This window comes from Chitinophaga eiseniae (assembly GCF_900167135.1).
Taxonomy (GTDB): Bacteria; Bacteroidota; Bacteroidia; order Chitinophagales; family Chitinophagaceae; genus Chitinophaga; species Chitinophaga eiseniae.
Window position 1 is genome coordinate 173,015 of the sequence record NZ_FUWZ01000004.1, and the last position, 57,671, is coordinate 230,685.

43 protein-coding genes and 1 tRNA gene (2 of these 44 running past the window's edge) are annotated in these 57,671 nt (G+C 50.6%); 25 read left to right on the forward strand and 19 right to left on the reverse strand.

Annotated features, from left to right (window positions below; translation table 11 throughout):
- The 5 genes from B5D63_RS24505 to B5D63_RS24525 all read right to left on the reverse strand — a co-directional run.
- Window positions 1–633: the beginning of a RagB/SusD family nutrient uptake outer membrane protein gene (locus B5D63_RS24505; protein ID WP_078671511.1), read on the reverse strand. The gene continues 1,008 nt to the left of window position 1, outside the view; the window shows 633 of its 1,641 coding nt (coding positions 1–633); it begins with the start codon at window positions 631–633; its stop codon lies off the left edge, out of view.
- A gap of 18 nt (window positions 634–651) precedes the next feature.
- Window positions 652–3,903 carry a TonB-dependent receptor gene (locus tag B5D63_RS24510; RefSeq protein ID WP_159456142.1) on the reverse strand — a complete coding sequence of 1,084 codons (3,252 nt, stop codon included), beginning with the start codon at window positions 3,901–3,903 and terminating at the stop codon, window positions 652–654.
- Between the two features lie 293 nt (window positions 3,904–4,196).
- Complete coding sequence (locus B5D63_RS24515; protein ID WP_078671513.1) at window positions 4,197–5,417, reverse strand: FecR family protein; 1,221 nt, start codon at window positions 5,415–5,417, stop codon at window positions 4,197–4,199.
- A gap of 96 nt (window positions 5,418–5,513) precedes the next feature.
- Complete coding sequence (locus B5D63_RS24520) at window positions 5,514–6,245, reverse strand: RNA polymerase sigma factor (RefSeq protein ID WP_078671514.1); 732 nt, start codon at window positions 6,243–6,245, stop codon at window positions 5,514–5,516.
- Window positions 6,246–6,402: 157 nt separating this feature from the next.
- A complete protein-coding gene (locus tag B5D63_RS24525; RefSeq protein ID WP_078671515.1) occupies window positions 6,403–6,915 on the reverse strand; it encodes a hypothetical protein in 513 nt (170 codons plus the stop codon).
- A 74-nt stretch (window positions 6,916–6,989) separates the two neighbouring features.
- Here B5D63_RS24525 and B5D63_RS24530 point away from each other — a divergent pair, with 74 nt between their 5' ends.
- The gene (locus tag B5D63_RS24530) at window positions 6,990–7,916 is read left to right on the forward strand and encodes an alpha/beta hydrolase (protein WP_159456143.1); all 927 of its coding nucleotides are present in this window, start codon (window positions 6,990–6,992) and stop codon (window positions 7,914–7,916) included.
- A gap of 164 nt (window positions 7,917–8,080) precedes the next feature.
- On the opposite strand, the gene B5D63_RS24535 is transcribed toward B5D63_RS24530, so the two are convergent.
- Window positions 8,081–8,323: a hypothetical protein gene (locus B5D63_RS24535; RefSeq protein ID WP_078671517.1), complete on the reverse strand. Its 243-nt coding sequence runs from the start codon at window positions 8,321–8,323 to the stop codon at window positions 8,081–8,083.
- Between the two features lie 335 nt (window positions 8,324–8,658).
- Between B5D63_RS24535 and B5D63_RS24540 the strand changes: the two genes are divergently transcribed.
- Genes B5D63_RS24540 through B5D63_RS24555 form a run of 4 tightly spaced genes read left to right on the forward strand, consistent with a single transcriptional unit; the run spans window position 8,659 to window position 14,513 of the window.
- A complete protein-coding gene (locus B5D63_RS24540) occupies window positions 8,659–11,916 on the forward strand; it encodes a SusC/RagA family TonB-linked outer membrane protein (protein WP_078671518.1) in 3,258 nt (1,085 codons plus the stop codon).
- Between the two features lie 12 nt (window positions 11,917–11,928).
- Window positions 11,929–13,401 carry a RagB/SusD family nutrient uptake outer membrane protein gene (locus B5D63_RS24545; RefSeq protein WP_078671519.1) on the forward strand — a complete coding sequence of 491 codons (1,473 nt, stop codon included), beginning with the start codon at window positions 11,929–11,931 and terminating at the stop codon, window positions 13,399–13,401.
- A gap of 33 nt (window positions 13,402–13,434) precedes the next feature.
- Window positions 13,435–13,680 carry a hypothetical protein gene (locus B5D63_RS24550; protein ID WP_078671520.1) on the forward strand — a complete coding sequence of 82 codons (246 nt, stop codon included), beginning with the start codon at window positions 13,435–13,437 and terminating at the stop codon, window positions 13,678–13,680.
- 26 nt (window positions 13,681–13,706) lie between these two features.
- Window positions 13,707–14,513: a hypothetical protein gene (locus tag B5D63_RS24555; protein WP_143313071.1), complete on the forward strand. Its 807-nt coding sequence runs from the start codon at window positions 13,707–13,709 to the stop codon at window positions 14,511–14,513.
- A 100-nt stretch (window positions 14,514–14,613) separates the two neighbouring features.
- Here the strand turns inward: B5D63_RS24555 and B5D63_RS24560 are convergent, their stop codons facing one another.
- Window positions 14,614–15,528, reverse strand: a complete 915-nt coding sequence (locus B5D63_RS24560; RefSeq protein ID WP_078671522.1) for a patatin-like phospholipase family protein — start codon at window positions 15,526–15,528, stop codon at window positions 14,614–14,616.
- On the reverse strand, window positions 15,525–16,364 hold the full coding sequence (locus B5D63_RS24565) for a hypothetical protein (RefSeq protein ID WP_078671523.1): 840 nt from the start codon (window positions 16,362–16,364) through the stop codon (window positions 15,525–15,527). The genes B5D63_RS24560 and B5D63_RS24565 overlap by 4 nt, the downstream gene beginning before the upstream one ends.
- 162 nt (window positions 16,365–16,526) lie before the next feature.
- On the opposite strand from B5D63_RS24565, the gene B5D63_RS24570 reads away from it, so the two are divergent.
- The 8 genes from B5D63_RS24570 (at window position 16,527) to B5D63_RS24605 (ending at window position 29,752) form a co-directional block, all read left to right on the forward strand.
- Window positions 16,527–17,081, forward strand: a complete 555-nt coding sequence (locus tag B5D63_RS24570) for an RNA polymerase sigma-70 factor (RefSeq protein ID WP_078671524.1) — start codon at window positions 16,527–16,529, stop codon at window positions 17,079–17,081.
- 105 nt (window positions 17,082–17,186) lie between these two features.
- Entirely contained in the window at window positions 17,187–18,242 is a 1,056-nt protein-coding gene (locus B5D63_RS24575; protein ID WP_078671525.1) for a FecR family protein, read from the forward strand.
- 230 nt (window positions 18,243–18,472) lie between these two features.
- On the forward strand, window positions 18,473–21,646 hold the full coding sequence (locus tag B5D63_RS24580) for a TonB-dependent receptor (RefSeq protein ID WP_159456144.1): 3,174 nt from the start codon (window positions 18,473–18,475) through the stop codon (window positions 21,644–21,646).
- 7 nt (window positions 21,647–21,653) lie between these two features.
- Window positions 21,654–23,147 carry a RagB/SusD family nutrient uptake outer membrane protein gene (locus B5D63_RS24585; protein WP_078671527.1) on the forward strand — a complete coding sequence of 498 codons (1,494 nt, stop codon included), beginning with the start codon at window positions 21,654–21,656 and terminating at the stop codon, window positions 23,145–23,147.
- A gap of 168 nt (window positions 23,148–23,315) precedes the next feature.
- Entirely contained in the window at window positions 23,316–27,743 is a 4,428-nt protein-coding gene (locus B5D63_RS35130) for a DUF6443 domain-containing protein (protein ID WP_159456145.1), read from the forward strand.
- A 5-nt stretch (window positions 27,744–27,748) separates the two neighbouring features.
- On the forward strand, window positions 27,749–28,267 hold the full coding sequence (locus B5D63_RS24595) for a hypothetical protein (protein ID WP_078671528.1): 519 nt from the start codon (window positions 27,749–27,751) through the stop codon (window positions 28,265–28,267).
- 17 nt (window positions 28,268–28,284) lie between these two features.
- Window positions 28,285–29,223, forward strand: a complete 939-nt coding sequence (locus tag B5D63_RS24600) for a M91 family zinc metallopeptidase (protein ID WP_262488169.1) — start codon at window positions 28,285–28,287, stop codon at window positions 29,221–29,223.
- Window position 29,224: 1 nt separating this feature from the next.
- Window positions 29,225–29,752 (forward strand): hypothetical protein, encoded by a 528-nt coding sequence (locus B5D63_RS24605; protein WP_078671530.1) that lies wholly within the window; start codon window positions 29,225–29,227, stop codon window positions 29,750–29,752.
- A gap of 86 nt (window positions 29,753–29,838) precedes the next feature.
- Here the strand turns inward: B5D63_RS24605 and B5D63_RS24610 are convergent, their stop codons facing one another.
- The 4 genes from B5D63_RS24610 to B5D63_RS24625 form a co-directional block, all read right to left on the reverse strand.
- Window positions 29,839–31,209: a RagB/SusD family nutrient uptake outer membrane protein gene (locus B5D63_RS24610; protein WP_078671531.1), complete on the reverse strand. Its 1,371-nt coding sequence runs from the start codon at window positions 31,207–31,209 to the stop codon at window positions 29,839–29,841.
- 9 nt (window positions 31,210–31,218) lie between these two features.
- Window positions 31,219–34,458, reverse strand: a complete 3,240-nt coding sequence (locus B5D63_RS24615) for a SusC/RagA family TonB-linked outer membrane protein (RefSeq protein ID WP_078671532.1) — start codon at window positions 34,456–34,458, stop codon at window positions 31,219–31,221.
- Window positions 34,459–34,548: 90 nt separating this feature from the next.
- A complete protein-coding gene (locus B5D63_RS24620) occupies window positions 34,549–35,562 on the reverse strand; it encodes a FecR family protein (RefSeq protein WP_078671533.1) in 1,014 nt (337 codons plus the stop codon).
- A gap of 77 nt (window positions 35,563–35,639) precedes the next feature.
- The gene (locus tag B5D63_RS24625; protein WP_159456146.1) at window positions 35,640–36,209 is read right to left on the reverse strand and encodes an RNA polymerase sigma factor; all 570 of its coding nucleotides are present in this window, start codon (window positions 36,207–36,209) and stop codon (window positions 35,640–35,642) included.
- Window positions 36,210–36,366: 157 nt separating this feature from the next.
- On the opposite strand from B5D63_RS24625, the gene B5D63_RS24630 reads away from it, so the two are divergent.
- The 8 genes from B5D63_RS24630 to B5D63_RS24665 all read left to right on the forward strand — a co-directional run bounded on the left by B5D63_RS24630 (window position 36,367) and on the right by B5D63_RS24665 (window position 48,201).
- Window positions 36,367–36,990: a hypothetical protein gene (locus B5D63_RS24630; protein WP_078671535.1), complete on the forward strand. Its 624-nt coding sequence runs from the start codon at window positions 36,367–36,369 to the stop codon at window positions 36,988–36,990.
- Window positions 36,991–37,015: 25 nt separating this feature from the next.
- A complete protein-coding gene (locus B5D63_RS24635; protein ID WP_078671536.1) occupies window positions 37,016–37,732 on the forward strand; it encodes a hypothetical protein in 717 nt (238 codons plus the stop codon).
- Window positions 37,733–37,821: 89 nt separating this feature from the next.
- Window positions 37,822–39,522: an aspartate-alanine antiporter gene (gene aspT, locus B5D63_RS24640; protein ID WP_078671537.1), complete on the forward strand. Its 1,701-nt coding sequence runs from the start codon at window positions 37,822–37,824 to the stop codon at window positions 39,520–39,522.
- 46 nt (window positions 39,523–39,568) lie between these two features.
- Window positions 39,569–41,215 carry an aspartate 4-decarboxylase gene (aspD, locus tag B5D63_RS24645; protein WP_078671538.1) on the forward strand — a complete coding sequence of 549 codons (1,647 nt, stop codon included), beginning with the start codon at window positions 39,569–39,571 and terminating at the stop codon, window positions 41,213–41,215.
- Window positions 41,216–41,245: 30 nt separating this feature from the next.
- Window positions 41,246–42,295 carry a type II asparaginase gene (locus B5D63_RS24650; RefSeq protein WP_078671539.1) on the forward strand — a complete coding sequence of 350 codons (1,050 nt, stop codon included), beginning with the start codon at window positions 41,246–41,248 and terminating at the stop codon, window positions 42,293–42,295.
- Window positions 42,296–42,567: 272 nt separating this feature from the next.
- On the forward strand, window positions 42,568–44,946 hold the full coding sequence (locus B5D63_RS24655; RefSeq protein WP_078671540.1) for an ABC transporter permease: 2,379 nt from the start codon (window positions 42,568–42,570) through the stop codon (window positions 44,944–44,946).
- A 44-nt stretch (window positions 44,947–44,990) separates the two neighbouring features.
- Window positions 44,991–46,139, forward strand: coding sequence for a putative sensor domain DACNV-containing protein (locus B5D63_RS24660; RefSeq protein ID WP_078671541.1), 1,149 nt, complete (start codon window positions 44,991–44,993; stop codon window positions 46,137–46,139).
- Between the two features lie 16 nt (window positions 46,140–46,155).
- Window positions 46,156–48,201 (forward strand): TonB-dependent receptor, encoded by a 2,046-nt coding sequence (locus B5D63_RS24665; protein WP_078671542.1) that lies wholly within the window; start codon window positions 46,156–46,158, stop codon window positions 48,199–48,201.
- Between the two features lie 18 nt (window positions 48,202–48,219).
- Here B5D63_RS24665 and B5D63_RS24670 read toward each other — a convergent pair whose 3' ends face one another.
- Window positions 48,220–49,227 (reverse strand): RNA ligase (ATP), encoded by a 1,008-nt coding sequence (locus tag B5D63_RS24670; protein WP_078671543.1) that lies wholly within the window; start codon window positions 49,225–49,227, stop codon window positions 48,220–48,222.
- A gap of 87 nt (window positions 49,228–49,314) precedes the next feature.
- Between B5D63_RS24670 and B5D63_RS35135 the strand changes: the two genes are divergently transcribed.
- The 3 genes from B5D63_RS35135 to B5D63_RS24680 all read left to right on the forward strand — a co-directional run bounded on the left by B5D63_RS35135 (window position 49,315) and on the right by B5D63_RS24680 (window position 50,734).
- The gene (locus B5D63_RS35135) at window positions 49,315–49,455 is read left to right on the forward strand and encodes a hypothetical protein (protein ID WP_159456147.1); all 141 of its coding nucleotides are present in this window, start codon (window positions 49,315–49,317) and stop codon (window positions 49,453–49,455) included.
- Between the two features lie 27 nt (window positions 49,456–49,482).
- Window positions 49,483–50,175, forward strand: a complete 693-nt coding sequence (locus B5D63_RS24675; protein ID WP_143313072.1) for a DUF6630 family protein — start codon at window positions 49,483–49,485, stop codon at window positions 50,173–50,175.
- 67 nt (window positions 50,176–50,242) lie between these two features.
- Window positions 50,243–50,734: a DinB family protein gene (locus B5D63_RS24680; protein WP_078671813.1), complete on the forward strand. Its 492-nt coding sequence runs from the start codon at window positions 50,243–50,245 to the stop codon at window positions 50,732–50,734.
- Between the two features lie 46 nt (window positions 50,735–50,780).
- Here the strand turns inward: B5D63_RS24680 and B5D63_RS24685 are convergent, their stop codons facing one another.
- A complete protein-coding gene (locus B5D63_RS24685) occupies window positions 50,781–51,248 on the reverse strand; it encodes an SRPBCC family protein (protein ID WP_078671545.1) in 468 nt (155 codons plus the stop codon).
- Window positions 51,249–51,615: 367 nt separating this feature from the next.
- Here B5D63_RS24685 and B5D63_RS24690 point away from each other — a divergent pair.
- Window positions 51,616–51,688 (forward strand) — tRNA-Lys (locus B5D63_RS24690).
- 220 nt (window positions 51,689–51,908) lie between these two features.
- Here the strand turns inward: B5D63_RS24690 and B5D63_RS24695 are convergent.
- The 5 genes from B5D63_RS24695 to B5D63_RS24715 form a co-directional block, all read right to left on the reverse strand.
- Entirely contained in the window at window positions 51,909–52,889 is a 981-nt protein-coding gene (locus B5D63_RS24695; protein ID WP_078671546.1) for a hypothetical protein, read from the reverse strand.
- A gap of 218 nt (window positions 52,890–53,107) precedes the next feature.
- On the reverse strand, window positions 53,108–53,968 hold the full coding sequence (locus B5D63_RS24700; protein WP_078671547.1) for an alpha/beta hydrolase: 861 nt from the start codon (window positions 53,966–53,968) through the stop codon (window positions 53,108–53,110).
- 192 nt (window positions 53,969–54,160) lie between these two features.
- Complete coding sequence (locus tag B5D63_RS24705; RefSeq protein ID WP_078671548.1) at window positions 54,161–56,308, reverse strand: Ig-like domain-containing protein; 2,148 nt, start codon at window positions 56,306–56,308, stop codon at window positions 54,161–54,163.
- Between the two features lie 259 nt (window positions 56,309–56,567).
- Entirely contained in the window at window positions 56,568–57,089 is a 522-nt protein-coding gene (locus B5D63_RS24710) for a hypothetical protein (RefSeq protein WP_143313073.1), read from the reverse strand.
- 118 nt (window positions 57,090–57,207) lie between these two features.
- Window positions 57,208–57,671 carry the 3' portion of a glycoside hydrolase family 11 protein gene (locus B5D63_RS24715; RefSeq protein WP_078671550.1) on the reverse strand. 295 nt of this gene lie beyond the right edge of the window, so only the last 464 of its 759 coding nucleotides appear in the window; its start codon lies off the right edge, out of view; it ends in the stop codon at window positions 57,208–57,210.

Sequence of the window (57,671 nt, forward strand, 5' to 3'; positions counted from 1 at the left end):
GCCTTGCTCTTTGGGATCGCGTGTTACCGGCAGTTTATCTTTGGCGGCAGAGAGGTCGTTGACCACCTGTTGCCATACCTCTTCCTTGCCGGCGCAGGGGGCGGCATAGGCGTTGGTCGTTTCCACAGGTTCGGTGCGCAGTGGCACGCCGCCCCAGTTGGCGGCCAGGATAAAGTAGGAGATGCCGCGGAGGAATTTGGCTTCTGCGATGTAGATGTCCTTCTTTGCGGCGTCGACCGGCACTTTATCGATACGCGCCAGTATCAGGTTAGCGCGGTGGATGCACTGGTAAGTTTTCTCGAAGATATCGGCGGCATCGCTGTTGTTTTCATCGTTGGTATACGAGCCGATGGCCCAGGTACCGGGTTCTTCGCCGGGGAGGGTAAACACGTCGTCGCCCATGGCATTGATGTCCTGCAGCCCGGTAAAAGCGCCCCAGTAGCCATAGAGCGGAAGGCGCAACGGGCTGTAAGCGGCTGCCAGCGCCATGCTCAGGCTGCTTTCATCTTTCCAGAAATTGGTTTCGGTGATCCTGTTGGGATCAGCCTGTGTGAGAAAGTCGCGTTCGTTGCAACTGCCGGCCAGCGTCATCGTCAGTGCCAGTGCGCCGATATATTTGAATGATTTTTTCATGAGTTGTTTTTTTGACGGTTAGAAGGAAAGGTTCAGGCCCAGCAACAGTGTGCGTGACAGGGGGTAGGCGTCCCAGGAATTGTCCATGCCGCGGGACAGTGCGCCGCCGCCAAGGTCCGGGTTGTAGCCTTTGTATTTGGTAGCGGTGAAGAGGTTTTCAGCGGAACCAAAGAATCTTACCCTGTCGATACCCCATTTGCCGGTGAGGGAAGCGGGCATGGTGTAACCTAATTCAAAACGTTTGAAGCGCAGGTAGGAACCGTTCTCCAGCCATCTGTCGCTGTTCTCTCTTTTGTTGTTGTTAGGATCGGAGAGGGTGAAGCGTGGGAAGCTGGAATGGTTTTCCGGGGTCCAGGCGTCGAGAACGGTGGTGGAGAAGTTGGTCACTTCTGTCATTTTTTCCATCCATTGTCTTCTGCCGTTATAGATTTTATTCCCGGAAACGCCTTCAAAGAAGATGTTGAGATCGAAGCCTTTATAGGACAGGTTGGCGGCCAGGCCCATGGTGAATTTGGGGAAGGGGCTGCCGAGGTTCTGTACGTCCTGGTTGTCGATTTTGCCGTCGCCGTTGAAGTCTACGAACCGGATATCGCCGGGTTTGGCGTCTGGTTGGATGAGGGTACCGTCTTTGCCGCGGTGGGCTTTCACTTCTTCTTCTGAATTAAAGATACCGTCGGTTTTGATCAGGAAGAAGGAGCCGATGGGCGCGCCTACTTTAGCCCTGGAGATATCGCCAAATTCCTGTCTGCCGGAGCCTACGGTGATGGCGGTCATTTCGTTGGCGGTATGGGAAACATTGAACATCACGCGGTATTTGAGGCCGCTGCGGGTATGGTCGGCATATTCCACGGAGGCTTCGTAGCCTTTGTTTTCGATCACGCCGGCATTCAGTGTAGGCGTACCCGTTTTACCGACAGAGAGTGGGAACGGTACGCCGAGGAGTACGCCGCTGGTTTTTTTATGGAAGACTTCAAAGATCACGAACAGTTTGTTGTCCAGGAAGCCTGCGTCGATACCGCCGTTGATGATCTTGGTTTCTTCCCAGGAGAGGTCCACGGGGGAGGCGTAGGAGCTGGCGGTAGCGCCGGGCCAGAGGACATTGCCCTGTACATAGTTGATACCGCTGGTGATGGCCGTTTGGGTGAGGTAGTTGCCGATCTCCTGGTTGCCCAGTACGCCCCAGCTGCCGCGCAGTTTCAGGTTGCTGACCACATTGCGCAGGCCGGAGAAGAAGTTTTCGTTGTGGATGTTCCAGCCGGCGGAGAAAGAGGGGAAGGAGCCGAACTGGTAGTCGTTGGCAAACCGGGAGGAGCCGTCCCGGCGGATAGAGGCGGTGAACAGGTATTTGGAATCGTAGGAGTACATGATACGTCCGAAGGTGGAAAGGATCGCGCTCACGTTGGCGTCGCCATTATTTTTCTGGGAGCCTGCGGTGCCTGCGCCCAGCACGGAGGTGCCATCCGGCAGGTCGTTGCGGGAGGCGCTGAAGCCGGAGTAGGTATTTTTCTGGGCGGTATAACCGGCTACCGCGTCGATATTGTGTTTGCCCAGTTTTTTGGTATAGCTCAGGGTGTTTTCCACCAGCCAGGAGTTGGCGGTAGTGCTGCCTTCTTCGAGGTCGGGCAGGGTGTTGGCGGCGTTACCGTCGTTGTACATGCCGGTATAGGTGCGGGTACGTCCCTGTGTTTCTGTGAGGCCGACATTAAACCGGTAGCGGAGGCCGTCGATCAGTTTCACTTCCACGAAGGCGTTGGCCAGCAGGTTGAGGTCTTTAGCGCTTTTGTTGACTTTTTCCAGCAGGGCGACGGGGTTAGACAGATTTTTCATGTATATCGGTCTTCTGCCGTATCCGCCGAGGTCCTGGGCAGGATCGTAAACGGGAACGGTGGCGGGCATCACGAGGGCGCTGCCCACGAGGCTGTGGGTTTGGTCGCCGCCGCTGGGAGCGAGGCGGCTGACGCCTCTTTTGATGATAACGGTCTCGCCTATTTTGATGCTGCCTTTTTCGTATTGTGTTTTTACGCGGAAGTTGGCGGCGGAGTAGTCGGTATTGATCATGGTACCGTTTTCTTTCAGGTATCCGCCGGAGAGGTTGTAGGTAAAGTTTTTGGAGCCGCCGCTGAAGTTAACGTTAGTACGGGTGATGGTGGCCTGGCGGAAGATGGCGTCCTGCCAGTCGCTGTTGATGCCGTTGTAGTTGGGGATGCCGGTCATATTGGCCTGCATCAGTTTAGTCCATTGTTCGCCGTTGAGGAGGCTCATTCTCTTGGGCACGGACTGTACACCGACCCAGCTATCGATTTCCAGTTTGGGAACGGCTTCTTTTGCGCCGCCTTTGGTGGTGACGATCACTACGCCGTTGGCGGCGCGGGAACCGTAGATGCTGGCGGTGGCCGCATCTTTCAGTACTTCGATGGATTCCACGTCGTTGGGGCTTACGCCGTCGATGCTGTTAACGAAGACGCCGTCCACGATAAACAGCGGGGCGTTGTTGCCGAGGGTGCTGAGGCCGCGGATGGTGATATTGAGGCCGGCGCCGGGGGCGCCGCTGGCGGATTCCACGGATACGCCGGGAACGCGGCCCTGGATGGCGCCGCTGATATTTTTGGAGACGTTGGCGCTGATGGTATTGACGCGAACGGAGGAAACGGAGCCGGTCACATCTTTTCTTTTCTGGGTGCCGTAGCCTACCACTACCAGTTCTTCCGTCTGCACTGCTTTCTGGCGGAGGGCGATGTCCAGCGGGCCGGCTTTGGTCACCAGTCTTTCGATGGTTTCGTAGCCGATAAAGGAGATGACGAGGGTGCCGCCGCCATCGGGCAGTTCGAGGGTGAAGTTACCTTTGGCATCTGAGCTGGCGCCTTTGGAGGTGCCTTTCAGTTTTACGGAGGCGCCGGTCAGCGGCTCGCCGGTGAGGGCGTCGGTGATACGGCCGTAAACGGAGATATTGGCGACGGGTTTTACTGCCGTGCCGTCGGTTTTAACGGACAGGATGATGGTATTGTCCACCACGCTGTAGTTGAGCCGGTTACCTGCCAGGGCCTGGGCCATGACATCTTCCAGGCTGGCATGGCTGGCGGAAACGGATACTTTGTCGGCTGTTTTCAGCATTTCCGTGTTGTAGAAGAAGGTGTAGCCGGTTTGTTTTCTGATCTCCCGGAGCACCTTGGTGAGTGGCACACGGTGCATGTCGAGGGTCAGCTTTTGCGAGTAACCGGTAGCGCTGACCTGCAGGGCCAGCACCAGCAGCAGAAAAGCAGTTAGCTTCATAACTTTCAGCATTTGCGCGCACACCGGGGACCACCGGTGTTTGACGGCATTTCTAAATGGCATAACTTTGTTAGGTTTTTGGTGAGCAATAAGGCTTTTACGACAATATTTGTTTTTTGTTTACCAGAACAGCTGACCGGGCATGTGGCGACATGTCCGGTTTTTTTATTTAAAGATTTTTTTATTTAAAGATTTTTTGATTTTGGAATTTTTTGATTTTGGGATGAAGTATCCTGGCGAGTCCCGAAATCCCAAAATCAAAAAATTCCAAAATCAAAAAAATTTATAAATCTCTACATGTTCTTTATAGTGATGGTTTTGTTGGTGATAGAATATTGAATGCCGGCTGTCTGCAGGATGCGCAGGGCCTGGGACAGCGCGGCTGTTTTACGGATGGAACCGGAATAATGCTGGTCGGGGATAGGGCCCTCATAAACGACCGTTACATCATACCAGCGGGCGAGCTGCCGCATAATAGAGGGCAGGTCGTCGTCTTCAAACTCGAACATGCCTGTTTTCCAGGCGATGGTTTTTTCGATGTCTGCTTCGGATACTGCGATGTGGTCTTGTCCCCTGGTGATGACCGCCCGTTGGGAGGGGGCCAGCACGGCTTGTTGTCCGCCGGGCCGGGATACCATAACTTTCCCGGTGACGAGCGTGGTGGTGCTGTTGTGTTCATCGGCATAATTCATAACGTTGAAACTGGTGCCTAATACAGTGATTTGCTGGTTGTCGCTGAGTTGTACGTGGAAAGGTTGTCGTGTGTCGGGAGTTATTTCAAAGTAGGCTTCTCCGTTAAGGTATACGGTGCGCTCGTTGCCGGCGAAGCGGGTAGGGAAACGAAGGGATGAGGCTGCGTTGAGCCATACCTTGCTGCCATCGGGCAGGGTGATCTGGTATTCACCACCGCGGGGGGTGGCGAGGGTATTGAAAAGAATTTTTTCTTCGGTATTGCCGGAGTGGTCGTACACGAGGGAGCCCTGGCTTTTATGGATGCGGGTGCCGTCTTTTTCTTCGAACTGGCTGGCGCCTGCGGAGTCGAGGGGGACGGTGGAGCCATCGGCCAGGGTGAGTACTGCTTTGGATGTGCCGGGTTTCGCGTCGTGGGCGGGCGGGGTGGCAGCGATCTGTTGCTGTTCACGGTAACGGCTATACTGATACCATCCGGTGATGGATATCAGCAGCAGTGCGGCGGCTGCGGCAGACCACCAGTAGAGCCGGCGTTGTTGGCCCCGGGCAGGAGGGGTTAAGGCAGCGGGCGCCTGTGCTGTTGTGTTGGCAACATGCTCCCGGAGCAACAACCTGAATTGGCCGACTGCAGCGTACAGCTGTCCCTGTTGCCCGTTGATGACATCGAATATTTTTCTGGCTTGCTCAAATGAAGCCTGCCGGTCCGGGTTTTCCCGGAGCCAGTCTTCCCACCGGCGGATATCTTCCTCGCTTATGCCCATGCAATAGCGAAGGAAGGAATCATCCTGTAAGAAATCTTCAGCGGAGGTAAAAGCGTTTTCCATGACGTGTTGCTATGATATAGTGTGCGGAATCCCGGGTTATTCCCAAAGAATCCGAAAATATTTTTTTCAGTACCGGACAAGGGGAGATAAAGACCTCTATTTCAAGGTGTTCACAATATTTAAATAGAGGTCGACCGCAAAAGGGCCCGTCAGAGGGCCTCTTTTGTGAACGGAGAGAGTGGTCTCCTGCGCAGGCAGGGTGCGGAGCGATTTGATGTGCAGCAGCATCAGCAGGGAGAAAGCGGCGGACAATATTTTAAGGGCGGAACCCAGCGTATTGTAAGCGGTTTTGGTGGTGATGCCGGTGCGGCGGGCCACTTCTTCCATAGACAGGCCGTCGAAATAGCGGAGCTCCACCAGTTCCTGCTGGCGGGGCGTGAGTTGCGCGATGGCCCGCCGTACTTTCCGGCGGAGTTCTTCGGTGGTTTGTACCGCCACTATGCGGGCTTCGTAGGAAAGCTCATAGGGCGCTGCGGTGGCGAAAGCGTCAGCGGCGGCGCCGGTCTGCTGTGACTGGCGGATGCCGGCAAATATTTTCCGGCGCAGGTAGGTGAAGAGGTAAGACTTCACATTCCGCACGGTGTTCAGCTGGTGCCGTTTGTCCCATATTTCCAGGAAAACATCGTTGATGGCGTCTTTGGTCAGCTCTGCGTCGCCACAGCTGCGGATGCCATAATTGACCAGGGACAGGTACATTTTTTCGTACAGGGCTACCAGCGCCTCCTGGTTGTTCTGACGCACTTCTTCCCATAACAGGGCGTTGGCGGTGTCCGCCTGCGGCTGGCCGGCAGTGTGCTGGTCGCGGAAAGTTACTGGTTCATTGTTCATCCGAATTATTCAGCTGTTTGTCAGGATGGTTGGTTAGTATCCTGTCTCTTATCACGTGGTAACAGTTACTGACTTTGGTTGTTTTTGTTCAGACAGGGAAGGTAGTAATAATTCACGTAGAATCGGCAAAAGGGGGGAAAGGGGAAAAGGAAGCCTCTTATTTGAGGCTTCCTGCGATATAGGTACAATAATCTTTGTATTTGTCCTGTTCCGCTGCCGGGTAGGTGATCATGATGGTCTGGAATACGTCTGATTCGCTGCCCATATAGTCGATTTTACGTTTTGCGGTCTTGCAGTAAACGATTTCACCTTTGTTGTTGGTGCCCGAATAAATGTAATAGTTAGGTTTGATGACCTGGTAGGCTACTTTAAGGCCTTTGGTGACGGACCGGAAGTTGTACTTCAGCGGGTCTGTGCCCGGCTGAACATTCTCGTCGATATCCGCAGGGTCCATTACCAGTTGACCGAAGGCGTATATTTTAGCCGTGCCTTTGAGGGCGGAAAACGTTTGGCCGTCACCGTTGCCGGATTCGCCATCGGCTTTAAAGTCGTCCGGATACTCCATACAGAACAGGAAACGGTTGTTGCAATACTGCTTTCCGGGCCCTGCCGTAAAGGAGAGGCACAGGATAGCCAGCAAAAGGGAGGTTACACAAATTGTCGCTTTCATAATATATGTTGAACCGCAAATGTAAGATGCTTTTTTACTACTTTCGCCCGGTAAAAAAATCCCCTTCCCGTTTCATGAAACAAATCCTTACCGCCCTGTTTTGCCTGGTATTGTGCCGGGCCCATTCCCAGAACTTATATGTAGAGACTTATGGCAACGCCAAAGACAAACCGGTCATCTTCCTGCATGGAGGTCCGGGGTATAACGCCGCCTTTTTTGAGCGGAGCACGGCAGCCAGGCTGGCTGACAAAGGCTTTTTTGTGATCGTTTATGACCGCAGGGGCGAGGGCCGTTCGCCCGACAGCGCCGCTCAGTTTACTTTCAGGGAGGCGCTGGCAGACATTGATGCTCTTTATAAAACGTACCGGCTGAAGAAGGCCGTTTTGCTGGGTCACAGTTTCGGTGGCGTGCTGGCTATTCAATATGCGGAGAAAAAACCGGCCGCCGTTGACGCCATCGTATTGGCAGATGCGTTACTCGATGCACAGGAAACTTACCGTACCATACTGGCAAAAGTGAAGGGTATTTATGAGGCAAAAAAGGACAGTATGAGCCTCCGGTATATCGGGATGATCGAGCAAATGGATACTGCCGGATTGGCATATAACTCCTATACGTTGGGTCATGCGATGCTGAATGGTTTATATGGTCCGGTGCATCCTTCTGAAGAGGCAAAGCTGATCTACCAGGAAATGAAGCAGGATTCTGTCGTGAAAAAATACGGTAGCCAAATGACGCGACTGGCGCCAACGGGCTATTGGGAGCATGAACATTACACTACTTTGAACATGCTGCCGGCGCTCAGAAACCTGGTAGCAAAGAAGACAAAAATCTACGCCGTTTATGGGAGGGAAGACGGACTGTTTTCTGAAAAGCAGGTAAGTGAAGTAATGGAGATTATCGGCAGTGACCGGGTCGATTATTTGGAGGGGGCGGGGCATAATGTGTTCGCCGATCAGCAGGTTTCTTTCCTCGAAGATCTTAAAAAATGGCTGAAATAGGTCGTTTTTTATGTATTACTTAATAAAAATGCAGGTTTTTTAGACCTGCATTTTTTATTACCTGGTTGATAATATAGTGTTGTTGTAATCTTCAGATTATCAATTGGTTTATGGAAATTAATTAAAGTAAAGCAAAACTTTAAATAGTGCCCGGAAAATACCGTCTAGGCCGTTTGTCCGGCGCCTGGCCTGGTCCCGGTCTCTGCAAATACCAGGTCTCCCAGCTCCTCCAGCGAGTTGACCGTCACGAGGGAAACGTGTTCCATCGGCAAAGGAGAAAATAACCACCGGGGACCGCTCGCTACCACCCCAAATGCTGACCCTCCGATTTCGATTTTATACGACCTTTTGGCCGCTTGAAAAATGAAACCCAATTCCAGTAATTTATCATGACTGATTGCGGTCATCGTGTATATATATTTTCACGAATATAATAATTTAATTTAAATTGATAAAACCATCGGAAGAATTTAAAAATACATGAGCGGTAGGGCACAAGGAAAGTTAAAAGTCTATAAATTTTGTAGACTAAAAACTTGTAGTTACTTTTATCGCGCTTACGGATCATCATTTTTCTGCTGACAAAAGGGCAGCAGTACAGCAACCGGAATCGATCGCAGTTGGTATCGCGCTGGCACTCCTGCGCCCTCATTTTTAACAAAAAGATTGTCGCGCTGTTACCACCCGGAGCACACCAGGCCACCTGGTAAAACCACTCATTTGTTTAAACCAAAAGTTACCTATGGACTTATTTTACATTAATGCACGTAAGCGGACATGGGCTATCCTCCTGTTGATACTGGCCCTGGGTTCCCCGCTGTTTTTGCTGGCGCAACAGCGTGCAGGCGTAAGCGGTACCGTTCGCAATGACCGCAATGAAACCCTGCCAGGCGCCTCGGTGACGGCCACCAACACGGCTACCGGCGCCACCAGTTCCACTCAGACCAACGCGGCCGGCGTATTTCAGTTTCCCGATCTGCCCGCAGGGCCTTACACTTTCCGGATCACTTTTGTAGGACTGGAGCCACAGGTGCTGTCTGGCTACACCGTCAAAACAGGAACGCCCCTGCAACTGGCCGTCACCCTCAAAGAATCGGCTTCGTCCCTCAATCAGGTGGTGGTGGTCGGCTACGGCGTGCAACGCCGCCGCGAAGTGACCGGCGCCGTGTCTTCCATCCGCGCAGCGGAACTGAAAGACCAGCCGGTATCCAGCTTTGCCCAGGCGATTGCCGGTAAAGTGGCCGGCGTACAGGTGATCCAGAATACCGGCGCCCCCGGCGGCAGCCTCAGCGTCCGTATCAGGGGCCTTAACTCGATCTCCGCCGGCACCGACCCGCTCTACGTCGTAGATGGCTTCCCGTTATCCAACGATCTGAAGAACCTGCAAGGCACCACCGATGTGGTGGGCATCACCGGACAGGCATCTTTTCAGAAATCCCCCGATCCGCTCAGTACCCTCAACAGCGACGATATCGAATCCATCGAAATTCTCAAAGACGCCTCCGCGGCGGCTATCTATGGCTCCCGTGCGTCTAACGGTGTGGTGCTCATCTCCACCAAAAAAGGAAAAAAAGAAGGCCCGCCTTCCTTCAGCTATAACGCCTATGGCGGCTTCCAGCAGGTCAGCAAAAAGATCGATATGCTGGACGCTTACCAGTGGGCCAAACTGTCGTTCGACGCTAAAAACAACGCTTACCTCGATGCCAGACCCAATGGCAGCATCAACGACGACAACGCCACCCGCGGCAACTCCAACTACCAGATACCCCCTGAAATACTGCCCTACCTCAGAGGGGAACAGGGGCTGGTAAACACCGATTGGCAGGATGCGGTATTCCGCACCACGCCGGTACAGAACCACACGCTCTCCGCTTCCGGCGGCAATGATAAGTTCCAGTATTACATCTCCGGAAATTATCTTGATCAAAAAGGCATCGTGATCGCTTCAGGGTACAAAAGATATGGGGTAAGGGCCAATCTCACGGCCAATCTCACGCCCCGGCTGAAAGTAGGGCTCTCCCTGAACCCATCCTATGATCATTATGACCTGATCAACAGTGAAGGCCCCTGGACTTTCGACGGTATCCTGAGCAACGCCCTGAAGGCGGCGCCCATCTTCCCGGTGTATAACCCCGATGGCTCGCTGGCCACCAACAAACAAAACGCCTGGGCCTTCGGTTACTCCGGCGGTGAAAATCCTGTCGCCCTCGCCACCCAGATAGAAGATAAGCTGGACCATATCCGCAACCTCGGACATATCTATGGCGAATACACGATCATCAAGGGACTGACCTTCAAGACTTTCTTCGGCGCAGATATCAACTATTTCAACCGTAACTACTACCGGCCTTCCACGCTGGGCAGCTATAAGCCCATCCAGCAGACCGCGCCGACCGTGCCTAAAGGTTCCGCCCAAACGGCGCAATCGGTGAACTGGCTCTGGGAAAACACGCTCAACTATCATTTTGAAGTCTCCAAACACCGTTTTGATGTGCTGGCAGGGTATACCTCCCAGAAAAATACCACCAAAGCCAATGAAACCACAGGCACCGGCTTCCCTAACGATGCCGTACATACGATCAATGCCGCCACCATCACCAGCGGTACTTCCAATACCTCCCAATGGTCGCTGCTCTCTTACCTTGGCCGTGTCAACTACAACTACGACGATAAATATTTTGTGAGCGCCAGTCTGCGCAGCGATGGCTCTTCCCGTTTCGGGGCCAACAATAAATGGGGTTATTTTCCCTCCGTCTCCGGCGGGTGGCTCATCAGCAACGAGGCTTTCTTTAAAGTGCCCGTCATCTCCGAACTGAAGGCACGCGCGAGTTATGGTACCTCCGGTAACTTCCAGATTGCCAATTATGCCTCTTACGATCTGCTGGCCTCCAATAATTATATCCTCGGCAGCGGCAACGGTATTGTCGTCAATGGCGCAGGCCTTTCCCAGCCGGCCAACCCGGACCTGACCTGGGAAAAGACGGTGCAGTTCAACGCCGGCCTGGACCTCGGCCTCTTTAGCAATCGTATCTACCTCAGCGCCGACTATTATAAAACCACTACCTCCGACCTGCTGTTGAATGTCCCGGTGCCCTTCAGTTCCGGCTTCGCCACCGCGCTTAAAAATGTAGGCAAGGTGCAGAACAGCGGCGTGGAATTCGGACTGACCACCCGCAACCTTACCGGCGCTTTCAGCTGGAACACCAACATCAACCTGTCAGCTAATAAAAATAAGGTCCTGCAGCTTGGTCCCGGTAATGCGCCGATCCTTTCAGACGGGGGCAACGGTACTATCTCCCAGCTGTTTATCACCGCGGTAGGGCAGCCCATCGGCAGCTACTATGGTTATGTCAACGGAGGCGTCTTTAAAAACCAGGAAGAAATCAACAGTTATCCGCATTATGCCACTGCCAAACCCGGCGACCGCCGTTTTGTGGACGTAAACGGCGACAAAAAAATCGATGCCAACGACCGTACCGCCATCGGCAGCTATTTCCCGGATTTTATCTGGGGAATGACCAACGAGTTCCGGTACAAAGGCTTCGACCTGGCAATATCGCTGCAGGGCGTACATGGCAACGAGATCCTGAACCTGCAGCGCCGCTTTATCTTTAATATGGAAGGTAACGCCAACCAGATGGCCGATGCCCTGTCTTACTGGAAATCCCCGCAGGACCCCGGCGATGGTAACGTGATGCGGGCCAACCGTGTCACCAACGCCAACAGCGCACAGATCAGCTCCTTCCATGTGGAAGACGGTTCGTTTGTGCGTTTGCGCAATGTGACCCTCGGTTACACCTTCAACAAAAAAATGCTGGGCAATCGTATCAACGCCCTGCGGGTATACGCGTCCGGACAGAATATTTACACCTGGACACGTTACACCGGGTACAATCCCGAAGTCAACGCCCGGCCCGACAGCCCGCTGTCGCAGGGAGAGGACTATGGCACCTATCCGCTGCCCAAAACGTTTATCGCCGGCTTAAATCTTTCATTCTAAAATCTGGGCTACATGAAACGTCAATATATATTACCGCTTTTGGGAATGCTCACCTTCAGCGCCTGCAGTAAGGATTTTATCAACCTTACGCCGCAATCGAACCAAACAACTGCTACCTTCTTTAAGACAGCCTCCGATTTTGAGCAGGGGGTAAACGCCATCTATGACGGTCTGCAGAGTACCCAGACCTATGGCAAAGCCTACTACTACCTGATGGAGGTACGTAGTGATAACACTGATATCTGGGACAGGGGCGCCCTGGCCGGCGTGGCTTCGCAGGTAGATTTTTTTACCGAGGTGACCACCAATCCTTTTATCAGCGACGGTTATGCCGGCGCCTATGTGATCATCACGCGGGCCAATGCGGTGCTGGACCAGATAGATGCTTCCAGCATCCCCGATGCTTCCAAAAAGCAGTACAAAGGGGAGGCGCTGTTTCTCAGGGCGCTATCGTACTTCAACCTGGTACGGCTATACGGACCGGTGCCGCTGGTCACCAAAATGGAAACGACCTCGCAGGCGCTGAACCATAAAAGGAATGCTACCGCAGAAGTATATACGCAGATAGAAAATGACCTGCAGGCAGCCGTAACATTGCTTCCCGGGTCGTATACCAACGCCGGCGACTATGGCAGGGCTACCGCCGGTAGCGCTTCGGGGCTATTGGGCAAAGTGCTGGTGACACAGAAGAAATGGGCCACTGCATTGACCGCGCTGAAGAACGTGGGCAACGGTTACAGCCTGGTCAACGAATATGCCGACCTGTACAAGCCGGCCAATGTGGTGAATCCGGAGATCCTGTTTGCCGTGCGGTTCAAAAAAGGACTTAATCCTTCCGAGGGCAACAACTACTTCGCGGATATGGTGCCGGTGTCTTTCTATTATAATGGTGTGTTGTACGGCGGTTCCAATAACAACCGGCCTACCCATGACCTGGTGGCTGCTTACGAGGCCGGCGACAAACGTCTCGGCGTATCGCTGGACACTATCTATAATAATAGCGCCACGAATGTTGTCAAGGGCAATTATATAAAAAAATACCTCGATGTGCCAGGCGCTACCAACGACGGGGGCAGCAATTTCCCGGTACTGCGTTATGCCGATATCCTGTTGTTGCAGGCAGAGGCGCTTAATGAACAGGCATACAGCGCTGCTACCGGAGCCGGAACGGCGTTCGGTTTCCTGAATGCCGTGCGTAAAAGGGCCGGGCTGCCGGAGAAAACAGTGGCGGAGCTGCCGGACCAGGCCAGTTTCCGCAACGCGGTGTTCCGGGAACGGAGAACAGAGCTGGCCTTTGAAAATGACCGTTGGTTCGATCTGGCCCGTAGCACTAATGGGGTAGCGGTGTTACAGGCGCACCTGAAGCAGGAGTACAACCTGGCTACGCCGGTATTAAATGCCGACCGTCTGCTGTTTCCGATACCACAGCGTGAAATCAATATACACAACGATCCCGCCAACTTCCCGCAGAACAAAGGGTACTAGTGGCGGGTAAGCAGGGGGCCATGAAACATGTTTATGCAGGCATATGGTGCGTGCTGCAGTCAGCGACAGCCGCCCGACAGCACCGGACAGCACCCCGTGCTGATGACCCGCACACCTTATTCCTGCGCTACTTATGGCAAAGAAATTTCTCCCGGGAACGGTGTGATATTTTCCCTGCCCGTGCGAATAATGTATAAAGACATCATCATTCTTTTTTTCGATGATGGCTTTATACCGGGAGTCGTGCCTCCGGGGAACGGGGTGTTGTCATCGTTCTGACAGTTTCAATTTAGTACCTTCGCGGTATGACGAGACAAGAAACCCAATTGACGGAAACGGATGTTCAATTATTGCAAAGCCTTGGCCAGGTGAAGGGGCGTCGTTTGAGACTGCTGGTGTTTTTCACATGTGTGACGCTGGTTTTTGGATTGTTGTTGTTTATTCCTGCTGAAGCGGCTGGTTTCACCATTGGGGTGGCGTTGATCTTTTTGCTGATGTTTTCGCTTTGTTATTTTATGTGGCGGGGCGTGTGGCTGATGCGGCGGCGGAGTCAGCGCAGTATTGATAATGGCCGCAAGGGGATTATCGAGATGCAGTTAAAAGGGCTGCAGGCCAATGGCCGTGGCGGGGTGGATTATGTGGCGGACAGTGGTGAGGTGTACCGGCTGGCGGTACCGTTGCCGGGCGTGTCTGTTCTGGGCCGGCAGCTGGCTTCCTGGTATCCCGGGGTGATCGAGTACGCTGCGGGGGCTGTGGGTGAACGTGTGCAGTTGCATATCAGCGTTACCGGCGTACTGCTGCGGGTGGTGTATCCGGATTCGCCTGCTGTCAAAGCACCGGCGGTATTAACGGAAACGGATAAACGGTTGGTGGGCGAGCACCGCGACGGGGAGAAAATGATTATTATAGGAAAAATTACGGAAGTACTGGTCCCTTTACAACGGGGTAAAGGGCTTCATGACACGTATATTCGTATCGGTGATACCCTTTATCTGCTGAAACCTCTGCGGCAGACGGAGCACCCTGTCAGCCCCGGGCTGGAAGTGCATCTGCATGTACTTCCGGGAAGAAATGGCGAGGCTGACAAAGTGTTGTACCTGTTGGGCGCCTAGTGGTCCTTTCAGCTGAAGATGACTACGCTGCTTTCAGACTGTCAGCCGGATTGGTCATGGCGCGTCCGTTTTTTGAGACAGCCGTCTTCAATTTCGCACGTTACCAGTTGCCGTCGGGATATTGTTGCAGGATGGTTTTGGCGCGCAGCTGTCCCTGTTTCATCCAGGCCTGCATCAGCAGCCGGTCAAAACGCAGACCGGTGGGGAAATCGGGGTCCAGTTCGGCTTCGGGGCTGATGTAATAAACCCTCACCGGCGCCGTGGCTGTCTGCTGGAAATTACGCAGCACTTCCAGATCGTTTTCCCGTACGTCCTGTATGAAGATGGTGACGGCGCGTAAGAGCACATCCAGCAAACCGGTATAGTTGCTGTTGCCTGGTTGCTGGGCATCCGGATTATTGCTGAGTATATAAATACGGTGTTCCTGCCCGGGGGGAAGATTGGTGACGACTGTACGGGTAGGGATCACTTCGCGGTTGCCGCCGTCTACATACTGAAGACCGTTGATGGTCACCGGAGGCATAAAAACAGCCTGGTTGCTGCTGCTTTGCAGCGCTTTCACCAGCATGTCGGTGGAATTGATGACGAGGTTATCGTAATGGAGGCCTGCCTGTATAGGATGGGAGGAGAAGATGCTGAGGCGTCCTGTTTGCAGGCAGACAGCGTTGAGGCACAGCACGGAAGAGGATTGCCGTATGGTGTTCCAGGCGGCAGCGTCCATCTGTTGACGGATCTGGTTTTCCAGCGGCGTGGTATCGTACAGGTAGGGTTTGTTGTTGAGGATGTTATCGATGGCGTTTTGTTTGTTGAGGATGTCTGCATTACTGTTGCTCAGGTAGATATCCGTCACCGCTGGTATTTTACCGGCTGCCACCATGGCGGCTATAAGGGCGCCGGTGCTGGTGCCGCTGATGAGGTCGAAAGAGCGGATGCCGGTGGTGGCCATCAGTTGCCGGAGGGCGCCCACGCTGAAAGCGCCTTTGGCGCCGCCTCCGCTGGTGATAAGTACGTTCATGATCTTTTTTTGAAAGGCTGATGAAACAGGACGAGGCCAACGGCAAAGCCCATGCGGGCGGATTTCAGTTCATTGTTGACCGACAGGTTGAGGCCAAAAGGCCCCAGCTGTACTTCCGCTCCCAGTGCCACCTGGTTAAAGTGAACGAAGCTGGTATTGTATTCCGTATAGGCGTTAATGTTACCGACGCCGATGGGGATCTTTTTGACGGAGATATCGGTGAGCCGGACAGCCACCCGCGTACTCAGCGTGGTATAAAACGTATTGCCGCGGAGGAAGACAGCGGGGCCGGCCATCAGGCGAAGGCGGCCGCCGCATTGCCCGGCGCGGGCGAACGTGTAACTGAGGTAACCGCGGAGAGTACCGAGGTAGGCCACCTGGTTGCTCAGGATGTTGGCGGCGCCCTGACTAAGCTCGAAGCGCCTTTCCAGCCCGTTGCAGAATTCCGACGAAGGAAAATCGGGGTGGGCGATGTGTTGCCGGTTCATATACACAAGCCACTGAAATACGTTATTGGCTTCATCGTCCGGCAGCGCGTCCGCGAAGCAGGTACCATTGAGCGTATCGTTGATGAAAGTGGCGGTTTGCCGGCTGACCCGGACGAAATCCTCGTAGCTTTGCGGATTTCTTCGCTGCAGCTGTGCCAGCAGCTGTTCGTTGGCGCTGTCCTGCGGCTGGTATTTTCCGAGGGTTTTCGTGAGCGCAGATATGGTTTGTGCATAGGATACCGCTTTAGCTCTGCAGGTGGCGTTGTCACAGCATTTTTCGGTCGTTTGTGCAGTGAGCTCCCGGATACTGCCTATGCATAGTAACAATAGCAGCAGGGTATTTTTCATAACAGGAAGGTAGAGCTTTTCAGGCAAAGCAGCAATGCAGTCACGCAAAGTGCGCAAAGATTTTAGCTACTTTGTGCTCTTGCCGTCCGCTAAAATCTTTGCATTCTTTGCAAGAAAATTTGAGTAGTTTACCCCGGTGCACGTATTATTAAAAATCACGGTATGGGAGACGCTGAAGTAAACACCCTATGGCAGGCGGTTTGCGGAGCGGATGATCAGTCGGCGTTCCGTACGTTATTCGATGGTTTCTACCAGCGGCTGGTCCGCTTTGCGGCCGACCTGGCAGGAACCCGTGAGGCAGCGGAAGAGATCGTGTCGGATGTTTTTGTGCAGTTATGGAAAAACCGCCGGCAAACGGGAGGGGTTATACGGCTGAAGACCTACTTATATACCGCTGTCCGTCACCGCAGCTATAATTATGTACGGGACCATCAGCAGCACCGGTGGCTGGGGCTCGATAGTATTGAGGAGCCGGCGGAAACGGGGCAGCATCCCTCACTGGAATGGAAAGAGCTGCAACAGCAACTGGATGCCGCGGTAGACCGCCTGTCGCCACAATGCAGGACCGTTTTTCGCATGGTCCGGGAAGAAGGATTTAAATATAAAGAGGTAGCGGCCATCCTGGATATTTCACCGCGCACCGTGGAGACCCAGCTGGTGCGGGCTGTGACACGTCTCCGGGAAACGCTGCAGGCGGTGCAGCATCCTGTACGGTGATTTCCCCCAATTCCCCATCGTTCAAAATTTTTTTTTACTGTCTGTAGGTAATCGTCGTTTTTTTCGTGTCTGGTTATCCGGAGAGCACTTCTTTCCGGAAGAATAATGACAGATGAACAACGCCTGAATGAACTGATTACTGCCCGGCTGGCCGGCACCATAGACACGGATGGGATGGCTGAGCTGGAATCCCTGTTGCAGCGATATCCCGAACAGCGGGCTTCGTACTCCCTGCTGGAACAATATTGGGACGCCGTCCCGGTAGCCGGTCAGGCGCCCGGAGATATTTTCCGGGACATCATGGCCGTGGCGGAGCCTGCCCACCCATCTCCCGAAAAAACAATAAAAAAAGGGGGGATCTACCGGCTCCGCTGGTACTGGGGAGCAGCGGCAGTCACGTTGCTGGGCTTATTCTTTTTATTCAGGCCCGACGGGAGGGCATATCAGCAGGTGGTGCGAACAGCCGACGGGGAACGGAAAACCTTCCGTTTGTCAGATGCCAGTACGGTACACCTCAACGGCGGCAGCCAGCTGCGTTGCGTACTGGACGGCTCCGGCCGCGAGCTGTGGCTGGAAGGAGAGGCTTATTTTGAGGTGGCGCCGGACCCGGCCCGCCCTTTTGTGGTGCACGCTTCCGGCGTTAATATCCACGCACTGGGCACCGCTTTTAACGTAAAAGCCTATCACGGGCAACCCTCCTGTGAAACCACGCTGCTCGAAGGCGCCGTGGAAGTCTATGCCGATAAAACACCTGATAGCAGGATACGCCTGCGCCCCTACGAAAAAGTATCGCTCGACGGTACGGCCTCTATCGCCGCGCCGATAAAAAAGATAAACCTGAAAACCATACGCGCCGGCGCCCCGGCGACATTACCGGTCGCTACACCACTGGCTGACAGCAGTCTGACGGAAACGGCCTGGGTCAGCAACCGGCTGCAATTTGACGAAATGGACTTTGAAGAGCTGGCCCGCCTGCTGCAACGCTGGTACGGCGTAAGCATCACTTTCCGGGATGAAAAACCGAAGCACTATGTCTTCAGCGGCGCCTTTGCCGGGGAAACCGTCACACAGGCGCTGGACGCCCTGCAGCTGACAGAGGATTTCCGCTATGAAGTACAGGGCAACAACATTACCATATTTGGCACGTCAACAAAAAAATAAGCAGCAAAAAACGTTATGAATCCTTAAAACACAGTAGAACAACACAGAAAAAAAACAGGAAATGCTACGAACATTTCCTGCTATTCCAGGTAAAGAAACAATGCATATCCCCTTTGGCCGGGCGGACAAGGCATTGTTATTTTCTCACCCATCATCACAAATTTATGCAAAATGTCAACCAATCGCGTTGTCGCCGGCGAAGAACGGCGGTACTAAAGCCTCTAGTCATTATGAAGCTGTCATTTATTATTGTTTTAATCTCCTGTATGCAGGTGGCTGCCAGCGGCTATTCCCAGCGCCGGGTGACCCTGTCGGTCAAAGACACGGAGATCAAAAAAGTGCTGGACCGGATCTCCGGACAGACAGACGTACGTTTCCTGTACAGCGACCGTAAAGTGGACCTGCACCGGAAAGTAAGCCTCAACGCGGAAGCAGAACCGCTGCCCGTACTGCTGGACAAGCTGCTGGCCGGTAGCGGGTTTACCTATAAAGAACTGGAAAACAAACTGGTGGTCATCATCCCGGAAAATACCGGCTGGGAAAACATCCAGGTAAAAGGAAAGGTGACCGGCGCCGATGATGGCAGCCCTCTGCCGGGGGTAACGGTACAGGTGAAAGGCACGGCCATCGGCACGCTGACGGATGAAAACGGTAACTTTCAGCTGAATGCGCCCGCCGGCGGCACCCTGCTGTTCCGCTACGTAGGCTACGATCAGCTGGAAATGCCGGTGAAAGGCAATATGCAGGTGCAGCTGAAAAAATCTTCCAGCGCCCTCTCCGAAGTGGTGGTGGTAGGCTACGGTACCACCCAGAAAAAAGACCTCACAGGGTCTGTGGTGAGCGTTGCTCCCAAAGACTTCAACAAAGGTATCATCAGCAACCCCGTACAGGTACTGCAGGGCAAAGTGGCTGGTCTGGTTATCAGTAAACCCGGCGGCAACCCCAACGGAAAAATCAGTATCCGGCTCAGAGGCGCCTCCTCGCTGTCGGCCAGCAGCCAGCCACTGTTTGTGGTGGACGGCATCCCCGGGATAGATATCAACGTGGTGCCGCCCGATGATATCGTGTCCATCGATGTGCTGAAAGACGCTTCCGCAGCGGCGATCTACGGCTCCCGCGGCGCCAACGGCGTTATCATCGTCACCACCCGCCGTGGTAAAGAGGGCGCCCCGCAGGTATCGTACAGCGGTTATGTAGGCTTCGACCAGATCGCCAATACCTACGACGTACTGAACGCCGACCAATACCGGAAATACCTGAAGGATAACAATATAGACCCCAACGGGTTTGACCTCGGCGCCAGCACCAACTGGCAGAAGGCCATCACCCGCACAGGCGTAAGCCATAGCCACAACCTCTCCATGGGCGGCGGCAAAGGAGATACCCGCTACAGCGCCTCTGTCAACTATCTCAACAACGAAGGCGTGGTGATCAACTCCGGACTCGAACGTATCATCGGCCGCATCACGCTGGACCAGGGCATCTTCGATAACCGCCTCCGCATTGGCCTGTCTATGAACTACGTAGGGGAGAAGAACCGCTACCAGGGCCTGAATCCTGACGACCAGGGCGATAACCGTCTCTGGGAGCAGTCCATCGCCTACAACCCCACCGCACCTATCTACAAACCCGATGGCACCTACTTCGAAAAACTGGACATCAATGATAACTATAACCCGGTAGCGCTGGCCAACCAGATCAAACATCAGCGTGCCTTCAATAAATTTATCGGGTCCGCCAAGATCACCTACGACATTACGAAAAATCTGACCTACGACCTGTTATTGGGACTGGAAAGAGCTTCCAGCGACAGAGGCATGTATTATTCCAAAAAGTCCCCGGTGATCGAAGGCGCAGGCAGCAACGGCACCGCCACCCGAGAATCCAAAACATGGGACAACAAAACACTGGAAACCTATTTCACGTACGCCAAACAATGGCGGCAGCACAACCTGAAACTGACTGCCGGTTATTCCTATCAGAATTTCTACACCAATTCCATGAATGCCGGTAACACCCAGTTTGTGTCTGATATCTTCGGATATGATAACCTGGGCGCCGGCCAGGCAGACCTGCCCACCGTGGGTTCCGGAGCAGGGGAGAACGCATTGGTGTCCTTTATCGGTCGCGCTTTCTATAGCTATCACGATAAATACCTGCTCACCGCTACCGTCCGCCGTGACGGGTCCACCCGTTTCGGCCGTGATAAAAAATGGGGCACCTTTCCGTCAGCCTCCTTCGCATGGCGTATGACACAGGAACCATTCCTCGCCGGCAGCTCCTGGCTGGAAGACCTGAAACTACGTGTAGGCTACGGCGTTACTGGTAACCAGGAAATCGAGAACTATAAATCGCCGCTGACCTACAGTCCCGGTGGTAAAGTGCTGGACAACGGCCGCTGGGTAACATCCTACAAAATCGGACAAAATGAAAATGCCAACCTGCGCTGGGAGTCCACCGCGCAGTTCAATGCCGGCATCGACTTCAGCCTGTTCAAAGGCCGGCTGACCGGTACCCTCGAATACTACGACAAGCGCACCAAAGACCTGTTGTTTAACTACAATGTGCCCTCTCCGCCATACCTGTTCCCCACTATCCTGGCCAACGTTGGACAGATCAGCAACAAGGGGGTGGAACTATCACTCAGCGCAGGTGTCGTCCAGCAGAAAGATTTCAGCTGGGATGTGTCGTTCAACATCTCCCGCAACTACAACGAGATCCTGTCCATCGCCAACGACCAGTTTAAAAGCGATGCTATCTATTCCGGTACTGTGGGCGCCCGCGGCCTTACCGCCGTACAAATCGTAAAGGTGGTTCCGGGGTATTCTATCGGTACCTTCTATATCCCGCAGTATGACGGCGTGGACGCCAACGGCAATCAGCAGTTCAAAGACCTCGACGGCAACGGTTCCTTCGACTTCCGCAGCGACAGCCGCGTGGCCGGTAACGGTCTGCCTAAATACCAGGCCGGTCTCGCCAATACTTTCCGGTACAAAAACTTCGACCTCAATTTCCTCCTGCGCAGCCTGTTCGGCTACCAGATCTTTAACGCTACAGAACTGGTGCTTGGCGACCGTTTCAGCCGCCTGCCCGGAAGGAATATCATCGCCAAATATGCCGACAGCAATATCCGGGGAACGTACGTGTCTGACCGCTTTATTGAAAATGGCGCATTTCTGCGGCTGGACAACTTCACCCTCGGCTATAACATCCCTGCGGCCAACAGTAAACGGTTCGCCAACCCACGTGTATATGTCTCCGGGCAGAATCTCTTTATCCTGACCGCTTATTCCGGCCTGGACCCGGAGATGCCCATCGACGGGCTTGCACCCGGTATCGATAACCGGAACGTATATCCGAAAACACGCTCTCTCGCAGTGGGCTTTACGGTGAACTTTAAATAAAACGATCATGAAGACTAGCATCTTAAAATATACTTTACTGGCAGGCATGGCCTGCGCCGTTTTCAGCTGTACCAAGCTGGATGAAACCTTTTACGACCGCGGTACCGACGATAACTTCCTGAAAACGGAAGATGAGCTGAACGCCTTCGCCAACGGCGCGTATGCCAATATGCGCAACTACCGGGACGCCTATTGGAAAATGAATGAAGTCACCACTGACGAAACCACCGTGCCTTCCCGCGGCGCCGACTGGAACGAGGGGGGCTTATGGCGCGTGCTGATCAGTCACCAGTTCCCCGTAACACATCAGTATATCAATGATATGTGGAACAGCATCTACCAGAATGGCGTTAACCCCATCAACGCTATCCTGCAAAAGATGGATCAATCCGCCATTCAGCTGCCCACCAAAGACCAGATCAAGGCACAGATGAAGGTGCTGCGTGCGTTTCACTTTTATCTCGCCATGGACGCTTTCGGCAATATCCCCATTGTGACGTCCTTCAGTCAGTCAGAGCCGCCTAAAAACACGCCCCGGGCGCAGGCCTTTACATTCATTGAAAAAGAGATCCTGGACAATATCCAGGCGTTGCCCGCAGAACTCAATACGAAGAATTATGGTAAAGTGACCAAAGGCATGGGCTTCATGCTGCTGGCCAGACTGTATGCTAACGCTCAGGTATACACGGGCACGCCACGCTGGAACGATTGTATCCGTATGTGCGACTCCGTTACCAAACAGGGCTATCAGCTGGAAGCAGACTATTTCGCCAATTTCGCCACTAAGAATGAATCTTCAAAAGAGAATATCTTCGTGGTGCCTTATGACGCCATCAATGCTAAAGGCATGATGCTGCACTACCTCACGCTGCACTACAACAACCGCTACACTTACGGTCTGCCCAGCGCTCCCTGGAACGGCTGGTGCACGCTCAAAGCGCATTATGAGTCCTACGACAACGACGACAAACGTAAAACCATGTTCCTCGTAGGGCAGCAATATGCGCAGGACGGCACGCCGCTGAAGACAGAGCAGGGCGCCCCGCTGATCTTCACACCGGAAATCAAGGAGCTGGCCAACGCCACGCAGACAGAAGGTGTACGCATCGTAAAGTATGAAATCCAGAAGAACACGCCATACTCCGATCAGGACAACGACCTCGTGATTTTCCGTTACGCCGATGCACTCATGCTTAAAGCAGAATGCCTGCTGCGTACGGGCCAGGCAGGGCCGGCCCTGGCGCTGGTCAACGAAGTACGGGCGCGTAACTTCGCCACCGCCAAACCGCTGGTGACGCTCACACTGGATAACCTGCTGGCCGAAAGAGGCCGGGAGTTTATCTGGGAAGGCTGCCGCCGGCAGGACCTTATCCGCTTCGGCAAATGGAACGGCGAATGGCAGTTCCACCCGGCAGATGCAGAATTCAGGAAGCTGTTCCCCATCCCGCAGGCCCAGCTGGATGCCAATCCGAACCTGGAGCAGAATCCGGGGTATAAATAGTAAGTGGATGTGAATTTTTTAGAAACAAGGCTTTAGCGGTTTTTATCGCTAAAGCCTTGTTTTTTACTTCCGCTTACCGGAATATTTTTTATATTTAGTAATAGATTTGTTTCTTATTAGAACGAATTGATGTAGCCCTTTCCTGATTGTAACCCGAGTATAGAACCTATGAGAGAAAAAAATCAACATCGCGCTGCCCGGACTTTTGCTTTTTTGTTGTTTGTTGCTATTATGTCCGACGGAAAGGTAGCTGTCAGCCAAACTCCCGGCGGCGTTCTCCCTTCGGCGACACCCGTGACCATCCCTGGTGCCTATACGAATCCAACTGTGAATTATATCCGGACCTGGGAGCCATCCAGGCCCTTAACTGATCCCGTTACCGTAACTGCCCAGGCCAATCCGGTAGCCGATGTAAAGCAGACTACCCAATATTTTGATGGCCTTGGCCGGCCGCTGCAAACAGTGGCAAAAGGGATGGGAGGTACTGGAAATGATATGGTGACGCCGGTGGTGTATGATGCATTTGGACGTGAAGCGTTCAGGTATCTGCCTTATATGCATGCTTCCACAGATGGTAAGTTCAAGCCAGCTGCCTTCAGCGATCAGGACCAGTTTTACCGTAATTCCGGCAGGTACCCTGACGAGCGGATATTTTATAGCCAGACGGAGTTTGAAGCATCTCCACTGAACCGGGTGCTGAAAACGTATGCTCCGGGGAATAGTTGGGCCTCCAGACCGGTGACGCATCAGTTTCTCGTGAATACTACCGCGGATTCTGTGCGTATCTGGAATATAAACGCCACCGGTAGCCCAGTCAGTACTGGCACTTACGCCGCCGGCCAGTTGACCGTAGATGTCACCACCGATGAAGACGGAGGACAGGTGCGGGAATATAAAGATAAGTCCGGCCAGCTGGTACTGAGGAAAATGTCTGGAAGCACTAATAGCGGCTCCGCTCATATGGGCTGGTTATGTACCTACTATATTTACGATGATCTGAGCAACCTGCGTTTTGTAATCCCTCCGTTGGGGGTTGAGAAGATTACCGGCAGCTGGAATACTACAGCTGTCGCTGACGGGCTCTGCTTCCAGTATACTTACGATTCCAGAAACCGGATGGTTACCAAAAAACTTCCCGGTGCAGGTGCAGTAGAGATGGTGTATGATGTGCGCGACCGGCTGGTATTCACGAGAGACTCCAGCCTGCGGGCATTGAAACAATGGCACGTGACGTTTTATGATCCGTTGAACCGTCCGGTGGAAACAGCCCTGTACAACAGGGATATATCAAGGGAGGTGCTGCAAACGCAAATGAACGGCGCTGTCAATAATAGTGGTACCAGCAGCTATGTCTTCCCCGGTACAGCCGACCTGACGGTAGCTTACCACGACCGGAACCTCTACGAAGCCACTAATTCTGTGTCGCTGGAAAATGGTTTTGACACGCAGAACAGCGCCGATGTTGATGTTCGTATTAATCCGGCTCAAAACAGTGGCCGGGTGGATATTGCCGTCAGCAATCCGTTGCCGGATGTTTTCAGCAGCGGCACACTACAGCCGTTAACTTTTACCTTTTACGATAAATATGACTTTCAGGGGGCTAAAGTATCGCTGAACAGCGATTTTGGTAAGCCCTCTGACTCCGGAAACCTCTATGTGGAGCCGGTAACAGTGGGTAATCTCACAACAGGGTTGGTAACGGGAACACGCACCCGTATACTGGGCACGGATACCTGGTTAACCACCACGACTTATTATAATGATAAAGGGAGAGTTAGCCAGGTGTTGTCAGATAATGCTGCCGGTGGCATGGATGTGATAACTACGCGTTATGATTTCAACGGAAAAATAGTCAGTACTTACCAGCGGCATACAAACAGCCGAAGCGGTGTGACACCACAAACTACTGTGCTTACCACAATGCTCTATGATGCACAGGGAAGGTTGAAAGCAGTTAATAAAAAGCTGAACGATAATCCCGGTCTGGCCCGTACAGTGGTCAGAAATACCTATGATCAGATTGGTTTGCAGGAAATAAAAGAGCTCGGAATTGCAGGCACAGGTACTCCATTGGAGCGGCAGACTTATGACTATAATCTGCGGGGCTGGCTGCGCAGTATCAGTAAAGAATATCTGAAAAATGGGTCAGGGGGAGCGCACTTCGGCCAGGAGCTGAACTACGATTATGGGTTTACGAATAAGGTTTATAACGGAAATATCGCCGGTATCCGTTGGAAGGGATGGAACGATACTACACAGCGGGCTTACGGTTTTACCTATGATCAGGTCAATCGCTTAAAAGGCGCCGCTTTCTCCCAGATAAATGGCGGTAACTGGCTGAATAATACGGTAGATTTTACGGTGAAGCATATCAGCTATGATGCGAATGGGAACCTTTTGAGTATGCTTCAGCGCGGGCAGCTGAACAATGCTCCCGGGAATGTTGATCAGCTGAGCTATCGTTATAATAACAACAGCAACCAGTTGAAGTCCGTATATGATACCGTGAGAGCCAAAACCGGTTTAGGCGATTTTTCCGACAGCCAGGCCGATGGTATTGATTATAACTATGATGGCGCTGGTAATCTCATCCGCGATGAGAATAAACAAATAGCTTCCATCAGCTACAATCATCTCCATTTGCCGGAATTAATCACTGTTATAGGTAAAGGAAGTATCCGGTTCCTGTATGATGCTGTTGGCAACAAGGTCCGCAAGACAGTTTCGGATAATACTGGCGGGACGCCCAAAGTTACCACCACAGACTATTTAGGAGGGTTTGTTTACGAAAATGACAGCCTCCGGTTTGCCAGCCATGAAGAAGGCAGGATACGGACGGTGTATCAGGCAGGTCAGGCGCCGACCTTCGTATATGACTACTTTGTAAAAGACCATCTGGGCAACACGCGGTTGGTATTGACGGACCAGACGAATTTCACCATGTATGCAGCTACCATGGAAACACCCAATGCTGCCAAAGAAAATTTGCTGTTCAGTAATATTGATAATACCAGGAGCGCTAAACCTGTCGGGTACCCGGCAGACGAAAGTGCAGGCGATAATGAATCCGTGGCTAAACTGACAGCTACCAGTACCGGGAAAAAGATAGGCCCCTCGCTGGTACTGCGGGTCATGGCAGGGGATACGGTCCAGTTGAGCAGTAAGGCATTTTACAAATCCAACAGCCCGGTGGATAAAAACAGCCCGGTCGTACCGGCGGAGAATATGATAGCCGACCTGGTCAATGCGTTTGGCGGTGGCACTTCCGCTGATGCCACACACGGCGCTCCTGCTGTCGCAATGAATACGCCATTTAATACGAACTTCTATAACAATGACTATCGTCAGCTGAAGGAAAAAGAACCGGACCAGCAACCGGGTAAACCCAAAGCATATCTTAATTATGTTTTGTTTGATGACCAGTTTAAAATGGTAGAGGAGAATAGCGGTGTGAAGCAGGTGAAAGCCGAACCAGACCAGTTGCAGACGCTCTCACAGGATAAGATGGTCATGAAAAAGAGCGGATTTTTGTATGTTTATACCAGCAATGAGAGTCCGCAGGAGGTGTTTTTTGATAATCTGCTGGTAGGCCAAAGCAGTGGACCGGTCCTGGAAGAGACGCACTATTATCCATTTGGACTCACCATGAGAGGGATAAGTTCGAATGTTTTAAAAGGGACGAGTTATGCGGAGAATAGGAAGAAATATAATGGGAAAGAGTTGCAGAGTAAGGAGTTCAATGACGGAAGCGGGTTAGAATGGTATGATTATGGTGCGAGGATGTATGATGCACAGATTGGGAGATTCCTAATACAGGATGCCTATGCAGAAAAATATTATGCTATGTCGCCATACCAATATGGGGCAAACAATCCCATCAATAATATTGATGTTAACGGCGATAGTATATGGGTAACTACTGGTACTGGGCAAAGGCTCTATTATAGTTACTCTCAGGGAGGTGGATATGGATTTTATTCAACAAAGACAAGTGTAGATGCAATGAGTGGCTTAGATGTTGTAACACAAGAAAGATATCAGGGCAACGATCAATTTGCTAATGCACTCTCGGGAGCATTAGGACAGTTAACTCTCGGTAAAGAGGGAAAAGCATTAGTAGATGATTTAGCTGCTGATAAAAGGAGTATGGATATTGTAACAACTCAAGGAGGCAATCTCACAGATCCTAATGGACTTGGCGTAGCATGGAATCCACAATTAACAAACTCAGGACCCAATGAGAATGGAGGAACTCAGCGACCAGCATTCATCGGCTTAGGTCATGAACTAGCTCATCAACAGAGAATATGGAATGGCTCTTCCGATCAAAGTCCTTGGGTTAAAAGCGATGATAATGGAAATCCTTATCCCAATCCTATTCCCAATGATGACATATCGGCAACACATGTTGAGAATAAAATTAGAGCTGAACATTTAATTCCGTTACGTACTCATTATTCAATGGATATTAACGGTACTCCAGTAAACAAAACCAGGATTTTGAAAGCAGGAACAAGGGAAAGCCTATATTATAACTCAAATAATCAGACTAATAATAAAGTGCTAAATAATAAGCAAACTCCCTATAAATATTAGTAATCATGCAAAATATAACGCTAGCTTTATTGCTGTTTATGTTATTGGCTAATAAATGCTATTCCCAATCTTTTAAAAAGATTTCTAAAAGAATAGAGGTGAGTAACCAACAGGAACCTAGACAACTGTCTGAATTAAATCATAAAATACGCTTAGAATTGTATGAAAAAGGGAATTTGGATTTCCTTAATAAAACCAATGATACTATTTGGATATTAGAATCACAGTTTATGGATAGCGGGATAACGCTTGGTAGAATATGGAATAAAAAAGGATTTGTTGATTATTCTTTTCAGAACGGTAAGTTGGATACTAAAACATATAAACCTTTTACTAAGCATATATGTGATTTAATTGAGAACTGGGATAAGAGAACGATTAAGGCAGAAGAGAGTGCGCAATTATCACCTTTGGATTCCAAATATATTTATGGTAAGAGGGTGATTGTAAACTCTGGCGCTATTGCAATAGATACGATTTCATTTAGCGAGTTATTTAATTGGAAGAGAGATACAAAGCAATGATGGCGTGATGCCCATTAGTGGAGGAAACGCATTACTATCCATTTGGGTTGACGATGGCGGGGATTAGTTCGAGTGCGTTGAAAGGAAGTGACTATCCTAAGAACCGGAAAAAATACAATGGAATAGAACATACGACGGATTTAGACCTAAATCAGTATGATGCGTTTTATAGAACACTCGATCCGCAGATAGGGAGGTTTTGGCAGATAGACCCAAAACCAGATATGGTTTTTAGTGCATATGCCGCAATGAGTGATAATCCTGTATTGCTTTCAGATCCTCTTGGTGATACAGTACGAATACATTTTAGGGTAGGGTTTTTAGGACTTGGGGGTAAACGAACTGTTAATTATGAAAATGGAAAGGTGACTAATACAGATGGTAGTGCCTACGCCGAAAAAACGAAAGGGTTTTTGAAGCGGACAGTTAATGCACTTGACAATATAAGAACAGGGGGTGCTAATGGCCAAAAGTTGGTTACTGACCTTCAAAATAGTTCAGAGTATACAAATATTGTAAAAGGTAGCAGTAATAGTTATATAGAATACGATACGCGTTTAAAGCTTGAAAATCGTGTATCCTGGAATCCATCAAGTACTGAAGGAGGGTTAGATATACATGGCAGCAGGAGTGTTTCTAGTTTTATTGGCTTAGGGCACGAACTTGGTCATAGCCATGATAAAATAACAGATGATCAAATTGATTATAGGACGTGGTTTACCATGAAAGAGGCCAGTGGAAAAAATATTAATATACCTAATGCAGAGAGATATTCAACTCATTGGGAAAATTTGCTACGATCAGAAAACAATTTGCCATTACGGCAATACTATGGTGTTGATAACACCACTGGATCACCCATAGGCAGAGGTGATATACTTATACCGGGAACGAGGTATAATGCGAATTATGTTATCTATGTTGGTGGGATTCCCATACCTGTAATAAAATATTAATATGAAAACTTTTATTTTTTTTATTGTACCTATTACTGCCATATTTAGTTGCGTTAGTCGAATAAAGACGATATCTGATACCTATCTTGCAGGTGATAACTACTGTTTTGTTAAAATGGTACAGTTTTATAAAGGTATAGGGGTGATCTTTAATGGTGATTATAATCCTGGTATATTAATGTCGGATAAAAAAGAAAGGTTTACCCCTGATTCTTTAGACGTAGCTATTGCAGAAACTGTTTTCGATAAGGATTTTGATAATTATAAAGAAAAAGTTGGCATTAAAGCGCCGGGTAAGAATGATTCAAAGTCTTTGTATTATAAATATAACAGACAATATGTTGGCTATGTTGACAATACAGGGAATAAAGTTATCGTTATCCATTTAATTGATTTTTCTAATCCCGGAAAGGCTAACAAGATACTTAGTAAGAGATGGTACGAAACTTATGTAATATATTTTTCTGAGCAAGAACCACTAAATATTTTTGATGTTGTTGTCGATATATCTAATAAAAGGCTAAAATAACAAGGTTCGGTCAATCACTAGTTTTCTCTGTGCTTACAATGTAAAAAGCCTTAGCGATAGCTACTGATCGCTAAGGCCTTTCTTTTTTAATACCCCGGATTCTGAGCAAATCCCATAATATCTATCTCCTGTTGCGGTATCGGATACAGCAACCTAAACGCCGGAAGCGTCACCTTTTTGTTGGCGAATACTTCCGATATGGCCCTGTTGGTGCGTACCAGGTCAAACCAGCGGTCGCATTCGAAAGGCAGCTCCAGTCTGCGTTGCCGGTAGATTTCCGCGCGGAAGCTGGCCTGGTCCGGCAGTGCCATAGCTGTAAGAGCGGCCAGACCGGCACGGGTACGGACATTATTAAGGTAAGTAAATGCGTTGCCGTTGGCGGCATATCCCAGTTCATTCAGCACTTCGGCCTGCATTAGCAGGATGTCCGCGAAGCGGAGCACGGGAAAATCGTTGCCGGCGTTACCGTTCACCGGCTGATCGAGGAATTTGCGGGGCATGATGTTGGCGTTGCCGGTAGGCTTTACGGGATCAACGAGCGGCTTGCGGAGATCGTTGGCGTCGTAGGCTTTTGTCAGCGTGGTATCGACCGTGATCACCTGTGAATTGGCATACCAGAAGCCGTGGTCCTGGTTGGCGACGCCTTTGGCATAACGAACGGCGAAGACGATTTCAGCGTTGTATTTGTTGCCGGTGTTAAACACGTCCGCCACATTGGGCAACAGTGAGAACACTTTGGAATCGATCACCTCCTGTAATACCGTTTGTGCGTTGGCGTACTTTTTCTCATAGAGGTATACTTTTCCCAGCAGTCCTTTGGCGGCGCCGGCGGTAATGCGACCCAGCTCATTGGCGGGATAGGTGTTGGGCAAATTGGCGATGGCAAAGGTTAAGTCTTCCTCTATCAATTTATAGGCGGTGGCTACATCATCTCTTTTTTGATTCACGGCGTTGACAGGATCTACAACGGTGGTCAGCACGGGTACGCCTCCCCAAAGCCTGACGAGGTTGAAATAGTCCAGTGCGCGGATAAACCGGGCTTCTGCTTTGATGCGGTTCTTCAGCTGCTCGTCCATTTTGATCCCGTCGATGGCGGCCAGCAGGGTATTGCAACGGAAGATGCCATTGTACACGCCTACCCATGTGTTATAGAAATTGGTGTTGCCAGGGTTGTCGGAGTACCGGTTGATCTGGTAGTTTTGGCCGGCGTTGGAGGACGGGTCCTGGTCGGTGAAGTTATCGGCCCTTGCTTCCATCAGTATCTGGAAGGTATTGCCATACTGACTGTTCAAAGCCAGCGATTCATAACAGCCGTTGACAGCCGTGATGGCGTCTTCCGGTGTTTTGAAAAAAGTACCGGGGGAGATGACGGACGGTGGTGTCAGGTTTAAAAAGTCTTTGCCGCAGGCACTCAGCAGCAGTAGTAATACGGGCAGATAGAATATATACTTTTTCATGATGGTTCGTTAAAAGGTGATGTTAAGTCCCATAGAATAGACGCGGGCCAGCGGATAGGATCCATAGTCTTCCCCTGCGGTCAGCGCATTATCGGTACGGTTACTGATTTCAGGATTGAACAGCGAGTAATTAGTGAAGGTGAAAGGATTCTGTACCGCGCCGTATATTCTTGCGCCAGAAAGGTGAATCCGGTTCAGCAGGGAAGCGGGAAACGTATAGCCGAGGGCGATGTTCCGCACCCGGACAAACGAACCGTCTTCGATATGCCAGGAAGAGGTGATGCCGTTGCCGCCGGTAGCGAGACGGTTGGCCCGGTTGGTATAGCCGTTGCCGATATTGTCCGGAGACACAAAGTGGTCTTTTACAAAGCTCAGGTTATTGAAGTTGCCTTCTACGTTGGCGATGTAGCGACGGAAGAGGTTCAGTATCTTATTGCCCTGGCTGCCCTGGATAGAGAAGCTGAGGTCCAGCTGTTTGTAGCGCAGGGTGTTGCTGAAACCGAAGATGTACTTAGGCTGGAAGCTGCCGATGATGGTCCGGTCGTTGGCGTCTATTTTTCCATCGCTATTGATGTCATTGAATTTCAGGTCGCCCACGTAGGTAGGGTTGCTGGTTTTGGCGGAGCCGTCGAGATCGGCCTTGTCGCGGTAAACGCCGTTTGTCTCGTATAAGTAGTAGGAGCCGATGGCTTCACCGATTTTAGTGATGAAATACGCATTGCCGGTACCGCCGGTAGCGATGATGGGCGCGCCGGAAGGGCCTAGCCGGGTCACCTTGTTTTTGTTGAAGGAGAAGTTGGCGTTGCCTTCCAGTGACCAGTCTTTACCCAGTTTTTTGTTGTAGGATAAGGTGATTTCCATCCCGCGGTTGTTCAGCGCGCCAATGTTCTGCAGATAGGTGCTGAAGCCGGATATGCCGGGTACAGGAAGATTTAAAAGCAGTTTGGTGGTATTAGAATTATAGAAGTCCACTGTCAGGTTCAGCGCATCTTTAAAGAAACCTATTTCCACCCCGGCGTCGAAGCTGGCGGTGCTTTCCCAGGTGAGGTCCGGGTTGGCGGGTGTCACCACCGAAACGCCGTTCACCAGTGTTTGGTTGCCAAGTATATAGTTGCTGTTGCTGGCGTTGGTGCCGTTATAGTTGGCCAGTTGCGCAAGCGATCCATAGTTGGGGATCTGGAAGTTGCCGGTAAGGCCGTAGCTGCTCCGGATTTTCAGGGAGCTGATGGCGTTTACGCCCTTAAAGAACGGTTCGTTGGAGACCTGCCATGCGGCGGAGATAGCCGGGAAGGAAGCCCACTTTTTGTTGATGCCGAAGCGGGAGGAACCGTCTCTTCTCACCGAACCGGTCACGAAGTATTTATCCGCATAGCTGTACTGCACCCTCGCCAGCCAGGAGTTCAGGCTCCACTGCTCCTGCGAGGAGGAGCCGGCGTTGATCTGACCGGCATTCAGGGTGGTGACGATGTCCGTGGGGAAATTGATGGCGGTCAGGGTATTGTGCTCCTGGTTTTCTTTCTGTGCCGTAAACCCTGCCAGCGCGTCTATTTTATGTTTACCGAAGATCTTTGCGTAAGACAGGGTGTGTTCTGTCAGCCAGTTGGTGTACTGGTCCGTATTGGAAAAGCCGGTGGCTACGGAGGGCAGCGTGCCCGAAGGGATCGGCAGGGTGGAAGGCCGGTAGTAGTCCCTGCGGAAAGTATTGATGTCTGCACCGGCAGAGATCTTATATTTCAGGCCGGAGAGAATTTCATACTCCATATAAGCGTTGGCCATCAGGCGGAAATTCTTCATGCGGTCTTTGATGAGCGTGGCCACGGCCACGGGGTTCAGCTGGTTGGTCTGGCCATAGCCCCACACGTTCACCGAATCTGCAAAGGTGCCATCGGGGTTGTGCACCGGGAAGATGGGGGCATACCCGAGGGCCAGCGCTACCACGCCGGAGTTGGGGGCGAACCAGGGTCCTTCGGCATTTACGAGGTGGTTGTCGGTAAAGGAAGGACTCATGTTTACCCCGAAACGAAACCGTTTGCTGCCGCCGTCGATGCGGAAGCGGCTGGAGTACCGTTTATAGTTGTTGTTGATCACGATACCGTCCTGGTTGAGGTAGTTACCGGAGAAATAGTAGGAAAGATTTTCGTTGCCGCCATAGATGCTGACGTTGTGGCTCTGCATAGGCGCCTGCCGGAAGATCTCTTTTTGCCAGTCGGTATTGGTAAGTCCTTTTTCACCAGCCAGATAAGGCAGCACCTGCGGTGGTATCCAGGTGGACGGGTTCCTGGGACGCACGTTGTTGGGGTCGGTAGGCTTGCCGGTGGGCACTGCATCGAGGTATGCGTTGTTATGGCCATCGTATACCAGTTGGGCATAGTCATAGGCGTTCAGCACATCTACATGTTTGTTGACCTGCTGAATGCCGTAGTTGGCGTCATAGCTGACAGTCAGTTTGCCGGCGGTGCCTTTTTTAGTGCGGATGAGCACCACACCGGTGGAACCCCGGGAGCCGTAGATAGCTGCCGAAGCGGCATCCTTTAGTACATCAATGGAGGCGATGTCGTTGATATTGATCGCCGCCAGCGGGTTGGCCGGCTGCTGGTAGTTGTTCACGCCCGGAGAGGCGTTGCGCGTATCGTTGGTCACGGGCATACCATCGATGACAAATAATGGATTGTTGCCTGCGCTGATGGAGCCTACCCCACGTACGCGGATGGACACGTTGCCGCCGGGAGCGCCGTTCGTCTGCATCACCTGTATGCCGGCCATCTTGCCGGCAAGGGCCTGGTCAAACGAGGTGACGGGCTGCTGCATCAAATCGGCGGAACGCACGGAGGCGACGGCGCCGGTCAGCTCTTTCCTCGTACGGCTGCCGTAACCCACTACCACCAGCTCATTGAGACCGTGACTGGATTCTTTCATCCGTACCAGCAGCAGGTTTCCTTCTCCCGCTTTAACGATAAAACCATCCACCCGGTTGTGTTCATATCCGATGAAGGTGAAGGAGAAATCATACTGCGCGCCTGCCTTGAGGCCCTGCAGCTGAAATACGCCGCGCTCGTTGGTGGATGCGTTGTAGGTTTCCTTACCGTTCCGCTGTTTAACGGTAATGGATACACCGATAAGGGGCTCGCCGTTCTCGCTTACCACACTTCCTTTCACGAGAACAGCCTTGCCGGCTTCCTGTGCATAGGTGTGCATGGCACATAACAGTAATAAAAGAATACGGGAGTACCTTCTTAAAAGTCTGATCATATGATAATGTATTTGTACGATTTTTTTAACAATGCGTGGCCTGCACATGCTGCAGCATGTGTCAAACAGATAAAGGCGGCCGTTCGTTTTTTATTTGCTGATAATGATGCTGTCGGCTGTCCCTTTAAGCTCCAGCTGGTTCATGGCGCATATAGCGGCCAGAATAGACTGCAGGGAGTCTCTTTTTAATACTTGCCCTGTGAAATACAATGCACTGACATCTTCCTGCTGAAAATATACTTTCGTTTGGAAGTGCGCCGCCAGGGTACGTAAGGCCTGGTCCAGCGGCTCGTTGTTGAAAGAAAGTACTACATTATTGACCTCCGGCGCCTTGTTGACAGGTGCTTTCGGGCTGTCGGCCTTTTTGATATCGAACGACCGGGTGATGGTGTTGATGGCATATTCTTCTCCCGGTGACAGATATACATCCTCTTGCTGAAGGGAAGTATGTATTTGTACTTTTCCTTCCGATAGTTTTACCACTACTTTGTTGGCTGTCTGTGCGTTCACGGTAAACGTGGTACCCAGGGCGGTGACCGTGATGCCGGCGGTTTTCACGATAAAAGGTCTTTTCGTATCTGCCTGCACGATAAATTCCGCCTTTCCCTGTAAGGTCAGCCTGCGTAGTACGGTGCTATCTTCCCACGTGAGCAAGCTCCCGGGCGCCAGTTGTATAACAGAACCATCGGCCAGCGCCAGCGTTTTAACACCGCTGCTGATATTGCTGATATGACGGCTGGCCACTGAAGCTGGTGTTGCACTGCGCGTCCTGTCTGCCTGGTGTTTCAGATAAACGGTGCCAATCAGTATCAACACCGATGCCGCTACAGACAACGGAAGCAACAGCGCCCTTACAGATCGTTTCCGGGTGCCGGCCACTACTTCAGCTTCCATGGCAGCATGTAGCCGGTCCAGTAAGGCGGCGGTTTTTTCGGAAGACAGCACGGATTCTTTTGTAACGATACTTTGCTGATAAGCTTCCAGCATAGCTGTTTTCAAAGGTTCGTCCGCACCCTGTTGCATCAGCGCTTCCAGTTGAGCGATGTCCGATGCGCTTGCCTGCCCTTTTTTAAATTTCTCCAGTAATAAGTAAAACTGTTCCATGTATTCATCTATAAAAACTCAATGAAGAGCAAAGAGGGGGGAGCGCGTTATGTTACCAAATCGTTAACTAACCTGGGTCAATATTGTAAGTAGGCGCTGAGGAGCAGCAACCCCGCTACAGGAACGGTGGCCTGTTGTGCGGCGATGTAAGTTTTGATAAAGGCGGAGGAGGCTTTAAGGTATTCTTTGGCGGTATGATGGGAGATGCCGAGGATGGAGGCGGCTTCCTGCAGCGATTTTCCTTCCAGGCGGCAAAGCCGGAAGATCATTTTCTTCCGGGGTGACAGTTGCTCAATGGCATCACTGATCAGGTGCAGCTGCAGGTCTTTCAGCAGCGCGAAGTTATCATCCTCGGTGGATATGGCTTGTTGCGGATGTGCTGCCAGCACGGTCTTTTCTCTGGCGGCGTTTTTAAGGTGTTGGATGGATTTGTTATAACTCACGACAAACAACCAGCGGGCCACATCATGGGTCAGCTCAAGTTTGTGACGGTTGTTCCATAGTGCCATGAAAACCTCCTGCAGGATATCTTCTGCTACTTCCGGTTGCAGGACCAGCTTACAGATGTTCTTAAACACAGCCTGATGGTACTGGCTGTAGATACTGTCGAATGCGGAAAGTTCGGCTTTGTTGAGTAGCGTAGTCATTTCGGATGCACTGTTGCTCGCCATCAAAAATAGGATCGGACAAGATAAATTAAAAGAAGGGGAAGGTTATATTATGATTATCATTGTCGGATTGGAGAGGTTGAAAAAGTATGCTATCTTGCATACCATGTTTTATAAAAAAGTTTGTTTACCATTGATGGTGTGCGCAGTTGCCGCCTGTAGCAAATCCGGCAACGATACGGACGATAACAGCGATCCCGCGGACCTGAACAGCATTTCCATTACTGTTGAAGGTGATGTAAACCGGCAAATTGAAAGCAGGGGGCAGGATGTGAATGTAGGCCTGCTGAAGTTTACCAAAACCACCCTCGAAGGATTTGGCGTAGGCAGTATCGTCATTGACGACAACACTGATGCCAAAACGGCTGTCAATACAGGTCTGATGGAAGTTTCGCTGCAGGAAAAAGGAGAGCAAAAGGGAACGGCCACCGGCTCTCTGACAGCGGAGAATGGCAACGGCCATATGGATTACTCAGGTATGAGTTACTTTGTGTTTTACGATACCGATCCTGAACAGAACAACAGTAAAACCTATCTCACTTTAACGGAGGTGAAAGATACTGCCCATTGGCTGAAATTGACCGGCCGGTTCCGGTATAATGCAGCTTATGGCCCAAGCCCCCTGTCTGAGCCCTGCATAAAAGAAGGCCTTGCTAACGCCGGCCGTATCCCGATGTATAATCCGGACCTCTGCGGCGCCAAAAAGGTGAAAGTATCGGGCAACTTTACTATTTACCTTGATAAAGTGATGCAGCGGTAATACTACCCGTGTTATCCCGTACAGCATGAAACATTTTGACCTGAATTTATGGTTATGTCCTATCCTGGGAGTAACGATGATCGTCGTGGTGCTGTGGCGGCATTTTTTTCCTTCTCGCGTAAAGGCAGAAGCGCCGGTCGTACTTCCGGAACCGTTACCTGTATCAGAACGTATTTCCCCGATGGTCCGACCGGTATGTCAGCACCGGTTCCTGAAACGATTGCAGGAGGTGGTTGGCTGGACCGGGCAATTAATGGATAATAGGGTTTCGGGGGAATGGGACAACCGCACTGTATTCAGGAAAACGAACCCGGTGATCGATGGTGTGCCGGTATTTCAACTGAACGAGGAGGGTGTTGCCTGGAACGTAGATATCTGCGAAGCGGACGTGGTGTTGCGTGTATTGTTTAATGCGTTGGAGCCAAGGTCCGGGGTATCACCCGCCACCTGGGAGGAGATGAAGATGAAAGGGCAGATCGTGGCGCACGAAATTAATACAACAGTGACAGATGGTGCATCTGAAGCCCAAAGCCAGGGGTATGTAGATGTATACGACCTGCCGCCGGTAGATACCTGGATCTATCTCACAGCAGGGGCGCGCGGCACTAACCCGGTGCTGTATTGCTGGGTGCCCACGCCCTTTATTGCAGCGATGCAGGGGGCAATGGACGTAAGCTGCACGGATAATTATGAATGGGTGGCTATCGATCTGCTATTGCCCGACTACAAGAGTAGCCTTTAATAGTCTCATTTCCCGGTCATTGAACAAAAACAAAGCAGCTCTTGTTTAGGTGCTGTAACAGCGTTATTCCCGAACGAAAATGACCATTTATGCAGTGGATTACTCATGTATTGCAGCAATACCCTGAACTGGCTATCTTCCTCACTATCGCACTGGGCTTTGCTATCGGACCATTAAAAATCAAAACCTTCAGTCTTGGTACAGTTACGGCAGTACTGCTGGTCGGCGTGCTGGTAGGGCAACTGAAGATCGATATTTCTTCCACGGTGAAGTCTGTATTTTTCCTGATGTTTCTGTTTGCTGTTGGATATAGCGTAGGGCCACAGTTTTTCCGCGGACTGAAGAAAACAGGGCTTCCGCAGATGGGGTTCGCCGTGCTGATGTTGCTGAGCTGCCTTATTTTTCCCTGGCTCTGCGCGCGTTTTATGGGCTATAATATGGGACAGGCGGCAGGGCTGCTGGCGGGGTCGCAGACCATCTCCGCCGTGATCGGTGTAGCGGGGGACACGATCAACGGGCTACCGCTGACTGCTGCGCAGAAGACTGACTACAACAATGCGATACCTGTTTGTTACGCGGTGACCTATATATTCGGGACTGCCGGTTCCGCATGGGTGCTGGCCAGCCTGGCGCCGGCCATGCTGGGAGGCCTGGAGAAAGTGAAAAAAGCCTGTAAAGAGCTGGAAGCCTCCATGGGCGCCGGCGATGAAAGCTCGCAGCCTGGCATGATCTCCGCCGACAGGGTGGTGATTTTCCGTGCTTATACTGTTACGGCCGACTGGTTTGGTGACGGTAAAACAGTACAACAGCTGGAAACGCATCTGGCAGAGGAGCATGCAAGGCTGTTCGTGGAGCGGCTGCGGCAACAAAACAAATTGATAGACGCCAGGCCCGACGTGGTCATCCGTAAAGGAGATAAAATTGTTTTGAGCGGCCGCCGGGAAGACCTGATGGGTGAAAGAGGGTTGATAGGCCCGGAGGTGCAGGACGCCGAACTGCTGCATTTCCCGGCAGAAGCGTTACAGATACTGGTAGCAAAGAAAAACATTGCCGGGATGAAAGTGGGTACGCTGAGAGCACAACCCTACATGCACGGTATCTTTATCCGCAGTATCAAAGCGGCAGACATTGAAGTTCCGGTAATGCCCGACACCGTGCTGGAAAGGGGAGATGTGCTGGAGCTGGTAGGACTTAAAAAAGAAGTAGACAAAGCTGCCAGGGAGATAGGCTACGCTGACAGGCCTACGGAGAAAACAGATATGACTTTCGTGGGGCTGGGTATCGTGATAGGCGGATTAATAGGGGTGCTGACCGTACGTATCGGCGGCGTGCCTATCAGTCTTAGTACCAGTGGGGGCGCGCTGATCATCGGCTTGGTGTTCGGCTGGCTCCGCTCACAGCACCCTACTTTTGGACGCATTCCAGCACCCGCTTTGTGGGTGATGAACAATGTGGGGCTGAATATGTTTATAGCTGTAGTAGGCATCACCGCCGGCCCTGGTTTTGTGGATGGCTTCAAACAGGTAGGCGTCAGTCTTTTCCTGGTAGGCGCAGTAGCCACTACCTTACCCCTGCTGGCAGGGGTGTTGATGGGTAAATATATTTTCAAATTCCACCCCGCATTGATACTGGGCTGCACTGCCGGCGCGCGCACTACTACTGCCGCCCTGGGCGCTATCCAGGATGCGGTGGACAGTAAAACGCCTGCCCTCGGGTATACGGTTACCTACGCTGTAGGTAATACGCTGCTGATCATCTGGGGCGTGGTGATTGTCATGCTGATGCGATGAAACCCGTATCAGATAGTAGTCAGTGATCTCCCAAAAACATTATCGTATGGCCCTCACAAAAATTAAAACCAGCAGAAAAAGAGAACACCTGCTGGAAAGCCTGAGCCCTTTCCAGCTAAAAGACGATCTGATAAACCTTGCAGAGGACGAAAGCCGCAAATCGGCCACCGTGATGCTGAACGCCGGAAGGGGCAACCCCAACTGGGTAGCAACAACGCCCCGGGAGGCCTTCTTTACCCTCGGGTTGTTCGGTATCGAGGAATGCCGCAGGGTGATGGACAATGCAGAGGGCCTGGCCGGTATCCCGGAGAAAAAAGGCATCGCTAAGAGATTCGAAAAATTTCTATCCACCAATAAAACCGCGCCGGGGATAGACCTGCTGCAGAAAGCGTATAAGTATGGCCTCAAACAACATGGCTACGACGCCGATGCCTGGGTGCATGAGCTGGCGGAAAGCGTGATCGGCGATCAGTACCCCGTGCCGGACAGGATGCTGGCACATATGGAACCTATCGTGCACGACTATATTATCCAGGAGATGTGCAACAACGAACCTCCTGCCGGCAAATACGACCTCTTTGCGGTAGAAGGTGGCACGGCCGCTATGTGTTACATCTTCGATTCGCTGATGCAGAACTTCCTCATCAAAAAAGGAGACAAGATCGCTTTGATGGTGCCGGTGTTTACGCCTTATATCGAAATACCGGAGCTGGACCGCTACAGTTTCAAAGTGGTGGAGATCAAGTCCAACACGATGAACAAAGACGGGCGTCATACCTGGCAGTACCCCGACAGTGAGCTGGAGAAGCTGAAGGACCCGGCTATTCGTATATTGTTTACCGTGAACCCCAGCAACCCGCCGTCTTCTGCCATTCATCCGGATTCACTGAAGAAGATCATAAAAATCGTGAAGAAAGATAATCCGGGCCTGATGGTGGTAACGGACGATGTGTACGGCACTTTTGTCCCTGGCTTCAAATCCCTGATGGGAGCTATCCCCTACAATACCATCGGCGTATACTCCTTTTCCAAATACTTCGGTTGCACCGGATGGCGTTTAGGCGTGATTGCTATCCATCAGAAAAATATGTTCGATGACAATATCCGACGGCTGTCCCCCGCTGCCACCAAAACGCTGAATGAACGTTATGGCAGTATTACGCTGGAACCGGGAAAGCTGAAGTTCATCGACCGCATGGTGGCCGACAGTCGCCAGGTCGCCCTGAACCATACGGCGGGCCTGTCGTTGCCGCAACAGACGCAGATGATGTTGTTTTCCGCTTTCGCCCTGCTGGACACTAAAAATAAATACAAACAGCTCACCCAGGTGCTGGTGCAGAAACGGCTGAAGTTATTGTGGGATGAGCTGGAGATTCCGCTGGTGAAAGACCCGCTCAATGCCGGTTATTACTCCGAGATAGATATACAGGTGTGGGCCGGAAAAGTGTATGGCGACAAATTTTTTAAATGGTTACAACAAAATTTTGAACCGGTAGATATTTTGTTCCGGCTGGCGGAGAAGACAGGTGTTGTGTTGTTGAACGGTGGTGGCTTCGACGGTCCGGAATGGTCGGTGCGTGTATCGCTGGCCAACCTGCCAACTGAAGCTTACTCCGTTATTGGCAAGCGCATCACCGAAATTATGCGGGAATACGCCGGTGTATGGAAAAGTAACGGAACGTTGAAAAAATAATTTCCCCCCCCAACATTAAAAAGCGGTTGTATGAAAAAACTGTTATGTGTTATCTGTTCACTGATGATTTGTTTCGCGGTAAACGCGCAGAAGCTTCCCCGTGTGAAGATACTGGCCACCGGCGGTACTATTGCCGGCAAAGGCGCGTCAGCAGACCGCGCAGCCTATAAGGCCGGCTCACTGCCCATCAAAGACCTGATCGACGCGGTGCCGGGTATTGACAAGGTAGCGGAAATTTCAGGTGAACAGATTTCCAATGTGGGCAGCCAGGACATGACAGTAGATATCTGGATCAAGCTCAACAAACGGATCAATGAGATCTTCAAAAACAATGAGGCCGATGGTATTGTGATCACGCATGGTACGGACACGCAGGAGGAGACGGCGTATTTCCTCAGTCTTACCTGCCGCTACGATCTGCCGGTGGTGCTCACCGGCTCTATGCGCCCGGCGACGGCCATCAGCGCAGATGGTCCCAAGAACCTCTACGACGCCGTAACAGTGGCCGCCAGCCCTAATTCCAAAGGACGCGGCGTGATGGTGGTGTTCAGCGAAAATATCTTCGACGGCCGTGGCGTGGAAAAAATCAGCACCACCCATGTGGATGCGTTTAAATCACCCAATGCTGGTCCGTTAGGACAGGTGTACGACGGCAAGGTGGTGTTCTATATGCATGATCTCCGCAAAGCGAATAAGAACACCCCTTTTGATATCACCGGTCTGGACAAGCTGCCCAACGTGGCGGTGGCCGAGCTGTATGCTGACGCGCCTTCTACCGCTATTGATGCTTATGTGGCTTCCGGCGTGGACGGTATTGTTGTTTCCGGTCTGGGTAACGGCAACCTGAACAAAGCGAATGTGGACGCGGTAACGCGGGCGGTTGCCAAAGGTGTGACCGTATGCCGCAGTTCGCGGGTGGTATCCGGGCGCGTAACGTTGTATGATGAAACCGACGACGCCAAGCTCGGCACGTTTGTGGCCGATGACCTGAGCTCCCAGAAAGCCCGTATCCTGCTGATGCTGGGACTTACGCAGACAAAAGACAAGAAGATATTACAGGATTATTTCTTTACGTATTGATACATCCCCCCAAAAAAGAGAGACCCTATCTGTAGGAGGCTGGCCCAAAAGGCCGGCCTCTTCGCTTTGAGAAAGATTACCTGGAAACCAGGAAAATATCTTTACTTATTTCCCGCTAATCCAGGCCGGAGGCGCTGGCCGGCGAAATGGCACGATGCCTCGGAAGCGAACATACACTGTATCAAAACCGGACACATTTTATTTATTTAAATATAAAAAAAGCTGGTTTAAAATCCTCTTCAGTTTGGCATTTTTCTTAGATTGTCACCGGCATGATCAAGAACTACTTCCTGGTTGCCTGGCGCAACCTCCTCAACAATAAGGGCTACAGTGCCATTAATATTTTCGGGCTGGCGGCCGGTATGGCCGTAGCCATGGTGATAGCGTTGTGGGTGGTGCATGAATATTCGTACGACCGGTTTATGCCGGACCGGGAGCGGATATTTCGTGTTCAGCGCAATTTTGACAGCAATGGCGATACGCTTACCTTTCGGACGGTTTCACTGAAACTGGCGCAGGTGTTGCGCAGCGAAATCCCGGAAATGGAGTATGTGAGCGAAACCGACTGGATGACCAAACACGCACTAAAAGCAGGAGAGCGCAAAGTGGTGATGAATGGTGGCGCGGTACAGGAAGATTTTCTGAAGATATTCGGCTTCCGGTTATTGCAGGGTAATGTGGCCTCTGTGTTTAAAGATCCTTTTTCCATCGTGTTGACGCAGTCTGCTGCAGAAGCTTTGTTCGGAAAGGAGAACCCGGTCGGCAGGATGGTCCGTCTTGATAATCAGCATGACCTGGCGGTGACCGGTGTTCTGCAGGATTTACCTGCCAATTCTTCTTTTCAGTTTAAATATCTTATCCCCTTCAACTTCCTCGATCAAACGAGTGCGTTTGTCAGGGAAGACCGTAAGAATGGTAGTTTTGGCAATAACGGCTACCAGCTGTTTGTTAAACTTCAGCCTGGTGTTAATGCCGGCCGGCTGGCAGCTAAAATCGCTTTCATCCAAAAACGGGAGAAGGAGAGTACGAATGCGCAGCGATCGACTGTGATTTTGCAGGCGATGGACCGCTGGCGTTTGTTCAGCGAATACAAGAATGGAAAAGAGGCCGGCGGTTTTATTGATTATATCAGGATATTCAGCGGTATAGGTATCCTTGTATTGGTCATTGCCGGTATTAATTTTGTGAACCTCACTACAGCGCGTTCTGAAAAACGTGCGCGGGAGGTGGGTATTCGCAAGGCGGTGGGTTCACGCCGCAGGTCGCTCGTGATTCAATTTCTAACAGAATCTCTTCTGTTGACTTTTATTGCCCTATTGTGCAGCTTCCTGGTAGTGGTGCTGGTATTGCCTGCTTTTAACAGGATTACAGGAGCGGTGGTCCGTGTTCCTTTTGAGGATGTTCGCTTCTGGGCCATTACATTGGCAGGCGTGTCTTTAGTGGGAATAGCGGCCGGTCTCAAGCCCGCTTTTTATCTTTCTTCTTTTAACCCGGTTAAAACAATGAAAGGAAGTTATAAAACAGGGACTTCCGCAGTATGGTCCCGCAGGGGGCTGGTGGTCGTACAATTCACCTGCTCTGTTGTATTGGTGATCAGTACAATGGTTATTTACCGGCAGATGCAATATGCCAAAGACCGGCCCACCGGTTTTGAAACAGACCGGTTAATGATGTCGGAATTAACCAGCGACATGTGGAAAAACAATGATGCCTTAAAGCAGGACCTGTTGCAAAGCGGACTGGTGAGTCATGTGAGCGTATCCTCCAGTCCACCCGTCAATATTGACTGGCACAGCGATCTGCAGGATTTTCCCGGTAAACTGGCCGGAGAAACAGTGGAGATGGGAATGGTACTTACCGCCGACGACTATGTAAACACGATGGGAATGACCATGAGCACAGGCCGCGATTTCAGACCAGGTATGTCTGATACGCTTAATGTGATATTGAACGAGGCGGCAGTAAAACGTTTACGTTTGAAGGACCCGTTAAGTGCTTCCATCAAATGGAATGACCAATGGTTTCGCGTGATAGGCGTTGTGCGCAATGCCCTGATGTTAAGCCCGTTTCAGCCGGCCGATCCCACATTGTTCATGAAGTCCCGCGGAGATGAGCGTTATCTGCTGTACCAGCTGGCGCCCGGTGTATCGCCGTATACTGCTGTAGACAAGCTGGGAGCCATTTTTACCAAACATAACCCCGCTTATCCTTACGTATATGAATTTGCAAACGAGGCTTATAATCAGAAGTTTCGCCAGGAAATGCTTACCGGCAGGTTATCCGGCATCTTCGCTGTGCTTGCCATCCTGATTTCCTGCCTCGGTTTGCTGGGATTGGCGGCCTACATGGCGGAGCAGCGTACCAAAGAAATAGGGGTGCGCAAGGTGCTGGGCGCTACGATCACACAAGTGTGGTTCCTGCTGTCCAAAGACTTTATTGTCCTGGTACTGGTCAGTTGCCTGATCGCTACGCCGGTGGCGCTGTATTTCCTGCAGCGCTGGCTGATGCAGTACGATTACCGCATCACGCTGGGACCGGGCGTATTCCTGCTGGCAGCCGTGATAGCGCTGGTGATAACGCTGGGTACCGTCAGCTTCCAGGCCATCAAAGCGGCCATGGCCAACCCGGTGAGGAGCCTCCGCTCTGAATAGAGCGGCTTTGCGTATATTTATGCCTGAAAATAAGAGAAACGGGCATGGCACTGACAACAGAATCAACATACCAGGCAGCATCAGCAGTAGCCGACATTATAGAAGCACATTTTATTAAACACCTGGAAACTGCGCAGGCGGAAGGCGTCGACAACCTGGCGTCGGTACCGTCGGCGCGTGTGGTGGAGAAGATCATCGACGTGGCTTTCTGGGCCAGCCTGCGCCGGGAGGAAGGCAACGCCACCCGCATGTCGCTGGCGTTTGTCAGCCCCGAACAGGCCGGCAAGCCGCTGCTGTTTGAACAGCCGCTGCCACTCACCCCGCAGGTGCTCACCAAACTGGCGCCCGGCGTGGAAAGGGCCGGCATACATGTCGGCATTTGGTTCAACGGGGAAGAGCTGTGCATCTGGGGCACTACCATCAAACTGCCTAATTTCTGCTTCGTGCTCGACGTATCGGAGCCGGGACTGCTGGTGGTAAAACACCGCCGTATCATGGGGCTGGGCAAGTTCACCAACGTGGCCATGCTTAAAGGCGACCAGATAAAAGTGGTGGACGAGAATTCCGGTAGTACCACCTGTAGCCCTTCACTGCTGAAATCCCTCCTTGGCGTGGATTCCTCTTCTCTCTGGAACAATCCTGAAAACGTACTCATACAGATCGCCGTGTCCATGCGGGCGCACAAGCGAGGCGGCATCCTGCTGGTGGTGCCCGACAAGAACGCCTCGTGGAAGGAGTCGATCGTGCAGCCGCTGCAATACCCGATATCGCCGGCTTTTGCGGGCGTGGCGGACCTGATCCGGCAGGAAAGTTCTACCGTCAGCGAAATTTTCTGGCAGAACGCACTGCGCCGCGAAGTGGAAAATATCAGCGGCCTCACCGCGGTAGATGGCGCTACCATTATCAATCAACATCATGAACTGTTGGCTTTCGGGGCCAAGATCACCAGGGCCGCTTATTCCTCCCCGGTGGAGAAAGTGCTGATGATGGAGCCGGTGATGGGCGGCAGTCCTTCTTATGTGCATCCATCTTCCATCGGTGGTACCCGGCACCTGTCGGCCGCCCAGTTTGTGCATGACCAACCGGACGCTATTGCCCTGGTGGCTTCGCAGGATGGCTATTTTACCATTTTTTCCTGGTCAGTACCCAAACAGATGGTACAAGCCCACAGAATAGATATCCTGCTGCTCTAACAGACAAATCAACCAGATGAAATTTCCTTTGCTGACCACTTTGTCACTGCTGTCTGCGTTGCCGCTGGCCGCCCAGCAGCAGGATACCCTGCATCGCCTGCCGGAAGTAGTGGTGAAATCCTATTTGTCAAAAGAATCCTTGTTGCGTATACCCACCGCCGTTAGCGTGCTGTCACCACAGCAGCTGGCGCTGCAGCAGGGAGCCTCTATGGTGCCTGCCTTCAACAGCATCGCCGGTGTGCGGATGGAAGAGCGTTCGCCCGGCAGCTACCGGTTGTCTATCCGTGGCAGCCTGCTGCGTTCTCCCTTTGGTATCCGTAATGTGAAAATATACATGGACGAAATACCCCTCACAGACGCGGGAGGTAATACCTACCTTAATCTGCTGGACCCGGTCGTGCTAAGCGGCGCCGAAGTGCTGAAAGGTCCTGATGGCAGCCTGTTTGGTGCTAACTCCGGCGGCGTGGTGCGCCTTGATGTGTTGCCGCCTGCGGGCGATAGCAGCCGCCTGGAGGCATCTGTACAGGGAGGCAGCTACGGCCTCTTTCATGCGGCGGCCGGCTACCGGCAACAGCTGGGCAACTACGGCTTTCAGCTGTTTCAGGGCTATCAGCAGGCCGACGGCTACCGGCGGAATACGACCATGAAGCGCTCGTATACGCAGCTGGGACAGCGCTGGGAATACAAACCAGGGTATGTGCTGAAGATGCTGGGTTTCTATTCCGATTTGGGGTATCGCACGCCTGGCGGACTAACGCTCGCGCAGCTGGACAAAGACCCGCGCGCCGCACGCCCTGGCTCCATGGCGCTGCCCGGCGCCGTGGCACAAAAGGCGGGTATCTATAACCGTACCGTGCAGGGCGGACTGGTACACGAAGCGCAGTTCAGTCCCCGCTGGCAACATGTGGTGGCCGTATTCGGGGCTAACACCCATTTTGAAAACCCGTTTATTACCAACTACGAAGCGCGGGATGAAAATACCGCCGGTTTCCGGACTTATCTTTCATGGATCAATAAACCGTCAGCCTCTCCGCTGCAGTGGAGGTGGCAGGCCGGCATGGAATGGCAACGGACGGTGTCCGATATCATCAACTACGATAATGACAACGGCGTCCGCGGCGCAGAAAGGGCTGCGGACAAACTGACGGCCGGCCAGCGCTTTTATTTCAGCCGTTTCCATGCACAGCTGCAGCGCTGGACATTGGAGGCTGCCGCCAGTATGAACTACTATCACTACACCTATAACCGTGACGGCAACACGAAAGTAGCTTTTACGCCGCAGCTGATGCCGCGCCTCTCTTTATCGTACCTGATCAATGAGCAGTTGACGGGCCGTGTGACCGTGAGCCGTGGTTATTCTCCCCCGGCTACTGCGGAAGTGAGGGCTTCGGATAATGTGATCAATACTGCGCTGCGTCCGGAAACAGGCTGGAACTATGAAGCGGGGGTGCGGCTGCTGCCACTGTCGCGCCGTTATTCCCTCGATCTGACCGGGTTTCATTACTGTATGCAAGACGCCATCGTGCGTAAGCTGCGGGACAACGGGGCAGAATTTTTCGTCAATGCCGGCGGTGTCAACCAGACAGGCATAGAGGCGGAAGGAACGCTGCAGCTGCTGACGCCGCGTTCCCGCGGTTTGGTACGCGGACTGGAGCTGCGTGGGAGCTATACGTGGAGTGACTTTTATTTCAGGGAGTATGTCAGCAGTGGTAAGAATTTTTCCGGCAACCGGGTGACGGGCGTGCCGCGCACGGTGGTGGTGTCCGGGCTGACCATGTATTTACCCAAGGCCGTGTATGTATATGTAGCTCATAATTACACCAGCAGTATTCCGTTGAACGACGCCAACAGCGCCTATGCGCGTGGTTACCATCTGATGCAGTGCAAGGCGGCGTGGCAGTTGCCCATCTCCGGAAAGTGTAAAGTCAGTGTACAGGCGGGGGCAGATAATTTGTTAAATCAGTCCTATAGCCTGGGTAATGACCTGAATGCCGTAGGGGAGCGGTATTACAACCCGGCGCCCGGCCGTACTTACTTTGGGGGTATAAATGTGGCGCTGTAATCCCTACAGCGCCCCGGTCTATTGCTCGTTGAGCAGAAATTTATTGGATATCACTTTGAAGGATATACGTTTATCCGCGGAGCGGACCACCAGTCCTTCGCGTTCTACCTGTTTGCCTGCGGGACTTAGCAAAGAAGTGCCTTCGGCCGCCAGCAGAAGCTGGTCTACCGTGTCCGGCAGGGTGAAAGCTGAATCCAGTACAGGCACAAGTTCCAGTCCCAGTTGCCCGGTCATCTCCCGTAAAGCGGGCAAAGGAAGGTAAGCGTAGGTATCGATATCAAAGGCGTTAAAAAAACGGATGGTTTGATCTTTGATACCGTAGGGGTTTCCCTGTATGCCTTCTCCGATCAGTTCTCCCTGCAGGGCGATGTTTTTGCCAAGGGCTGCCAGTTTAGCCGGCAGTTCCAGCTGATGGGCGATTTCCCAGAAGGTGTTGTTGGCTGTTTCCAGCAGGTCGAGGTTACGGGAGCATACGCCAAAATCACCATCGCGGTAGTAGAAGGTGGCAGAAGAACCGTCCAGTTTCTCCGTAACGTAGAAGGTTTCTTTTTTGTATGCTTCATATTCCGCGCTGAGGTTCTGAATACGTTCCTCATCTGTTTTCGGGATGAAGGAGGGGAAGCTGCCTTTTGCCATACCCGCCAGGGAGGCCGGGACCGGAGGTTCGTATTTTACGATGCCCAGTCTGGCAGACACATCTTCTCCCAGCGTGTAGTCGTATCCGTTTAATACAGATGCTGGCAGGAGCAGGCCTTGTGAGATCTGTCCCCGCAGTTTCATGGTTTTGAGGCGAAAGCCGTTTTGTTCGCCCATTGTCCGGAAGGAGCTTTTACGCAGGAATTCAAATTCCGGTTTTTCCGGCAGGAAGGCATCTATTTCGCAGTACACCGCGAAGTCGCCGATGCGGAATTCCTCTTTTTTAACGACCAGTTTCCATCCTTTTACAGTGGCTACAACTATCAGGTCAGCCCCGGGTATGGGCTGGAGGTCGTCTATCATCACGACAGACGCCAGTTTACGTTCCATGGGGTAAGTATGATTTAAGGTTAACAAAAATATATAAGCGCGCAAAGATATATGTTTTTTTTATGGAGATGCATTTAAATTTGCCGGATGAGCGAGCATATTCTGCAAACAAGATACGTTGAGAAGCTGGTGCGGGCGCTGGAGAGCGAGCCGGGGAGGCATATCCATCTGCCGGTAAGAGGGTTAAAGGGAGACATCGTGGCTTCTTTGGTGGACGGCAGTCCCTAGCTGGCCGCGGTGCCGGAAGGCGTGCAGTTGAAGTTTGACACAGCCCTGAAAGTACGGTATCCCGCAGATCCTGTGGAGGTGTTTCATGTGTTTACGGGGCGGGAGCCGGTAGCGTTTCACCAGGAGCGGCTGCTGACGGGTGTTAACGAACACCTGGAGATAGCGCTCATTGCGTTGTTGCGCGAGCTGCATATCGCCATCGCGCGGGCCATTGAGATTCCGGAGCTGTTGCGTCAGCGGTCCGCCGAAGAGGAGCTGGCGGACCTTCGGGAGCTGATAACCCTCTTGACGCCGGGCGTGTATGCCGACGATGCCGACCTGGACACGATTGCCCATGCGCTGTACCTGGCGTGGAGCGCGCCGTCGTCTTTTGCGGCATTCCACCCGGAATTTATGGAAGATGAAGACGGGGAGGACCTGTTTCTTTCTGTGCTGATAAAAGCGGCGCCGGTGGTGCGGTGTCCTTTGTTCCCGACGGCGGCCGGGCTGGAGGAGTGTGTGAGTGAGCTGACTGGTGAGGATTTTAACCTGCCAGCTTCGCTGCAGGGGCCGGTGCTGTTTGCGCAGGCACAGGCGCAGTTGCGGCCGATGGACTGGCAGCTGCTGCATATGGACATCTCCCCGGAGGATTATTACCTGCTGGTGGTGAAATCCGCTGCAGTGGCGCGTGTCATTACCCTGGGGGAGCGGTTTAATACCGCGTTTAAAAATATTTTCTGAGGCTGCTGACATAGGGTTGTCACACCCCGGTTTTTACTTTGTTTTCAGAAAACAAAACGTAACTACCATGTCTGTGATTCAAGCATTACTGAAAGAAATGAACGAGGAAGCAGTGACTTCCCGTAAGATGTTGTCCCGCATCCCGGAGGACAAATACAACTGGCAGCCCCATCCCAAAAGCATGACCATGCTGCGGCTGGCTACCCATGTGGCGGAGCTGCCCGGCTGGGTTACCATGACGCTGAACACGCCTGAACTGGATTTCTCTAAAATGGACTATAAGCCGGCGCCTGTGAAGAACACGCAGGAACTGTTGGCGTATTTCGAGGCCACCCTGGAGGACGGGAAAAAGCACCTCGAAGCCGCCGATCCGGAGCAGCTGAAAGAGCTATGGACGTTACGGGACGGAGACCATGTGATCAGTACCAATACCAAGGCGGAAGTGATCCGGATGGCGTACTGCCAGATTGTGCACCACAGGGCACAGTTGGGCGTGTACCTGCGCCTGCTGGACATACCGATTCCCGGCAGCTACGGGCCAAGTGCTGACGAGAACTGATGCCAGAACGCCTTTCTGCCGGTACGGGCCCCGGTGGAAAGGCGTTTTATGCTGAACAGTACTGAATGAATTTATCCAGGATGAAATCCCATCCTTCGGGGTTGTTCATCGCTTCCCTATACCAACCGCCTTTCTGTCCGTGCCGGGCAAAATGCCGGTGTCCGAAATCGATCCTTGTTTTCTGATCGCTCTCTTTAAAAAAGTGGAGGAACACTTCACTGGCTTTGTCGGGGTCTGGCTCGGGCGTTCTGTCAGGGCCTATCTGCCATAAAAAGGCGATGCTTTCCCCTTCCGTAATGTAAATAACCCGGCCCCAGTCGCACCGGAACTCATTGGGTCCTGTCTCCGTACAAAGGCCGTTGACCGCCGGATGAATGCGGAAGTTCAGCAGTTTCTCGCCCGACCAGGTATAGGCTTTGGGCCACCATTCATTGATTTCGTAGACGAATTTCGTATAGGCCTGGTCCGGGGGTACCGGTACCTGCAGGTGCCTGGTGATATTTGGTATTTCCATGATCGTTTTTGCGCAATTTTCAGGCCGGAGTATTACGTCCTTTACAACTCCAGGGGACTGCTTCCGGTAAGTGCCTTTGCCTCCCTGGCAAAGTGGGAAAAATCGGTGTAACCGAAATCTTCATAATAGAAATTATAACCGCGGGACCTGTACCCCTGCAGGGCTTTTTTAAAGCGGATGTGTAATGGCTTTCAGCATAACATCGTGTTTTCCCGTGAGGGCAATAATAGCTTGCATGGTATAAAAGTACGGCGGCCTTTCGGGGCGATTGGTGTAAAAAACTTACATTCTATGCACTGGGAATCAAATATTTATTTTGTGAGATGAATTATTTTTCTATCTTTGCAGTCCTTTAGAAAAAGGGAATGATTCCGTAGCTCAGTTGGTAGAGCAATACACTTTTAATGTATGGGCCCTGGGTTCGAGTCCCAGCGGGATCACAGACAACTTTTAAAACCTGCGCTGGTCGCAGGTTTTGTTTTTTTAGTTGAGGGTTTAGTTGAGTTCCTTTTGTATAACCCTGATTTTTTTTCTGTACTTTGTACAGATTTATCAATTTCTAACGGTCTTTGATAACAGTGCCGACTCTAAACAGTTGTTGTGCCGTTTACACCAATTGCTTAATAGTCTCAATAATTTACTGCAATAATTTATTGCTGCTTAATGGGGGTGTATCGGGATTTTTCCTTTAATCCACATTGAGCCCTCAAGATAAAAATTCATCCCCGTTTTCTGCTGAATATCAACAAGCTTGTTGGTCGTTTCAATCGAACGCATCCCTATATCCCGGCGTAATTGGTCTGATCGGGCGACATCCTTTTGGGTGAGCGTATTAAGGTAGCCATAAGATTTATCTTTGTGCTCGGAGGTAACTGTTATTCTCCATTCTTCAATCACTGCAAAATCATATGGTGACAACTCACCCGATTGTATTGCTTTCAATAGCAGTGGTCTCAGAGCTTTATAAAGGGTATCATTCCTGTTATATTTAGGTGAAATTGAGTTGTGATGACTTAGTATGGTCCATGCCCAAAGCTGGTTACCGATCAGTTTTTCGCCGGGATAACCTTTTTGAGCCAATATTCTGCGCAACCGGCGCATATGCCGTTCACTTTGAGGGGCGAATTGTTGAAGTAAAAACGTATCCTGCGACTTCTCATCATTTATGCGGAGATTTATCTGTGCCAGCTTTTGGTCCTGGATAAACATTTCGTGAACTTCGTTCTTAAGTTGATGGTCCAATTTGTTGATGTAAGCATGTCGTAAAGTATCATATCTTTTCAGCAGTGAATTCCATTCTGATTTGTGTTGTAGCGATTGAAGGAAGCGATTATTTTTTATATCTGTCAAACTCAGGCCATCTGCTATTCCCCTGGCTAAATAGTGAAATGCCTTTTGTTGATTTCCAATATAAAGTGCAAGCTGGGCTGCCACTTTATAGTCCCGCAGAAATACATAATTATAATCCTCAAATACGGAATCCATTGTGGAAAGAGCTTCGGCGTATTTCTCGGAGGTAATCAGTATCTCGGCCTGGATGATACGCTGATAGTAGGCCTCATAATTGGAGGACTTTTGTGCTGCAACGCTAAGTGTATCAAAGATGATCAAAATAAAGAGAAGGAATCTTAGTTTCAGCATAAAGGACATTAAACAAAATAAATATGAGGTGTTTTTACTAAGCTATAGAAGTTTAAACTTGCAACTGCTGCTACCTATATGTGTTCAATCGTATATCGTTAATCAAATTTAATATTCTTTGTTGAAAAAAGATAAATTGACGACCTTAAGGAGGACGTTGCTATATTGGAAAAGTAAAGTCCTTGTTTTGCTTTTTAAAAGTACCCATCGCAAGTCACTTACCGGAAAGTCCACTGCAAGCCCTTCACGAAGGTTGGCAAAGGGGTGTCCATATGTTCCAGATTAGAATAGACTTCTCCATTAAACGCTATATTCCCTTTTGATTTTAATGAATTGCGGAGGGAAAGTAAGGCTTCATCAATTTTAAGGGTTGTCGAATCCTTATTGCTTTCGTCATTTTCAAGTCCCCCGAATGTGGTATATAAAGATATCTTATTACCATTATACTGTTTTACTTTTTCAAACTCCCTCAAAATATAATAATGATTGTAATGAATTGAAGGGCTTGCAGCAATAAAACCCTGAAAAAGATTTTTTCCGGAAAATAATTGTTGTTGGAGAGCATATAGGGTAAAATACCCTCCCAGTGAATGTCCCATTAAAATCCGTTTATCTTTATCTATATTATAATTGGTGTCAATGTTGGGAACTAGCTCGTTGTATATAAATGATAGAAATTTATCAGCTTTTCCACTGGTTGTCATTTCATATTCAGGGATTGCTGCAGGATAAGTATAATCTCTATTCCGCAATGAATCCATAATCGAAAAATCTTTATATCCAATGCCTATAAGTATCGCAGATGAGAGCAGACCCACCTCACTATATTTTTTTAAAATCGCGGAGTAGATATCGAAATAGAGATTTGCATCCAGAATATAGATTGAAGGATACTTCTTATCTTTTGTATAATCTTCCGGTAAACTTATAAAAATCGAAAAACTATCACTTACAGATTTTGAAAAGAAATTCATGGTGGAAGTGGCGGTCTCCATTTTTTTTATTCCTGTGTTATTGTCGTAATTACTCATACAACCGGTGAGCAAAATCGTAAGTATAATGAGTTGTTTTCTTACCATGTGAAGGAGGGTTCTTGTGGATAATAAGGGTAATGTAAGAAAATAATTTTTCAGAAAAGATGAAAGAAACGTTAAAATTACATCTACTGCGATATAACACACGATGTGAATTTCTGCCAGTGAGTCTGATTTTGAAAAAGTCCGATTAAAAGGGCCTGGAGGTGCGAGGTCAGGCCCTGAATTTCTGTTATGCTATTTGTTTATGATCACTTTTCCAATCAGTATTTTCCCCGTCTTTATCCGTAGCTGGATAATATAAGTACCGGTTGACATAGATGCTGGCAGCTGTATATAATTAGCTTTCAATACGCTTTGATAAACAGGTTTACCCTGAAGGTCATGTATGCGGATAATACTGCCTTCCAGGCTCTCTTTATGGCGTATCTGAAGCTGTCCGGAGGTTGGATTGGGATAACATTCGAGTGATTCCGTTGAAGTAACGGCGGTTTTCCTGACGGACAGGCATTGGCTAACAATCACTTTTACCGGTTTTCTTACCGGATATTCACATTCGTACCCGGCACTTGCATAATAGGTCGTGGAGGTTGGTGGACTGACTTTGAAATAGTTACCTGTAAATAATAAATTCCCTCCTATTGGTGCGTCGTACCACCTGATAATTGATAATGTAAATACAGGAACAAATGCGTGTAATGTGGTGCTGTCATTCAGGCAGATATTAATGCTGTCTGCATCAACACTGGGGAGTTGAGAGGAGCCGCCCATGTTATAGGATTTATAAATGGTATCAGACCTGCATCCGGAAACAGGATCAACTGCCTGAACGGAAACATCAACCTGGGATGGAACCGGAGGTAAGAATGCAGGGGTCGTGATATCACTGCTATTGGTTATCTGATAAGCGGTGTCAAGAAATATACCTGAGAAATTTTTGTACAATATATGCACGTAATAGTTGAAGCCCGCCTGGTGGTTTTGAACCGTTAATGTCTGACGGCCGCAAACCATTCCCTGGGGAACGGTATATACCGGGTCAGGTAATTTGCGGACTACAGCGGTTGCCGGGACGCGGACAGGATATTCACATTGATAGGCAGCCGCAACATAATAGGTGGTTGTGATGGAAGGGCTCACTTTGAAATACTTTCCGGTGCCAAGTAGCTGACCTCCCGAAGGGGCATCATACCAACGAATAATGGCAATATCATCACCAGGATCATCGTGGATAAAGGCATGAAAAGTAACACTGTCCCCTTTACAAACAATGATACTGTCTGCGTCCAATGCTACATAGGTGGCATGTCCGCCGATACTAAATGTCATATGTACACTGTCCGACTGGCAACCGGTGAGGGCGTTTACTGCCTGTAAATAAACGTCCACATTAGCATTGAAGAAATAAGCAATGTCTGCTACATTCACAACGCCACCGTTGGTTACCGTATAGGAAGTGTCTTTTATGAGACCAAATAACCCGGAATATTTAAGACGTACATTATAATTTATACCCGGCTGATAATTAGATACTGATATCGCCGTATTACCACAAGCAATAGACTGGGGCACCGAGTATACCGGATTTGCAGGCCGGGGGGTGACCAGTACCTTTACCGGGGTGCGTTGACTGATACATCCTCCGCTTTCTCCTTCTACATAATAGGTTGTAGTAGTTGAAGGATTAACCGAAACGGAATAATCGCCAGAGTCAGATAAGATCAGGTTTCCCCCTGTTGCTGCATCGTACCAGCGGTATATTGTGTTGGCATTAGGGAATGGACGTATTATTGCAGTATTCCCCTGGCATATCGTAGTATCTTTTGCAGGTATGGTTGCTGGTGCTGGTAATGACTGTTTGCGCAATGCATAATATATCCTGAAGTTGCCCAATAATCCGGCCAAACCCACATTGTAGGTTATCATCACCCGGTCAAAGGATTGGGTTGGGCGTAATAAAATTTCTGCCTGGGTGTTATCTGGCAGAATATGTATTTGCGCCGGGGAGGGGGAGATTGAGTCGCTATTGGCGTCGCCGCCGTTATACGTGCGTACGATGATATTACTAAAGGCGCTGGCGCTCAATGAATAAGTGCTGGCCACTTTTATAATAAGTGAATCACAGCCGGCGCTTCCTGTGGAAGGGAAAATTAATGTTTGAGATAATTTTGCATTTAATAACTCCACTGGCACCATGAACTCCGAATAGTTGGTGTGGTCAGTATCAACGGCATTGTTAGGATTATTGATACTGCATAACAGGCATAAACCAGTAATGGAATTGGATTGGCTGTTCGCATATACAGTTTGTCCATGGCTGATGGAAGGGAATATTAATAATGACAGAAGTAGTATTGAATTAAACAGGTGTGAAAATATTTTCATATGGTAGGCTTTTAGTTGATAGGGTAACCGGAAGTGAGCTAGTAGTAATGGTTTTGGGGAAGACCAGGCTATAAAATCAAAATTCGTATATAATGCTGCATCTGAATTGCATGGCAGGATTTAAAATCAGTTTTAACCGGGCTTTGCTAGAAGGAATGCATGAAAAAGAAAGGTTACACCACGGCTACGTGATTGGTCGTTTGAAAATTGTAAACCTGATGTTTGACAAATAAGTAATTTGATGACGATGTCTGTAACGTCAGTTGTTGCTTTTTTTTAGCAGTTCTTCATACGCAGGCGCTTCTGTTTTTTCCACGCCATCAGAAATTTTTATTCCTGCTTTTTCAAATTCCCGGATTAATCTTTTATCGAAACCTGTAATGTAAGATGCAAAAGACAAAGAATCTTTTACTTCGGGAATCGCCTTAAAAGGAACATTCGGTTCTGTAAATCTATATAAAGTGGCTTTAGTACTATCGTTACCTTCAAGAAGTACAGAGTCGCCGTAGTCTGTGATCTTAGCTGCGTAATAATTTGTAAGGTATTTCAAAGAATCATTTTCTATTTTGTAAGGAAGCCCGAACCGGCCGACTTTCTGATTATAAAAAACGATGTGTTGCGAATCAATGTCAAATTCGCTATATCCATTTTCCATTGAAAATCTATGCCATTTTCCGATTAAATATTTTTTGTTTCCTTCAATGTTTTTAGGACTTGGTGAACCGCAGGAAGAAAGCGCAAAAATGAAGTATGCAAGAAAATAAGGTGTTGATCTCATCATAACAGTGGTTGAATAATTTTTAAGAGATATTTTTTAAATCCGGACAGAATATGGCGTATACAAATACTGCCTGGCTTTTGTCAGGCAGTATTTGTATCTCATTAATTTATACCGGCGTTTACTGCATCCAGATAGTACAGTTAATATTGCCATTGGTATTAGAGCCCCAGGTCTCTGAAACCATAATAGCCGGAATATTTAACTGGCCAAGCGTATATCCCAGGCTACTCCACTTGTTATAGTGGTTGGCAAAAGTAATGACGCGATTTTGTCCGGTTGCAACTTTTGAAACTCTGGAACTATAAATCTGCCTGAAGCCATCACCACCGTCAATATTTTTACCTGTCATCCAACGGGTCCATACGTTATAACCTGCCCCATCGCTTTCAAATGTGCCTAAATAAGTGCCGGTGTGAGGGGACACTGCGCCCCATGTTTCATTCACATAGTACTCATAATAAGGGTTTCTGCTCCATCCATACCAGCCGAAAGTACCACCACCGGAATTTGAATAAGTGCCGAGATTATATCCTATTTTGTAGGATGCAGCACCAACCGAATAGCCTTTGCCACACGTAAAAT

Excerpts from the sequence above, each read along its gene's own strand:
- B5D63_RS24510 (WP_159456142.1), bottom strand. The coding sequence starts at position 3,903 with ATGAAGCTAACTGCTTTTCTGCTGCTGGTGCTGGCCCTGCAGGTCAGC.
- B5D63_RS24515 (WP_078671513.1), bottom strand. The coding sequence starts at position 5,417 with ATGGAAAACGCTTTTACCTCCGCTGAAGATTTCTTACAGGATGATTCC.
- B5D63_RS24520 (WP_078671514.1), bottom strand. The coding sequence starts at position 6,245 with ATGAACAATGAACCAGTAACTTTCCGCGACCAGCACACTGCCGGCCAG.
- B5D63_RS24525 (WP_078671515.1), bottom strand. The coding sequence starts at position 6,915 with ATGAAAGCGACAATTTGTGTAACCTCCCTTTTGCTGGCTATCCTGTGC.
- B5D63_RS24530 (WP_159456143.1), top strand. The coding sequence starts at position 6,990 with ATGAAACAAATCCTTACCGCCCTGTTTTGCCTGGTATTGTGCCGGGCC.
- B5D63_RS24535 (WP_078671517.1), bottom strand. The coding sequence starts at position 8,323 with ATGACCGCAATCAGTCATGATAAATTACTGGAATTGGGTTTCATTTTT.
- B5D63_RS24540 (WP_078671518.1), top strand. The coding sequence starts at position 8,659 with ATGGACTTATTTTACATTAATGCACGTAAGCGGACATGGGCTATCCTC.
- B5D63_RS24545 (WP_078671519.1), top strand. The coding sequence starts at position 11,929 with ATGAAACGTCAATATATATTACCGCTTTTGGGAATGCTCACCTTCAGC.
- B5D63_RS24550 (WP_078671520.1), top strand. The coding sequence starts at position 13,435 with ATGCAGGCATATGGTGCGTGCTGCAGTCAGCGACAGCCGCCCGACAGC.
- B5D63_RS24555 (WP_143313071.1), top strand. The coding sequence starts at position 13,707 with ATGACGAGACAAGAAACCCAATTGACGGAAACGGATGTTCAATTATTG.
- B5D63_RS24560 (WP_078671522.1), bottom strand. The coding sequence starts at position 15,528 with ATGAACGTACTTATCACCAGCGGAGGCGGCGCCAAAGGCGCTTTCAGC.
- B5D63_RS24565 (WP_078671523.1), bottom strand. The coding sequence starts at position 16,364 with ATGAAAAATACCCTGCTGCTATTGTTACTATGCATAGGCAGTATCCGG.
- B5D63_RS24570 (WP_078671524.1), top strand. The coding sequence starts at position 16,527 with ATGGGAGACGCTGAAGTAAACACCCTATGGCAGGCGGTTTGCGGAGCG.
- B5D63_RS24575 (WP_078671525.1), top strand. The coding sequence starts at position 17,187 with ATGACAGATGAACAACGCCTGAATGAACTGATTACTGCCCGGCTGGCC.
- B5D63_RS24580 (WP_159456144.1), top strand. The coding sequence starts at position 18,473 with ATGAAGCTGTCATTTATTATTGTTTTAATCTCCTGTATGCAGGTGGCT.
- B5D63_RS24585 (WP_078671527.1), top strand. The coding sequence starts at position 21,654 with ATGAAGACTAGCATCTTAAAATATACTTTACTGGCAGGCATGGCCTGC.
- B5D63_RS35130 (WP_159456145.1), top strand. The coding sequence starts at position 23,316 with ATGAGAGAAAAAAATCAACATCGCGCTGCCCGGACTTTTGCTTTTTTG.
- B5D63_RS24595 (WP_078671528.1), top strand. The coding sequence starts at position 27,749 with ATGCAAAATATAACGCTAGCTTTATTGCTGTTTATGTTATTGGCTAAT.
- B5D63_RS24605 (WP_078671530.1), top strand. The coding sequence starts at position 29,225 with ATGAAAACTTTTATTTTTTTTATTGTACCTATTACTGCCATATTTAGT.
- B5D63_RS24610 (WP_078671531.1), bottom strand. The coding sequence starts at position 31,209 with ATGAAAAAGTATATATTCTATCTGCCCGTATTACTACTGCTGCTGAGT.
- B5D63_RS24615 (WP_078671532.1), bottom strand. The coding sequence starts at position 34,458 with ATGATCAGACTTTTAAGAAGGTACTCCCGTATTCTTTTATTACTGTTA.
- B5D63_RS24620 (WP_078671533.1), bottom strand. The coding sequence starts at position 35,562 with ATGGAACAGTTTTACTTATTACTGGAGAAATTTAAAAAAGGGCAGGCA.
- B5D63_RS24625 (WP_159456146.1), bottom strand. The coding sequence starts at position 36,209 with ATGACTACGCTACTCAACAAAGCCGAACTTTCCGCATTCGACAGTATC.
- B5D63_RS24630 (WP_078671535.1), top strand. The coding sequence starts at position 36,367 with ATGGTGTGCGCAGTTGCCGCCTGTAGCAAATCCGGCAACGATACGGAC.
- B5D63_RS24635 (WP_078671536.1), top strand. The coding sequence starts at position 37,016 with ATGAAACATTTTGACCTGAATTTATGGTTATGTCCTATCCTGGGAGTA.
- aspT (WP_078671537.1), top strand. The coding sequence starts at position 37,822 with ATGCAGTGGATTACTCATGTATTGCAGCAATACCCTGAACTGGCTATC.
- aspD (WP_078671538.1), top strand. The coding sequence starts at position 39,569 with ATGGCCCTCACAAAAATTAAAACCAGCAGAAAAAGAGAACACCTGCTG.
- B5D63_RS24650 (WP_078671539.1), top strand. The coding sequence starts at position 41,246 with ATGAAAAAACTGTTATGTGTTATCTGTTCACTGATGATTTGTTTCGCG.
- B5D63_RS24655 (WP_078671540.1), top strand. The coding sequence starts at position 42,568 with ATGATCAAGAACTACTTCCTGGTTGCCTGGCGCAACCTCCTCAACAAT.
- B5D63_RS24660 (WP_078671541.1), top strand. The coding sequence starts at position 44,991 with ATGGCACTGACAACAGAATCAACATACCAGGCAGCATCAGCAGTAGCC.
- B5D63_RS24665 (WP_078671542.1), top strand. The coding sequence starts at position 46,156 with ATGAAATTTCCTTTGCTGACCACTTTGTCACTGCTGTCTGCGTTGCCG.
- B5D63_RS24670 (WP_078671543.1), bottom strand. The coding sequence starts at position 49,227 with ATGGAACGTAAACTGGCGTCTGTCGTGATGATAGACGACCTCCAGCCC.
- B5D63_RS35135 (WP_159456147.1), top strand. The coding sequence starts at position 49,315 with ATGAGCGAGCATATTCTGCAAACAAGATACGTTGAGAAGCTGGTGCGG.
- B5D63_RS24680 (WP_078671813.1), top strand. The coding sequence starts at position 50,243 with ATGTCTGTGATTCAAGCATTACTGAAAGAAATGAACGAGGAAGCAGTG.
- B5D63_RS24685 (WP_078671545.1), bottom strand. The coding sequence starts at position 51,248 with ATGGAAATACCAAATATCACCAGGCACCTGCAGGTACCGGTACCCCCG.
- B5D63_RS24695 (WP_078671546.1), bottom strand. The coding sequence starts at position 52,889 with ATGCTGAAACTAAGATTCCTTCTCTTTATTTTGATCATCTTTGATACA.
- B5D63_RS24700 (WP_078671547.1), bottom strand. The coding sequence starts at position 53,968 with ATGGTAAGAAAACAACTCATTATACTTACGATTTTGCTCACCGGTTGT.
- B5D63_RS24705 (WP_078671548.1), bottom strand. The coding sequence starts at position 56,308 with ATGAAAATATTTTCACACCTGTTTAATTCAATACTACTTCTGTCATTA.
- B5D63_RS24710 (WP_143313073.1), bottom strand. The coding sequence starts at position 57,089 with ATGATGAGATCAACACCTTATTTTCTTGCATACTTCATTTTTGCGCTT.